Genomic DNA, 57,119 nt, shown 5'->3' on the forward strand with positions numbered 1-57,119 from the left:
ATCGGCAACCACGAGCCGGTGGAGCTGATGCGCTACATCGAGGTGCTGGAGGACTGTCTGGGCCGGAAGGCCGAAAAGAACCTCCTGCCGCTGCAGCCGGGGGATGTGCCGGACACCTATGCCGATGTCGAGGCCCTGCGCGAGGATGTGGGCTATGCCCCGGCCACCCGCGTGGAAGACGGCATCGCCCGGTTCGTGGACTGGTATCGCGAGTACTACCGGGTCTGATTCCCGGGCGGGGCCTGCCGGATGGCGAGCCCCGCCAGGGCCTTCCTGCGCCGGACCTTTCCTAAGCCTTCGCGCACCCATGCAGCGGGTGGGTGCCAGGAACCTGTGACCTTCCGGTGAGTCCACCACAGACATGGACGCAAAGGAGGTATCGGGATGAGCCAGACAATACTGATGGTCGTCACCAGCCACGGCGAGATCGGCCCGGGCCAGGCGACCGGCGTGTGGTTCGACGAGTTCGCCGAGCCCTATGATCGCTTTCGCAAGGCCGGTTTCGAGGTCAAGGTGGCGAGCCCGAAGGGCGGGCCGGTGCCGCTGGATCCGAAGAGCCTGGAGGCCAGCCATCCGGGGGCGGCCGCCGTGGCCGCCCAAGAGGCCCTGGACGATACGATCGCGCTTGATGAGGATATGCATCACGGGGCCTATGCCGCGATCTTCTTCCCCGGCGGGCACGGGACCATGTTCGATCTGCCGGACAACCCGCATGTGCAGCGCCTGGTCGCGGAGTTCCTGGAGAACGACAAGGTCGTGGGTGCGGTCTGCCACGGCCCGGCCTGCCTGGTCGGCGCGATGCTGGCCGACGGGAGTTCGGCGGTGAAGGGGCGCAAGGTGGCTGCCTTTACCAACAGCGAGGAGAAGGCGGTGCAGCTGGACAGCGCGATGCCGTTCCTGCTGCAGGACAAGCTCCAGGAGCTGGGTGGCGAGGTCGAGACCGCCGATGACTGGGCGGATCACGTGGTGGTTGACGGGAAGCTGGTGACGGGCCAGAACCCGCAGTCCAGCAAGAGTGTGGCCGACGCGATCGTACGCCTGCTGCGCGAGGCGGGCTGACCCTCCGCCAATGGGGCCGGGGCCAGGTCCCCGGCCTTTACTGTGCCGATTTGTGAATCCGGTTCAAAAATCGGCTTGGGTTCGATATGCTGCCTGCCATGAGCACCGAGGATCGCAGAAGGCGCGAGCGCGAGGCGCGCGAGGCGCTGTTTATCGAACGGGCCCATGAACGGATCCGCGAGGACGGGCTGCTGGGCCTGCAGATGTCGAAGCTGGCGGCGGATTGCGAGTACGCCACCGGGACCCTGTACCAGCACTTCGAGTCCCGCGAGGACCTGCTGGCGGCCGTGGCGGCGCGCACGACCCGGGAGCGGGCCGGGCGATTCCGGGTCATCCCGGGGCTGACGCTGGGCACGCGGTCGCGGATGCTGGCGATCGTTCTGACCGATATCGATTTCGCCGCGCAGAATCCGGACTACTACCGGCTTACCCAGTACCTGGTGACCGAAGTGGTGTGGGCGAATGTCTCGGTGGCCCGGCGCGAGGCGTTGCTGGAGGCGGGGCGTCCGATCAGCGAGGCGGTCCACGCGGTAGTGGCCGAGGCCCGCGAGCGCGGCGACCTGCCGCCGGCGCGGGAGATCTCCGAGGAGGAGATGGGGCTGGGGCCCTGGGCGCTGAACGTGGGGATGCAAAGCCTGGCCAATGCCCGGGGCCTGCTGGATGCCTATGACATCCATCGGCCTTATGACCACCTGATCCGCCATTTCCACGCCCTGATGACCGGCTGGCGCTGGGAGCCGCGACTGGATCCGGACGAGCCCGCGGTGGTGCGCGCCGAGACCGACCGTGTGCGGGCGTCGCTGCGCGCAGCCGGGATCGGCGAGAAGGTCGCCGATGACGGCTTGAGCGCGGCGGACTGACCCGACCGCGCATATTCATGACGCCGGTGGGGATTGACCCGCCGGCCCGGGAGACTTCGATGAAGCGTTTCATCTTGATGCTGGTGGCGGTCGCCATCGTGCTGGGCGGTATCTTCGGCTTCAAGGCCTTCGTGGATCAGCAGATCGCGGAGTACTTCGAGGATATGCCGGAGCCGGTGGTCACCATCAATGCCGCCGAGGTCGCGACCGATACCTGGACCCCGCGGGTGCGCGCGATCGGCAGCCTGGAGGCGGTCCAGGGCGCGACCCTGAGCTTCGAGGCGCAGGGCATCGTGCAGGCCATCCATTTCGAGAACGGTGCCCGCGTCGAGGCTGGCGATCCCCTGGTGGATCTAGACACCACCCTGGACGAGGCCGAGCTGGAGAATCTGCGCGCGGCCGAGCGCCTGGCGCAGCGCGAGCTGCAGCGAGCGCGCGGATTGATCGAGCGCAACGACATCTCGGACTCCGAGTTCCAGCGGCGCGTGGCGGAGGCCGAGCAGGCCGCCGCCTCGGTGAAGGCTCAGGAGGCCCGCATTCGCCAGAAGAGCCTGCGCGCGCCCTTTGCCGGGGAGCTGGGCATACGCGAGGTGAACGTCGGCCAGTTCGTGGGTCCCGGCGAACCGATCGTGGTCCTGGAGGCCCTGCAGCCGCTGTACGTGAATTTCACCCTGCCCGAGCGGCGTCTGGGCGAGGTCGCCCTGGGGCAGCAGGTCGAGGTGGAGGTGGATGCCTTCGGTGATGCCTTCACCGGCGAGGTGACGGCCATCGAGCCGCGGGTTCGCGCGGCCTCGCGCATGTTCCGCGTGCAGGCCGTACTCGCGAACGAGGAGGGGCGTCTGCGTTCCGGCCAGTTCGCCCGCGTCACGCTGGATCGCGGCGAGGCGGAGGAGGCCGTGGTGGCGCCGCAGACCGCGATCCGCTTCACCCCCTGGGGACAGTCGGTGTTCGTGATCGAGGAGGATGACGAGGGCCAGCTGCGGGTGGAGCAGCGTCTGATCGAGACCGGCGAGCGCCGGGGTGACCTGGTGCGCGTGCTGGACGGACTGGAGCCGGGCGAGCGCATTGCCGCCAGCGGGCTGCTGAAGCTGCAGAACGACACGCCGGTGGAGATCACCGAGGACGCCCAGCCCGACGCCGAGCGCGATCCGCGCCCGGCGAATCGCTGAGCGGGGCCCGGCCATGCGCTTTACCGACATCTTTATCCAGAAGCCGGTGCTGGCCACGGTGGTCAGCCTGTTCATCCTGCTGTTCGGGGTGCGCGCGGTATTCGATCTGAACGTGCGCCAGTTCCCCGAGGTGCAGAACGCGGTGGTGACCATCAGCACCGCGTACATCGGCGCCGATGCCGATCTGGTGCAGGGGTTTATCACCACGCCGATGGAGCGCGAGGTGGCCGAGGCCGAGGGGATCGACTATCTGGTCTCCACCAGCCGCGCCGGCATCAGTATCGTCGAGGCCCACCTGGAGCTGGACTACGACCCCAACGAGGCGCTCACCCAGATCTCGGCGCAGGTCGACAAGATCCGCAGCGATTTGCCGGCCGAGGCCGAGGACCCTGTCGTGGATCTCTCGGTCGGGCAGGACGTGGCGGCGATGTACATGTCGTTCTACTCCGAACGGCTATCGAACAACCAGACCACGGACTACCTGATCCGCGAGGTGCAGCCGGAGCTGGCCACGGTCAACGGGGTGCAGCGCGCCGAGATCCTGGGCGCCCAGAGCTTCGCCATGCGTGCCTGGCTGGATGCCGACCGTATGGCCTCGTTCGGCGTAACCGGGCGCGACGTGCGCGAGGCCCTGGAGCGCAACAACGTACTCTCCGCCGTGGGGCAGACCCGCGGCTCGATGGTCGGGCTGGACCTGACCGCGGACACCGACCTGCAGCGCCCGGAGGAGTTCGAGCAGCTGATCCTGTTCGAGACCGACGGCGACCTGGTCCGTCTGGGCGATGTCGCCGAGGTCGAGCTGGGCTCGGAGAGCTACGACACCTCGGTGCGTTTCAATGGCCAGGCGGCGACCTTCGTGGGCATCGAGCTGGCGCCGGACGCGAACGCGCTGGACGTGATCGCCGAGGTGCGTGACGTCTTCGACGAGCGCATCCTGCCGCGGCTGCCGTCGGGGCTGGAAGGCGAGATCGTCTACGACTCGACCGACTACATCCAGAGCGCGATCGACGAGGTGCTGCTCACTATCGGGCTCGCCCTGGCCATCGTCCTGGTGGTGATCTACCTGTTCCTCGGCTCGCTGCGCAGTGTGCTGATTCCCGCGGTGGCGGTGCCGCTGTCCCTGGTGGGCACCTTCATGCTGATGCTGCTGATGGGGTTCTCGCTGAACCTGCTGACGCTGCTGGCGATGGTGCTGGCGATCGGCATCGTGGTGGATGACGCGATCATCATGCTGGAGAACATCTCGCGGCATATCGAGGAGGGGATGTCGCGCATGGATGCGGCGATCCAGGGCGCCCGCGAGCTGGCCTGGCCGATTGTCGCGATGTCGACCACGCTGGTGGCCGTGTTCCTGCCCCTGGGCTTCATTGGCGGGCTGACCGGGACCCTGTTCATCGAGTTCGCCTTCACCCTGGCGGCGACCGTGGTCATCTCCGGGATCGTCGCGATCACGCTGTCGCCCATGATGTGCTCCAAGATCCTGCGCGATGGGGCCGTGGAGAAGCGCGGGCGCATCGAAAGCTGGCTGGATGCGCGCTTCGAGTCCCTGCAGGGCCGCTATCGCCGGCGCCTGCACGGGGCGCTGAACGACCGCTTCACCACTGCGATGTTCGGGGTCATCGTGCTGGTGTCCTGCTACTTCCTGTTCGTGACCTCGCAGAGCGAGCTGGAGCCGCCGGAGGACCAGGGCTTCGCGTTCTCCATCATGGAGGGCGACGCCTACATGGGCCTGGACTGGCTGGAGCGCAACACCGCACTGACCGATCGCTTCTTTGACGAGATCCCCGAGCTCGAGAACATCTTCATCGTGAACGGGTTCGGTGGGGGTCCGGGCATCGCCGGTGCCAGCAACCAGGCCCTGGGCGGCTTCGTGCTCGCGCCCTGGGATCAGCGCGAGCGGGATACCGAGACCATCCTCGAGGAAGAGCTGCAGCCGCGTCTGGACCGGATCCCGGCGCTGGAGGTGTTCGCCATCCAGCCGCCGCAGCTGCCTACCCCGGGCGATGGCGCGCCGGTGAGCGTGGTGCTCGGGTCGACTGGTTCGTTCGAGGAGCTGGAGCAGTTTGCCGACGAGATCGTGGGTCGGGCGATGGAGACCGGGCGCTTCATCTTCATGGATACCGATCTCGACTTCGACCAGCCCCAGGTGGACCTGAAGATCGACCGCGAGCGCGCCGCCCAGCTGGGCATCGACATGGCCACGCTGAATGCCGATCTCGCAACCATGCTGTCCGGTGGCTTTGCCGGGCGTTTCGCGATGGAGAACCGCAGTTACCGCGTGATCCCGCAGGTGCAGCGCAGCGAGCGCCTGAATCCGGAGCAGCTGGAGGAATTGTTCACCCGGACCCGCGATGGCGAGCCGATCCCGCTGTCCAGCATCGTGACGCTGGAGGAGACGGTGACCCCGCGCTCGCTGAAGCGCTTCCAGCAGCTCAACGCCGTGACGCTTTCCGGCGTCCCGCGCCCGGGCGTAACCCTGGGCGAGGCGCTGGACATCATCGACGAGATCGCCGCGGAGGTCCTGCCGCCGGACGTCAGTGTCGACTACGCCGGCCAGTCGCGCCAGCTGAAGGCCGAGGGCGGGGACCTCGTGGTCACCTTCTTCTTTGCCCTGCTGGTCATCTTCCTGGTCCTGGCGGCGCAGTTCGAGTCGTTCCGCGACCCGCTGATCATCCTGACCACGGTGCCGATGTCGATCGCGGGGGCGTTGATCTTCATCAGCCTCGGGGTGACCTCGCTGAACATCTATACCCAGGTTGGCCTGCTGACGCTGATCGGACTGATCGCCAAGCACGGCATCCTGATCGTGGAGTTCGCCAACCAGCTGCAGCGTCAGGGGCGCAGCCTGCGCGAGGCCATCGAGGAGGCCGCGTCCCTGCGTCTGCGCCCGATCCTGATGACCACCACGGCGACGGTGGTAGCTATGGCGCCGCTGCTGATGGCCGCCGGGGCTGGCGCCGGCTCGCGTTTCGCCATGGGGCTGGTGATCGCCAGCGGCATGGCGATTGGCACGCTGTTCACCCTGTTTGTGGTGCCGGCCATCTACCTCTACCTGGCCCGTGATCACCAGACGGCCAGCGGCGCCGAGCCCGCTGCGGACGCCGCCTCCTGAAGCCGTCCGCCCCGACCCGGGCGTCGGGGTCCGGGCGGTCGGTGAAGCCGTCTGTGCAATCCGTCGCGACAAAGGCATGCACGGACTACGGTCTTGGACTACAATCGCAATCCGCATTGCGGCGCGAGCGACGGATTCCGGTCTGGCCGCGCCGCTGCGAACCGAACCCCTGCCGGTCAGCGGCCCTCCCGCTGCCCGGCTTTTATATAAACGATAGTCTATTGGTCGTATCTAGATTATTTATTTGTTATTAGTGATTGCCCTCCCTAATCTAGTCGACCGTCACGATTAACCAACGCGTAGGAGAAAGCCACATGGCCGCCAAGAAGTACTCCGCGGGTGTCAAGGATTACCGCGAAACATACTGGATGCCGGAATACATGCCGCTGGATACCGATCTGCTGGCATGTTTCAAGATCACCCCGCAGCCGGGCATCGACCGCGAAGAAGCGGCAGCCGCTGTGGCGGCCGAGTCGTCCACCGGTACCTGGACCACGGTGTGGACCGACCTCCTGACCGACATGGATTACTACAAGGGTCGGGCGTACATGATCGAGGACGTCCCGGGTGACGACGAATCCTTCTACGCGTTCATCGCCTACCCGATCGACCTGTTCGAAGAAGGCTCGATGGTGAACGTGTTCACCTCGCTGGTCGGCAACGTGTTCGGCTTCAAGGCCATCCGTGCCCTGCGTCTGGAAGACGTGCGCTTCCCGATCGCCTACGTGAAGACCTGCGGTGGTCCGCCTTCCGGTATCCAGGTCGAGCGCGACAAGCTGAACAAGTACGGCCGTCCGATGCTGGGCTGCACCATCAAGCCGAAGCTGGGTCTGTCCGCGAAGAACTACGGCCGTGCCGTGTACGAGTGCCTGCGTGGCGGCCTCGACTTCACCAAGGACGACGAGAACATCAACTCGCAGCCGTTCATGCGCTGGCGTGATCGTTTCGAGTTCGTGCAGGAAGCGACCGAAAAGGCCGAAGCCGAAACCGGCGAGCGCAAGGGTCACTACCTGAACGTCACCGCGCCGACCCCGGAAGAGATGTACAAGCGTGCCGAGTTCGCCAAGGAGATTGGCGCGCCGATCATCATGCACGACTACATCACCGGCGGCTTCTGCGCCAACACGGGCCTGGCCAACTGGTGCCGTGACAACGGCGTGCTGCTGCACATCCACCGTGCCATGCACGCGGTGCTCGACCGCCATCCGAAGCACGGTATCCACTTCCGTGTGCTGGCCAAGATCCTGCGTCTGTCCGGTGGTGACCACCTGCACACCGGTACCGTGGTCGGCAAGCTGGAAGGCGACCGCGCCGCGACCCTGGGCTGGATCGACCTGCTGCGCGAATCCTTCGTGCCGGAAGACCGCTCGCGCGGCATCTTCTTCGATCAGGACTGGGGCTCCATGCCGGGCGTGTTCGCCGTGGCCTCCGGTGGTATCCACGTCTGGCACATGCCGGCCCTGGTTTCCATCTTTGGCGACGACTCCGTGCTGCAGTTCGGCGGCGGTACGCTGGGCCACCCGTGGGGCAACGCCCCGGGCGCGGCGGCCAACCGTGTCGCGCTGGAAGCCTGTGTGCAGGCGCGTAACGAAGGTCGCGAGATCGAAAAGGAAGGCAAGGAGATCCTCACCCAGGCCGCCCAGCACAGCCCCGAGCTGAAGGTGGCGATGGAGACCTGGAAGGAGATCAAGTTCGAGTTCGATACCGTCGACAAGCTGGACACCCAGCACAAGTGATCGCCCGAGTGCGGGCGGCCTGACGGGTCGCCCGCGCCCTGACAGAACAAGAGCACAGGATTACCGACATGACTGATATCCAGAACTTCAAGCAGTCGCAGAAGTACGAGACCTTCTCCTACCTGCCGGAGATGAACGCCGACCAGGTGCGCAAGCAGATCGAGTACTGCCTCGCCCAGGGCTGGAACCCGGCGATCGAGTACAGCGAGAAGGAAAACGCCATGGCCCACTACTGGTACATGTGGAAGCTGCCGTTCTTCGGCGAGCAGTCCGTGGAAGCCGTCCTTCAGGAAGTCGAAGAGTGCCGCCGTGCCAATCCGGGCATGATGGTTCGCTTCATCGCCTACGATAACTACGCCCAGAGCCAGGGCATGGCCTTCGTGGTCGACCGCGGTCGCTAAGAGACCCCGGTGCCTGCCGGGCCCGGTTGCGGGCCCGGCAGTTCAGTTCAGCGTTATTTACCGTTGCTGCCGCCAACTGTAAGGAAGTGCCATGAGTAATCCGACATCTGCGTCTGAAGGTCTCTCGGGGCGTGAACGTGCCCTGGAACGGCGCAAGGCCATGTCTCGTAATGGCAAGGCTGCCGTGAAGTCGACCGGCCAAAACAAGGGGAACAGCCGTTCCGCCGCGGCTGCGCAACAGGCGCGCCAGGCGAAAGCTGAACCCGCCCCGGCACCCCAGGCGCGGGAGCCGGAGACGCACTCCAGCGAATCGTCGTCGCCGGTCTCCTTCGAGACCCGCGAAACCACCCCCGAGCGCCGCCCCGAGCCGGGCGCGCACGCAGGGGCCTCCAACGGCCGCCAGGCCGCCCTCGAGCGCCGCCAGAAGATGGCGCGCCAGGGCAAGAAGGCCGTGGGCCGTACCAACACGCGAGCGCAGGTCTCCGGCGGCATGGCCCGCGCCGGTGCCGACCGTTCGCGCCAGCTCGAAGCACTGGCCCAGTCGCAGAACGTCGAGGTCGACTGCTCGAACATGAGCGGTCGCGAGATCTGCCGCCTGCGCCGCCAGGCCCTGTCGACCGACGGCAAGAAGGCCATGGCGCCGGAGCCCCGGCGGGAAGACCGCATCAAGGGCACCGAGCTGACCGCATCCGATCGCAGCGATGCAAAGAAAGACTGCGGCTGCGGTTGCAAGGGTGACAAGTCCGGGCGGGAAGAGGCCCGCGACACGGCCCCGTCCCAGGAGAACGCCGTGGTCGAGAGCGGTCTCGATCAGCTGTGCGACAAGGTCGAGTCCGGAGGCGAGGCCGCCGGTCCGCACCCGATGATCTCCGAGGTCCGTGCCATCTGCATGGCCCGCCGCGATGCGATGGCGCAGAACGGCAAGCAGGCCCTGCGCCGCCGCTTCAAGAGCGGTCAGGCCCGTGGCACGCTGCCGCAGGAAGGTGCCTGGAAGGCCGCCAAGCGCAAGGGTATGTCCACGCGCGAAGTCGCGCGCCAGCGGCGCGAGGAACTCTGCAAGCTGGGGCGTGGCTCTTCCGAGCCGGGCCGCCCCTGCGGACGTCCGCGTCCGGCCGAGGGCGACGCCCCGCCGAAGGTCGAGGAGGGCACCACCCTGGCGGGCAGCCACGTGAGCGGCACCCAGGTGGAGCGCACCTCCAGCGTCACCGGTACCGAGGCGGGCAGCTGCTCGTCGATCACCGGTACCGAGTACCTGGGCCTCGAACACTACGAGCGCTACTGCGGCGTGCGCCCGGCGGGCAATCCGCCCAAGGTCGGCACCTCGCATACCTCCCATGGCCAGTCCGTGAGTGGGACCGAGGTCGGGCGTTCGACCCGCGTGACGGGTGACGAGCGGGGTTCCTGCGAGACGATCACCGGGACCGAATACCTCAGTACCGAGCAGTACGAAGGCTTCTGCGGCACCCGCCCGCAGGCCGGGCCGGCGCGCACCAGCGTGATGGTGACGCGGCACGGTGAAGGCGTGTCGGGGACGTCGGTCGGGCGCAGCCCCAAGGTGACCGGCGACGAGTCCGGGTCCTGCCGCGATGTCACCGGTACCGAGTACCTGAACACCGCCGCCAGCGAGGTCCCTTGCAACACGGGAAAGCCGAACGGAGCGCCGATGAAGGTCGGCGTCATGCATACCCTTCGCGGTCGTGAACTGACCGGTACCGAAGTCGGGCGCTCCGTAAAGGTCACGGGTGACGAATACGGCAGCTGCAAGCCGGTTACCGGAACGGAATATCTCGGGACCGAACAGTTCCAGGGGTTTTGTGGTACCCGCCCGGAACCGGCGCCGGCCAAGGTCCAGGAGTCGCACACCATGGAAGACCAGAGCGTGACCGGGGTGGCCGTGGGCCGCAGCCCCAAGGTCACCGGCGACGAGAGCGGCTCCTGTGCCTCGCTGACCGGTACGCCGTACTACAACAAGTCCGACTTCGGGGATCTTTGTGATCGTCCGGCAGCCGGAGGCGTGCCCAAGGTCGGCGTGATGCATACCCTGCGCGGTCGCGAGGTGTCCGGTACCCAGGTGGATCATTCCATCCACGTGACGGGTGACGAGTACGGCGGCTGCAAGCCGATCACCGGCACCGAGTACGCCGGCTCCGAGCATTATGACGCCTTCTGCGGCGGCCAGCGTCCGGATGCGGCGCCGGAAAAGGTGACGGTCGGCCGCACCTGGAATCAGCAGGCGGTGTCCGGCACTGCGGTGGGTCGTTCCGCTCGCGTGACGGGTGACGAATACGGCGCCTGCAAGCCGGTCAGCGGCACGGCGTACATCGGGCCCGACCAGTACGACCAGTTCTGCGAGACGCAGGATGCACGGGTCGCCGAGACCCGCGTGGCGGAGCGTCATTCGACGCCGGCCCATCCGGTCTCCGGCAGCCAGCCGGGCTACGACGAACGCGTGACCGGAACCGAGCGCGGTGCCTGTCAGGACGTCTCCGGTGCCCCGTATGTGGGTGCCAACGAGTTCGCCCAGACCTGCGCCAGCGTGGCCGGCAGTCTGCACCCGCGTCTGCGCCCGGAAGGGATGCAGGCTGCGGCTCCGGCGCAATCGGCACCGCAGGTTGCCGAGCGTCCGATGCCGAATGCCGGGTTCAGCGTGGCGACGCCGGCACGGTCGGCAGCGGAACGCCGCGAGCGTGTGACCGGCACTGCCTATGGCACGAGCGGACTCCTGACCGGCTCGATCAACAAGGCCATGGGGCTGGTGTCCGGTACCGAGGAGTTCCGCTACAACGGGGGCCAGCAGGCCGTCGCGGCGGCCCCGGTCGAGGAAGGCCAGAAGGTCGGTGCCGACCGAGTGACCGTGAACGGCAGCAGCAATGGAGTCTCTATTACCGGCGATGACTGGCAGCGCGGCGACCGGGTGACCGGCACCGAGGGCTTTTCCACGCGCCGTAACGCGACCCAGAAGGGCAATCCGCGCGGCGAAGGCCGCAGTGCCTACGTGAATCGCGAACTCGAACGCAAGGACGTGCCGCCGAGCAAGATCACGGGTTCCTCCGGGAACAGCGACGCCGGTTCCCTGGTGACGCTGTCCGGCGGGGCGCGCGGCTAAGGCCGGGCGAGGGCACAGGACGCCATGGTGCGAGGTCGTCGCAAGAACAGCACCCCGGGCTCGCGGTTCGCGAAGTCCCGGGCGGTGGCTGCGCGCGCGGCGGCCCCGGCCCCGGCGGCACCGGTTTCCGCGGTGCCACCGGCGGCCCCTACCGGCTCGTCCGGTATGGAGGCGACCCGGGAGCTGCGGCCGGGCCATCCGCTGGCGGATGTGGCGATGAACGAGCGCCTGCATGCCTTCGAGCGGGGGTTCCGCGAGCGCTTTGCGCAGCTGGTGCCGGTCCTGAAGGAAGTGCACGCGCTGCAACACGAGCGCGACTTCGAGGAACGGGCCCAGGCGATTGTGCAGGAGCAGCTGGGTTACCGCCTGCCGGAGAAGGCGCTGGAAGATGCCTGGATCAACGACCTGGACACGCGGGAGCTGTACCTGCACGGGACGTTCGAGCTGTTTGACCAGGTCGTGAACGAGTACTGGGCGGGTCGGGATGACCTGGTCGCGGAGGCGGAAAGCGCGATCGCGTATTTCCTCGACTGCGACTTTCACGAGGTGGACATCTCGCCCTGCTCCGATGGCCGTCTGCTGGGCCTGCGGCGCTTCATCCTGCGCCTTCCGGATCTGGCGGTACGGGTGAAGAGCTATGCCGGCGCGCAGTTCGACATCGAAGAGGATGTGCGCCACTGGACCAAGCGCGAGTTGCTGCGCTTCCGCGAGGGGCGGCCGACGACGGCCGATGTCCCCAGCCGCTATCTGAAGATCGCGGCCTACCACTACAGTGGCGCGGATCCGCTGCATCAGGGTTGCGCGGCGCACGGAAACAGCGAACGCGACGCGGCCGATGGCGCGCTGCACCAGCTGCGCGCGTTTCGCCAGGCGATCGAGAACACCTACTGCTGTGGGGCCTCGGTGGACACGCTGCTGATCGGCGTGGATACGGACACGGATGCGGTGAAGATCCACATCCCGGACGCCGACACGCGGATGAGCCTGTACCGCTTCGTGGACAGCGCGCAGCTGTACCGCGAGACGCAGGGACTGGACGAACAGGCGGCGTCGCTGCGGGTGTACCAGGCGATCCAGGACGCGATCCACCAGCAGGGCTGGGGACGCGGGAACGGGGCCCCGCACGAGGGCATGCTGCGACTGATCTCGCGACTGCTGCTGAACAATATTTCGCAGCTCGACTATGTGGCGCGTTACCACGGGGGGCACTACGCCGACGTGGGCCACCGGGAACGGGTGATCATCGTCGGCCAGGAGATCGAGGAGATGCAGGTGCGGAACTTCGCATACTTCGCGCACCTGGAGACGATGGAAGAGGGCTCCGAAGGTACGGACGTCGGGGTGAACAAGATTTTTCGGAAGTTGAATGTCGAGCGCGGCCTGCCGGTGCCGGTGGTGATTCATTACCGCTATGACCGCAAGGTGCCGGGATCGCGGGAGCGGGTGGAGGCACGCTGCCGTCGCATCCGCGACCAGATCATGGATCGCTATCGCGACCTCGCCGAGAAGGGCCTGATTGGCTGCCACATGGTGATCCGCGACAAGCGTAGCGGAAGCCGTCTGGAACCTCTGGCCGCCTGACGCACACGGGAACGGGAATGAAGATCTGCAAGGTTGAGAAGACGCTGGTTTCGACCAACCGCATCCGCGATCTGGGGCACCGGCCGTTGCTGGTGGTCCAGGAGAAGGCCGGTGGTCCGCGCACCGTCGCGGTGGACGCGGTCGGCTGCGTACCGGGTGACTGGGTGATCGTAGTCGGTAGCTCGGCGGCACGTGAGGCGGCCGGTGACAAGTCCTATCCCAGTGACGCGACGATCGTCGGGATCATCGATTACTGGGAGGAGCAGTAGCTCCATGGAAATCATGCAGGTGCAGGACGAACTGGTGGTGACCCGTCGCGTGGACGGGCTCAAGACCATGTCGCTGCGCGTGCTGGTGGACCAGAAAGGGGCCCTGAACGTGGCGGTGGACACCGTCGGGGCGCATCCGGGCAACTGGGTGTTCACCATCAGTGGCTCGGCCGCGCGCTACGCGCTGGACGACAACAGTATTCAGACCGATCTGACGATCGGCGGCATCATCGACCACTGGGACGATGGTGGAAAGAAGACGGAAGGGTCGAAGGACGAGGCAGGACGAGACCAGACCGATGCACAGCGCTCTGCTGGTTCCCGCAAGGCGGCGTGAGCGTCATTTTTTGAAAAACTGTAACTCCAGGAGAGAAGACAATGGCAACTGAACGTTTTGGTGTGGCGCTGGGCATGATCGAGACCCGTGGTCTGGTGCCGGCGATTGAAGCCGCGGATGCGATGACCAAGGCCTCCGAAGTGCGCCTGATCGGTCGTCAGTTCGTGGGCGGTGGCTACGTGACCGTGCTGGTGCGTGGCGAAACCGGTGCCGTGAACGCCGCCGTGCGCGCCGGTGCGGATTCCTGCGAGCGTGTGGGTGACGGCCTGGTGGCCGCGCACATCATCGCCCGCGTGCATTCCGAAGTGGAAAGCATCCTGCCCGAGCAGGTTGAAAAGTAATTCATCTGTAACGCTTGATAGGAGTTGAGTAATGGCTAGCGAAAACTTTGGTGTGGCCCTCGGCATGATCGAGACCCGTGGTCTGGTGCCGGCGATCGAAGCCGCCGACGCGATGACCAAGGCCTCCGAGGTGCGCCTGATTGGTCGTCAGTTCGTGGGCGGTGGTTACGTGACCGTGCTGGTCCGTGGCGAAACCGGTGCCGTGAACGCCGCGGTGCGTGCCGGCGCGGATTCCTGCGAGCGCGTGGGTGACGGCCTGGTGGCCGCGCACATCATTGCTCGCGTCCATTCCGAGGTGGAAAACATCCTCCCGGAAAAGCCGTAACTCGCGGTAGTCGAACGCCGTCGGGTCCCGGTTGGGGGTCCCGGCGGCTTTTTTCAAGAAGAGGTAGATGATGGCTAGCGAAATTTCTGGTGTGGCCCTTGGCATGATCGAGACCCGCGGTCTGGTTCCGGCGATCGAGGCCGCGGATGCGATGACCAAGGCCTCCGAAGTGCGCCTGATCGGTCGTCAGTTTGTCGGCGGTGGCTACGTGACCGTGCTGGTCCGTGGCGAAACCGGTGCCGTGAACGCCGCCGTGCGTGCCGGTGCGGATTCCTGCGAACGTGTGGGTGACGGCCTGGTGGCCGCGCACATCATTGCGCGTGTGCATTCCGAAGTGGAAGGCATCCTGCCGACGGCCCCGACCGCCAGCGGTTCGGCCAGCTGAGGCGACATCCATGTCCGATCCACGGATCGTGGGATACCTGAACCGCGCGGTCGCGCATGAGCTGTCGGCGGTTCAGCAGTACCTGGCCCAGGCGCGGCTGACCGCGATGTGGGGCATGAATGACGTGAGCGACTGCCTGCGTCGAGATGCCCAGGAAGAGCTGGATCATGCGGATCGCTTCATGACCCGCATGTTTCACTACGGGGTCGCCCCGAACGGCAGCCAGCTGGCGCCGGTCCGGCTTGGCCGCTCCATGGCCGAGCTGATGGCCCGCAACCGCGAGCTGGAGATGGAGGCGGTACGGCTGTATGACGAGGCCGCTGTCTACTGCCGGCGCGTAGGCGCGGTGGACGATGCCGCGTTGTTCGAGAGCATCCTTGAGGATGAGCTGGAACACGTGCGCGAGATCGACGCCCAGGGCAGTCCCGCGTGATGCACGCGGACGCGGCAAGACGAGCGGAGTAGGCAATGGCGGATACCGATCTGGTGGTTCCGGCCGGGTGGGAGCCCGGCAAGGGGACCTCGGCGTCCATGAGCAAGCAGTTTACGTTCGAGCGCTACGGCATCACCCGGGAGTTTCTCGACCGCGTGGCCGAGCTGTCCGAACAGGACGGGTATCATCCGAACATCAGCTTCGGAACCACGTACGTGAACATCACGATTGACGCCCGAGACGGCGAGCAACTGGGAGAGGGCGACAAGGCCTTTGCCCTGGAGGTCGATCGCCTGGCCGCTGCCACCACCGGCTGAGTCGGGGGCATACTTGACGGGCCGGGGCCGTCCCGGCCCCTTCCGCAGGAGGCTGTTGCGTGGGTTCGAGGGTAATCGCGGTAGTCAATCAGAAGGGCGGTACCGGCAAGACCACCCTGACCATGAATCTGGCCGCCGGGCTGGCGCGCCGGGGTCGCACCCTGGTGGTCGATGCCGACCCGCAGGGCTCGGCCGCCCAGTGGGCCCGCATGGCCTCGGATGAACGCCCGTTCCCCGCATCGGTCTTCGCGGTAGCCGGGCCCCTGGATCGGGAGCTGAAAGCGCTGCGCAAGGATTACGAGCACATCGTGGTGGACTGCCCGCCGACCCTGGAGGGCGGTGCGGTCAATGGCGCGCTTGCAGCTTCCGACGAGGTGCTGATCCCCGTGCTGCCGTCTCCGGTCGATTTGTGGGGCAGTGTGCGGATGGGCCGGGGGCTGGAAGAGGCGCGCCTCAAGAACCCCAGCCTGCGCCCGTTTATCGTGGTCAATCAGCTCGAGGTCCGCAGTGCGCTGTCGCGCGCGATGAAGCATGCACTGATGGAGATCGACATCCCCGCCCTGGAGCAGACGCTGCGCCGGCGGGCCATCTATCGGCGCTCGGCGCTCGAGGGCTGTTCCGTCTTTGATCTGGGCAAGCCCGGCGAGGCCGCGGCGGCGGAGATCGAAGCCATCATCGAGGAGGTGTCGCAATGAGCAATCTGCAAGACAAGCTGGCAGCCGGCGTGCGCAGTGCACGCGAGGATCAGGACAAGGACAAGAGCCAGGACGCGGCCGGCAAGCCCGAAGCTTCGGCCCAGAAGGACACCAGCCAGGAGCCGGCGAGCAGCCAGCCGCGGGCCGCGGCCAGCACCAAGACCGCTGCCACCAAGAAGGCGGCCACCACAACCCGCAAGGCACCGGCGCGCAAGCGTACGACCACGCGGAAGAAGCCGGCCGCCACGCGCAAGTCCGGCGCATCGGCGCAGTCCACGTCCACCAGCCGGAAGTCGGCCGCAGCGAAAAAGCCGGCGGCAAAGAAGACGCCCAAGGCGGACAACACCGGAACCGAACTGCATCCCGAGCGGATCTGGCCCGACTGAGGGCTGCGTTCCGGCGGCCGGGGCTTGCCCCGGCCTTTCTGATTGAGGAGTCGAAAAGATGCAGGACGAACTACGCGATCACCTGATCACCGAAGAGCCGTACTACCAGCCGACCGCGGACGAGGTGGAGCTGTACGAGGCGGCCTATTCGGTGCGCATGCCCATGATGCTCAAGGGACCGACCGGCTGCGGCAAGACGCGCTTTGTCGAGCACATGGCGTGGAAGCTGGGCAAGCCCCTGATCACCGTGGCCTGCAACGAGGACATGACCGCGTCGGATCTGGTGGGGCGCTACCTGCTGGACGCCGACGGAACGCGCTGGCAGGACGGGCCGCTGACTCAGGCGGCACGGCATGGTGCGATCTGCTATCTCGACGAGATCGTCGAGGCGCGTCAGGACACAACCGTGGTCATCCATCCCCTGACGGACAACCGCCGCGTCCTGCCCCTGGAGAAGAAGGGCGAGATGGTGGAGGCGCACCCGGACTTTCAGGTGGTGATCTCCTACAACCCCGGGTACCAGAGCCTGATGAAGGATCTGAAGGAGTCCACCAAGCAGCGCTTCGGCGCGCTGGACTTCAACTACCCCGATCACGAGACCGAGGCGCGGATCGTGGCGCACGAGGGCGGGATCAACGAGGAGATGGCCGGGAAACTGGTCAGTGTGGCCGAGCGCGCCCGCAACCTGAAGGGGCACGGTCTGGACGAGGGTATCTCGACCCGCATGCTGGTGTACGCGGCATCGCTGATTGCCAACGGGGTGGCCCCGCTGGCCGCCTGCCGTATGGCGCTGGTGCGCCCGATCACGGATGACCCGGACATGCGCGACGCCCTCGACTCCGCCGTCACGACGTTCTTCTAGACGCCCGCGCGGGATACGATGAGCATCCATCTGGAGGACTACCAGGACCTCCTCGAAGACCTCGGGGGACAGGCGGCCGAGGTGCTCGAGGCCTCGTGGCAGGAGGCCTCGCGTGCGTTCAGTGCCGCGGGCCTCAAGCGCTACTACCTGGAAGGGGCTCGCAGCCTGCATTCTCTCGGGCGTGGCTCGGAGATGGTGATCGCCTTCGTCCAGGAGACGCCGGATGTGGCGCAGGAACTGGGCGAGGACGCGGTCGGCGAGCTGGTCAGCTCGGCGATCAAGATGTACTCCAAAACCAGTGCCGCGGTAATCACCCTGCTGATCTCCACCAGCCCCATCGCCGCGCGGCGACTGGGGGACCAGGGTCTGTTCTCGGGCTATCTGCGCCTGGTGGATAACCTGCTGGGGCAGGCGCCGCGCGGCGTACGCCCGATGCTGGAACACCTCGACGAACTCCTCACCCACCTCACGCTGGGGGGGCTGCGTCGCTGGGCGAGCTGGGGGGCGCAGGCCCACCGCACGGACCTGGAGGCTCAGATCGCCTATTTCGGCCTGGAGTCGCCGGAGTCCCGTTCGGTGTTCCAGAAGGAACGCCGCGGGACACTGTTCGTGGATGTCCAGCGCCGCATCAACCTCTATCTGCGCTCGCTGTGGGCGCGCGACTTCTTCATGCGCCCCACCAGTGGCGACTTCGAGTCGCGCGAGGGCTACAAGCCCTACATCGAGGGCTTCACGATCTTCCTGCCGGACGCCTTCGACGACTGGGAAGGCCTGACCGGTCTGGATCTCTATCGTGCTGCGGCGGCGCATGCGGCGGCGCACGTGGTCTTTACCCGCGAGATGCAGCCGGAGGAGGCCCCGCGCGGCGTCATCGGGGTGCTGACGGAGCTGTTCGAGGATGCACGCGTCGAGGGCCTGGCGACGCGCGGCTTCCCCGGCCTGCGCAACTTGTGGATCCCCCTGCACACCGCGACGCCCGACGATGGTGACGCCCCGCAGGCGCTGCTGGCCCGCACCGCGCGGGCCCTGCTGGATCCCGACTACCGCGACGACCACCCGTTTGTAGGCAAGGCGCGCGCGGCGCTGGCGGAGCGGGCGGAGGGCCTCGAGGCTGCGGGTCTGGCGCGCGAGCTGGCCGAAGCCCTGGCGTCGGAGTTCCCGGAAAAGGGTTACATGAATCCGCGGCAGGTGGCCCCGGATGTCCTCTACCGCGATGACAACCGCTATATCTGGGCCTTCGGCCGCGAGGAAGACGACTTCGAGACGCTGATGGCCAGTGGCTCGAACCAGGAGCGCGTCTACGTCACACCCATGGAGATGATCAACACCCTGGATGTCCCCGGGGCCGGGGATGATGCCCAGATGATCATGGTGCTGGCGACCGAGTGGTTCCGCGACGGTGAAGACGAAAGCATCAACCAGCAGGAGGGCAAGGAGCCGATCTCGCTGCCCTACCACTACCACGAGTGGGACTACCAGATGCAGCTGGAACGGCCGCACTGGGTCACCCTGCTGGAGCGGCGTCCGAAGAAGGGCGACGTGGAAGAGATCGATGCCATCAACGAAAAGCACAAGCCGCTGATCTCGCGTCTGAAGTTCCTGATCGAGGCAATGCAGCCGCAGGGTGTGCAGCGCATGCGCAAGCAGGCCGAGGGCGACGAACTGGACGTGAACGCCCTGGTCGAGGCACAGATCGATCTGCGTATGCGCCGCCAGCCGGACGAGCGGATCTACGTCCGCAATATCCGTCAGGTGCGCGACCTGTCCGTGCTGGTGCTACTGGATCTGTCCGAGTCCACCAACGAGCCCCTCGCCGATGGCGAGACGACCGTGGTCCAGCTGGCGCGCGAGGCCACCGCGCTGCTGGGCGGGGCCATCTCCAAGATCGGCGACCCCTTCGCGATCCACGGCTTCGCCTCCGATGGCCGCCACGATGTCGAGTATTACCGCTTCAAGGATTTCGATGCCCCCTACGATGATCACGCCCGGGCGCGACTGGCCGGGATGAAGGGGCAGTTGTCCACGCGCATGGGCGCGGCGATCCGGCACGCCGGCCACCTGCTGCACCAGCAGGGCACGCAGAAAAAGCTGCTGCTGATCGTCACCGACGGCGAGCCGGCGGATACGGATGTGCGCGACCCGCAGTACCTGCGCCAGGATGCCAAGCGTGCGGTGGAAGAGGTGGGCAAGAACGGCGTCTACAGCTTCTGCATCAGCCTGGATCCGCAGGCCGACGAGTACGTGGAACGCATCTTCGGTGCGCAGCACTTCATGGTGCTGGACCACATCGAGCGGCTCCCGGAAAAGCTGCCGATGCTGTACGCCGGCCTGACCCGTTAGGGAAACACTGATTAATGTACACACTCGCGTTGGCACCCCAGGTTTTCCGAGACAAGGCGCGTCGTGCAGCGGGTAGTGGTTCTACCCGCAAGCGGCGCAACGCAGGATCGGGGAACCTGGGGTGCCAACCCCACAACCTATTGAGAGCAGGGGCTCGGCCGCTTTTGCGCGCGCACGGCGTTGCGGTTCCCTTGTGCAGAGTGACTGCACGGCAGTCACCGCGCCTTGTTCGCACGCAAAAGCGACTCGAGCGCGAGCGTGTACACTAATCAGCGTTTCCCTGGGGATCACGGTACTCGCATGGCCAAGACGGGGGGCAGCTCGACACCGCCGAAGGAGTCCAGCCTTCCGCAGGTGATGTTGAAGTCCGAGCTGCCCGCGCATCTGATCCGGCATGCGACCCTGCGCCAGTTGCAGGTGTTCGAGGCGATCGTGCGCCTGGGCAGTTTCACCCGGGCGGCGGAAGAGCTCTATCTGACCCAGCCGACCGTCTCCATCCAGATCAAGAAGCTCTCCGGTGCGCTCGGCCTGCCGCTGTTCGAATACGTCGGACGCAAGGCCTTCCCGACCGAGGTCGGGCTGCTGCTGTACGACACCTGCCGCGAGATGCTGGGGGCGCTGACCAATCTCGAGATGAAGCTCGCGGAGATGCACGGGCTGAAGCGCGGGCGCCTGCGCCTGGCGGTCATCACCACGGCGCAGTACTTCGCGCCCACGATCCTCGGGCAGTTCGCCAAGCGCTATCCGGATATCGAGCTGTCGCTGGAGGTCAGCAACTTCGACCGGGTGCTGGATCGCCTGGCCAGCAACGACGATGACCTGTACATCATCGGGCACGTACCCGAGCGGCTGACCGATATCGCCGTCTACCCGTTCGCGCCGAACCCGCTGGTGGTGATGGCCAGCCGCGACCACCCGCTGGCGGGGCAGCGCAACATCCCGATCGAACGCCTGGAGCAGGAGACCTTCCTGATGCGCGAGCCGGGTTCCGGCATCCGCGAGGCGACCCTGAAGCTGTTCCAGGAGCACGGCATCAACCCCACCGTGCGCATGGAGCTCGGCTCCAACGAGGCAATCAAGCAGGCGGTCATCGGTGGCCTGGGGATTGCCGTGCTGTCGCTGCATACCCTCAGCGCGGAAGGGGCCGGGGGGCCGGTCGCGCTGCTGGATGTGGAGCACTTCCCGATCCACCGCCAGTGGCACATCGTCCACCCCAGGCAGAAGGTCCTGTCGGTGGTCGCCCAGACCTTCCTGGATTTTGCCATCCAGGACGAGGCGCGGGTGCGCGGTCAGGTCGAGGACCTGCTGGCCGCGTTCAAGGCGCAGGCGAGTTGAACGCAAGCGCGTCATTGCGAGCACAGCGAAGCAATCTGCATGGGGCGCTACAGCGGCGGAATTCCGAGCAATCCCGGCATGACAGGCCCTTGAGGGTCCCTTACAATTTATCGATTATCCGGCCGGCGACGGCCACATGCGGAGATCAGTCAGTGACCACGAGCAGCCGGCCGCGTATCAGCGGCACCCAGTTCATCAATGCCGACGAGTCGCCGCGCGCGCGCCTGAGCCTGAGCGCCTCGCATCGCGACCAGCACCACCCGGTGACCGGGACGGGTGGCGATCCGGCGTTCGGCGCCATCGACACCCCGCCGAACGAGAGCTGCGTGGTCTGTGCCCCCGCGACCCGCCGCCTGGCCGAGGAACTGTTCGAGGGGTGGAACGACGCCCTGCAGACCGGGGATGCGCGCAAGGTCACCGAGCGCTATGCCGAGGACGCGGTCCTGCTGCCGACGGTTTCCAACGTCCCGCGAACCACGCACGCCGAGATCCAGGACTACTTCGAGCACTTCCTCGAGAAGAAGCCCTTCGGGACGATCAACACCCGCAACGTGAAGCTCGGCTGCAACAAGCTGACCGACGCCGGCACCTATACCTTCCGCGTCACCGACGGCGGCGAGACCAAGGATGTGCCCGCGCGCTACACCTTTGTCTACGAGAACCGCGACGGCGAGTGGAAGATCGTCCACCACCACTCCTCGATGATGCCGACTGACTGAGCCGGGCCCGGCGCCGCTCCACTCCGCTCTGCATCCGGCTGTGGCTCGGGCCCTCAGGGCCCGTCGGTGCTGGCGTTCTTTAACGCCCGTGCGAGCTTGATGCCGGTCGCGATCAGGCCGACGTGGCTGAAGGCCTGCGGGAAGTTGCCGAGGAAGGCCCCGCTGGCCGGGTCGATCTGTTCCGGCAGAAGGCCCAGGTGGTTGCTGCGTTCGCACAGCGAGTCGTAGAGTGCCTGGGCCTCGCCCAGGCGACCCTGACCCAGCAGGTTGTCGGCCAGCCAGAAGCTGCACAGCACGAACGCGCCCTCGTGTCCGGGCAGCCCGTCCGGGGATTCCTCCGGCAGATAGCGGTAGAGCAGGCCGTTTCCGGCACCCAGGCGTCGCACGACGGCCTCGGTGGTGGCGATCATCTTCGGGTGATCCGCGGGGATGACGCCGCGTCCCGGCAGGGCCAGCAGGCTCGCTTCGATGCCGCCGCCACCCAGATGCTCGGTGAGGCTCTGGAGTTCGGGGTCCCAGGCCTGTTCCAGGATCGCTTCGCGGATCTGCCGCGCCTCGGCCCGCCAGAGGGCACTGTTGCCTTCCATGCCATTGGTCTCGGCCAGCGCGGCACCGCGCTCCAGCGCGACCGCGCAGAGGGCGGCGGAGTAGGTAAAGGGGCGCCCGGCCGTGCGCACTTCCCAGATCCCGTGGTCGGGGTTTTTCCACTCCGTGTTGGCGGATTCGACCAGGCGCCGCAGGCGCCCCCACAGGTGATCGTCCAGCGTGCCGCCCCAGCGGACCCAGCGCCAGGCGCAGTCGAGGATCTCGCCGAATACGTCGTGCTGGCGCTGCTCGACCGCGCCATTCCCCCAGCGTACGGGGCCCGAGCCGCGGTATCCCTCCAGTTCGGGGTCGCTGCGCTCGGGTTGCGGGAGGTGGCCATCCACGTCGTACAGCACCCGTGGCCAGCCTGCGCGATCGACCGCGTCCAGGGCCCAGCCGATGAAACCGGCGGCCTCGTGGGTCATGCCGATATCGCTCATCGCATAGACCGAAAACGCCGCATCGCGGATCCACGCGTAGCGATAGTCCCAGTTGCGGGGGCCGCCGATCGCCTCCGGCAGGGAGGAGGTGGGGGCCGCGATCATCGCCCCGGTGGCGGTGTAGTCCATCAGCTTGAGGGTGACCGCCGAGCGGCGGACGAGCTCTTCCCGGGGACCTGCATAATCGAAGTGCCGCATCCATCGTCTCCAGACCAGCAGCGTGGCCTCGAGCAGTTCCTGCGGGGTGCGGGCCTGGAACCGGTGCGTGTGCGGCCCCCAACCGAGCAGCAGGTGATGCTGCTCGCCGGACTCGAGTTCATGCAGGCTGTCCAGCGCCTCCAGTGGCAGGGAGGTGTTCAGCGCCAGGTCCAGCTCCGGCTGGTGGTGCAGGGCCAGGCGCAGGCCGGCGCCATGCGGCGCAACGGTCGCGCCACCGCGGGGCGCGATCTGCACCCGCAGACGTACCCGACCCTCCAGCACCTCGATCCGGCGCAGCAGCTCGTTGCGCCCGGCGGGGGCGTCCTCGGAAAGGTCCGCCCCCGCGCGCAGGGGCAGGCAGTCGGTGATGCGAACCCGGCCCTCCGGGCCGGTCATCTCGGTAATCAGTACGGCGGTGTCCGGGATGTAGCGCTGGTGCGAGGCGATCAGCGGTTCCGGGGCCACGCGGAAGGCACCACCGCGCTTTTGGTCCAGCAGGGCGCAGAACAGGGGCTCGGAGTCAAAGCGGGGCACGCACATCCAGGGGATGGCGCCGTCGCGGCCGACCAGCGCGGCAGTGGTGCAATTCCCGATCAGGCCGTGATCCTCGATGGGCAGGTAGCCGTCGATGCGTTGTACGGGGCGGTCGGACAGCGTCACTGCATCACTCCCTCGCCACGCAAGGTGGCCCAAGTGGATCGGTCAGTCCCCAGGATGACCACGGATTCGCCGGGCAGGGTCAGGCTCTCCGACTCCACCACGATACCCGCATCGGAGCACAGCAGGCTGTGCAGCCCCCGGGCCTCCGGGCAGTCCAGGCGTTGCGGGGCCGGCTGCAGGTTGCAGGCCAGCAGCAGCCCCGGTCGCTGTATCTGCATCCAGCGCGCCGCTTCGTCGAAGCGCACCTCGATCGACTCCAGGCGGTCATCGGCGAAGGTCCAGTGGCGATGGCGCAGGGCGATCAGCGCGCGATACCACCGCAGGATCCGGGCATGGGGTGCGCGTTCGCGCTCGTCCCAGTCCAGCCGGGAGCGTACGAAGGTCTCGCGGGATTGTGGATCGGGGATGTCGCGGGGATCGCGCAGGAAGGCCGCGAACTCGCGCCGGCGGCCTTCGCGAATCGCCCGCCCGAGCTCGGCATCGACATGATCGGTGAAATACAGGAACGGCGCTGTGGCCGCCCATTCCTCGCCCTGGAACAGCAGGGGCACGAAGGGGCTGGTCAGCACCAGTGCGGCCCCGATCTCCAGCAGGCCGGGGGCAAGTTGCGCACCGATGCGGTCGCCGCGCGCCCGGTTGCCGATCTGGTCATGGTTCTGCAGGCAGCCGATGAAGCGCCGCCCGGGCAGGTCGGATGCCGGGCGGCCGTGGGTACGCCGACGGTAGTGCGAGTAGCGGCCGTCGTAGGCGAGGCCCCGGGTCAGCACCCGGTCGATATCCGCGAGCTGTCCGAAGTCCGCGTAGTAGCCGTCGGACTCGCCGGTCAGCAGGGCATGCAGGGCGTGGTGGAAATCCTCGTTCCATTGCGCGTCCAGGCCGTAGCCGCCGACCTCGACCGGCCGGGTCACGCGCGGGTCGTTGCGGTCGTTCTCCGCGATGACCACCAGATGCCGCCCGAGCGCGCGCCCCAGGCGCTGCACCTCGGCGGCGAGCTGCTCGAGGAAATGGGTGGCCGAGGTATCGACGATCGCGTGCACCGCGTCGAGGCGCAGGCCGTCGAGGTGATAGTCACGCAGCCACATCCGGGCGTTGTCGATGAAGAAGCGGCGCACGGCATCGCTGTCGGGCCCGTCGAGGTTGACCGCCTCGCCCCAGGGGGTCTGGTAACGGTCGGTGAAATACGGGCCGAACTGTGCCAGGTAGTTGCCGTCCGGGCCGAGGTGGTTGTAGACCACGTCCAGCAGCACCGCGAGGCCCCGCTGGTGGCAGGCATCGACCAGGCGTTTCAGACCCTCGGGGCCCCCGTAGGCGTGATGCGGGGCATACAGGTTCACCCCGTCGTAGCCCCAGCCGCGCGCGCCCGGGAACTCCGCCACCGGCATCAGTTCCAGATGGGTCACGCCGAGCTCGGCCAGATGGTCCAGGCGCTCGGTCACGCCGTCGAAACTGCCCGTCGGGGTGAAGGTGCCGACGTGGAGCTCCTGGATCACCGCCGCGGCCAGCGGCGGCGCCTGCCAGCCGGCGTCGTGCCAGTCGAAGCGGGCATGGTCCAGCCAGCGTGACGGGCCGTGCACGCCCTGCGGCTGCCAGGCGGAGCGCGGATCGGGGAACGGGCCGTTGCCGTCGACGTGGAAGGCGTAGTCGCTGCCGTGCACGACTTGCTCTGTCTCCAGCGACCACCAGCCGTCTGCCTGGTGGTCCATCGGCATGCGATTGTCAACGCACACCAGCTCGACCCGATTCGCCTCCGGGGCCCACACGCGCACGGTCGTCATGGCGCGGCCTGCTCGCGTTCGAGGAGGGCCACCGGAAACGCCGCCAGGATCTCCGCGACCGGATGCTCGCCGCCTTGCAGCGTCGCGACGCACAGGCGGTTGTGCCAGGTGCCGGGCGGCAGCATCAGCCGGGTATCGCGCCAGTCGCCCGCGAGTCCGAGCACCAGACGCGGCACTAGCACCAGCGCTCCTTCGCCGCGCAGGTAGGCGACCACGTGACTGGCGCGTTCGCCGCTGGCGCGCAGCGGGGTGTACGCGGCATCCGGGTCGAACCATTCCGGGTGACGGCGGCGCAGGGCCAGGGCCTGCTGCACCACCCACTGCTTGGGCAGGCCCTCGTCGGCACGCGCCTGGATCTGTGTCGGGCTCAGGTGCTGAAGCTCCTCCAGTAGCCGGGCACGCGTGGCAAAGTCCACCGGGCGGCGGTTGTCCGGATCGACCAGGCTGAGGTCCCACAGTTCGCTGCCCTGATAGAGGTCCGGGATCCCGGGCGCGGTCAGCTTGATCAGCGTCTGCGCCAGGCTGTTGGTGCGGCCGGGGGCGACCAGTGGCCGCAGGAATGACTCCAGCGCCTCGCGAAACCCAGGGTCGCCGAGGGTCCCTGCCACGAACGCGCGCAGGGCCTGTTCGTAGTCCTCCTGGGGCTGGGTCCAGCTGGTTTGCTGCTTGGCCTCGCGTGCGGCCTTTTCCAGGTAGGCCGTCATGCGCTCGGCGTCGATCGGCCAGGCGCCTACCAGGGTCTGATAGTAGAGATACTCGATCGCCGGGTCCGGCCATTCACCGGTGCGGTGGCGTGCGTTCTGGTGCATCCAGCCGCGCACGCCCGCGGCCCATGCCTCCGGGATCTCCGAAAGCAGTAGCAGCCGGGCGCGCACGTCCTCGCTGCGCTTGGTGTCATGGGTCGAGGTGGTCAGCATGGCCTCGGGGTGTCGGGCCCGGGCGCGGGCGCTGGCCGCGTGGAATTCGTCCACCGCTATCCCGAAGCGACCGGGGTCACCGCCGACCTCGTTGAGGGCCGTCAGGCGGTGGAAGCGGTACAGAGCGGTATCCTCCACACCCTTGGCCATCGCCGGGCCGGTCACCTGCTGGAAGCGCAGGGCCAGTTCGGTCGCGTGCTCGCCGGGGATGCGCAGCAAGAGCAGGTCACGCAGGAACTGCAGCAATTCGCTGTCCAGTTCCGGGCGGCGCGCGGCGGCCTGCTCGATCGCGGTCTCGACGCGGGCGATGTCCGCCGCCGTCACGCCACCTTCGCGCGGGGCGAGGTAGGTGCGGTAGACCGGGAAGCAGGCGGCCGCCTCCAGCAGGGCGAGGTACAGCTCGTGGCGGGTGTAGTCGCGGTGGCGCCGGTGTTGCTCGCAGATCGCCACGAACAGCGAGCTCAGGCGGTTCAGCTCGCTGCCGAGCAGGTCCTTCAGCACTAGGCGCTTGCATTCGTAGACCCGCCCCGGGTAGTCGGCGTCTTCGCCCGTGAGTTCCTCGAACAGCCGCGTCAGCGGGGCCTCGCCGGCCGGGTCCACGAACAGCCCCTGCACGCGGTTGAGGAAGTCGTAGCCGGTGGTGCCGGCGATTGGCCAGTCGCGCGGCAACGACTCGTCGGGCTCGAGGATCTTCTCGGCGACGATCCAGGTGCCCGGACAGGCGCGGCGCAACTGGTTGAAGTACTGCCCGGGATCGCGCAGGCCATCCGGATGGTCGACCCGCAGGCCGTGCACCGCGCCTTCCGCCACCCAGCGCACCGGCAGTGCATGCACGGCCCGGAACACGTCCTCCCGCTCCTGGCGCAGTCCGGCCAGGTCGTTGATGTCGAAGAACCGCCGGTAGCCGAGGTCGCGTCCGGCCGTGCGCCACCAGGCGAGGCGATAGTTCTGCTTCTCGATCAGCGCGTCCAGCGCATCGGGATCGGCGTTGATCCGGGCCACCTCGGCCGCGATGGCCTCGGCGGCCGCCGGGTCGTCGCGGGTGATTTCGTCCAGCAACTGGCGAATGACGCCCTGGTCGCGGTGCCGGCGTGCTACCGAGTCGCGCCCGGTGAGCTGGGGCTGCGGGAGGCGTGCGCAGGATTCCGCGAGAAAGCCCAGAAACTCGATGCCCGTGGCGCGACCGGCGCGGTCGAGCAGGTCATTGAGCGAGGATGGATCCAGCGGGAAGCGGTGCTCGTAATAGGCAAGATCGAACAGTCCGCCATCGTATTGCAGCCGGATCTCGCCGGCCTCGAGCACACGGCCGTAATGATCGCCCAGCACCGGGAGCAGGACCTTGTTGGGCCAGCGCTCTTCCGAAGACTCCCAGTCCACGTCGAAATGCATCGCGAACCGGCTGGATGGGCCGTTCTCCAGCACATCCCACCACCACGGGTTCTGGTCCCCGGCCACCGCCATGTGGTTGGGTACGATGTCCAGCACCAGCCCTATCCCGGCGGCCTCCAGCGCCGCACACAGGCGCTGGCGCGCCGGTTCGCCGCCGAGTTCGTTGTTGACCCGGGAGGGGTCGACCACGTCGTAGCCGTGGGTGCTGCCGCGCACCGCCTGCAGGATCGGCGAGAGATAGACGTGCGAGATGCCCAGCCGGGCCAGATAGGGGACGACCTCGGCGGCGTCGTCCAGCGTGAAGCCCGGGTGCAGCTGCAGGCGGCAGGTCGCGATGCGTTCGGGCGGCAGGCGCTGCCCTTCGCGGCACTCGGCGGCGTCCGCGCTTGCTGTGCTGCCGAAGGATTCCTGCATCGCCCTCCGCCCCGACGCCCGACCGGCCCGCGAACGGGGCCCTTCTCACCGACTGCGTCATGTGAATATGGACCAGATTCCGGGGGAAGGGAATGCACGTCCGGCTGCAAGAACCGATCGGCGCAGGGTCAGGGGGTGGAATCGGTCCCATGCCGGGCCTCGCGTGGTGCCTAGGCAAACACTGATCAATGTACACACTCGCGTTGGCACCCCAGGTTTTCCGAGACAAGGCGCGGTGCGCAGCCGGTAGTGGTTCTACCGGCAAGTGCCGCAACGCAGGATCGGGGAACCTGGGGTGCCAACCCCACAAATCATTCAATGCAGGGGCTCGGCCGCTTTTGTGCGCGCACAGCGTTGCGGCTCCCTTGTGCAGAATGACTGCACGGCAGTCACCGCGCCTTGTTCGCACGCAAAAGCGACTCGAGCGCGAGCGCGTGCATTAATCAGTGTTTCCCTAGGGGAATGGGGTAAGCTTCCCTTCCGTACCCATCTCTGCAAAGGAGTTGCCGCATGCGTCTTGCGCTGGTAGTGCCTGGAGGTTTGCTGTCGTTGCTGGCCGTTTCGCTGGTTTCCGTGAATGCGCAAGCGGCCGAGGTCGCGAACCTGGTCCTGGATGGCGAGGAATACGCGCTGGAGATGGAGGTCTGCGATTTCTCCGGTGATGCGGATGATCGCTACCAGACGCTGGTGGCGCGCGCCGATACTGACCGCGGCCCGCTGCGGGTGTTCGCCTCGCGCAACGAGGTCGCCGGGATGCTGACGCATTCGATTTCGGCCCAGTTTGGCGATTTTCGTGCGGGGGGCGAGGTGCTGGAGGCCAATCGGACGCGCATGGGCGGGCAGTGGATCAGCGTCGCCGGCGGTGCGTCGGAGCCGCTGATCCGGATTGATGGCGGTGAACTGCATGCCGAAGGCCGGTTCGTCGATACCGGGATGACCACCGAGCCAGTGGACGGGCGCCTGACCGCGAGCTGCGATCGCCGATAAGGTTGGCGGAGCGGCTGCGGCCGCTGCATCATTTCCCAGCTGTTGGGTGTGCATCCGCCTGACCCCCTGACGTGTCGAATTTCAGGAGGCCTCCGGGATGATCAAGGAATCGGACTGGAAACGGTTCAGCCAGTTGAAGAAGACCGCGCTGGATCGCTACTGCGAGCGCGCCCTGGCCGATTGCCGGGCGGCAATGGAACAGGAAGACCGCTCGAATCACGAACGCTTTCTGGATCTCTATCAGCAGCTGAACGAAGCGAACGAGCGGCTTGCATTCATCTTCGATGGCCATGCCCGCTCGAAGGCGCTGGATCAGTTCCTGTGTATGCGGCGCGAAGGGCTGATCGAAGATGCAGAGCTGGAAGGCTTTACGGAGGCATTTCTGGAGCAGACCCGGCCGATTCGCCCGTAGCCTCGGCGCAGGCCGGCCCGATGCAGCAGGCATTGGCGATGACCATATGGCCAATGTTCCGGGGGCGGAAAGACGAAGGCCCGGCGGGTGCCGGGCCTTCGGGGGTAGGTCAGGAGGCGAGTCGCTTGTATTTGACCCGGTGCGGCTGGTCGGCCTCGGCGCCCAGGCGCTTGTGGCGGTCTTCCTCGTATTCCTGGTAGTTGCCGTCGAAGAACACCACGTTGCCGTCCTCCTCGAACGCGAGGATGTGGGTGGCGATGCGGTCCAGGAACCAGCGGTCATGCGAGATCACGATCGCGGAGCCGGGGAAGTCCAGCAGGGCCTCTTCCAGCGCGCGCAGGGTCTCCACGTCCAGGTCGTTGGTCGGTTCGTCGAGCAGCAGGAAGTTGCCGCCGCTTTGCAGCAGCTTGGCGAGATGCACGCGGTTGCGTTCCCCCCCGGACAGTTCCTTCATGCGCTTCTGCTGGTCGGTGCCCTTGAAGTTGAAGCGGCCGACGTAGGCGCGTGACGGCATCTGGAAGTAGCCGACCTGGATGATGTCCTGGCCGTTGGAGATTTCCTCCCAGACGGTCTTCTCGTCCTGCAGCGCATCGCGGCTCTGGTCCACGTAGGCCAGTTGCACGGTCTCGCCCAGCTCGATCGAGCCGTCGTCCGGCTGGTCCTGCCCGGCGATCATGCGGAACAGCGTGGTCTTGCCGACGCCGTTCGGGCCGATCACACCGATCAGTGCACCGCGCGGCACGGAGAACGACAGGCCCTGGTAGAGCACGCGGTCGCCAAAGTGCTTGGACAGGTTCTCCACCTCCAGCACCTTGTCGCCCAGGCGCGGGCCCGGCGGGATGTAGATCTCCTTGGTTTCGGAGCGCTTCTGGTAGTCGGTCGAGGCGATCTCCTCGAAGCGCTTCAGGCGGGCCTTGCTCTTGGCGCCGCGGCCCTTCGGGTTGGAGCGCACCCACTCGAGCTCGGACTCCATCGCCTTCACGCGGGCGGCCTCGGCCTTTTCCTCCTGCTTCAGGCGCTTTTCCTTCTGTTCCAGCCACTGCGAGTAGTTGCCCTGGAACGGGATGCCCTGGCCGCGGTCCAGCTCGAGGATCCAGCCGGCGACGTTGTCGAGGAAGTAACGGTCATGGGTGACCGCGACCACGGTGCCCTGGAACTCCTGCAGGAAGCGCTCCAGCCAGGCCACGGACTCGGCGTCCAGGTGGTTGGTCGGCTCGTCGAGGATCAGCATGTCCGGGCTGGACAGCAGCAGGCGGCACAGGGCCACGCGGCGGCGTTCGCCCCCGGACAGGGTCTTCACGTCGGCATCCCACGGCGGCAGGCGCAGGGCGTCCGCGGCCACCTCCAGCTTGCGCTCGAGGTTGTGGCCGTCGGCCGCTTCGATCTTCGCCTCCAGCTCGCCCTGCTTGGCGGCCAGGGCATCAAAGTCCGCATCCGCCTCGGCATAGGCGGCATACACCTGATCCAGCTCGGCCAGCGCCTCCTTGATCGGGGCCACGGCCTCCTCGACGTTGCCGCGCACGTCCTTGCTCTCGTCGAGCTGCGGTTCCTGCGGCAGGTAGCCGATGTTGATGCCCGGCTGTGGCCGCGCCTCGCCGACGATCTCGGTGTCCACGCCGGCCATGATGCGCAGCAGGGTGGATTTCCCCGCACCGTTGTAGCCCAGCACGCCGATCTTGGCGCCCGGGAAGAAGTTCAGGTTGATGTCCTTGAGGATGTATTTCTTCGGCGGGACGATCTTGCCCACGCCGTTCATCGTAAAGATGTACTGCGCCATGATGCTCCTGCGACCAATGCGGTTTGAATGAGGAACAGGCCCTTTACGGCCCTTTCTGGGCCCGCACTTTACCATCCCGGCAATCCGGAGGCGCATGTCCCCGGTGATCTGGGACCTTGGGAAGGCCTCCAGCGCGTCAGGTCGGCGGGGCCGCATCGATGAACACGGAAAAGGGCGGGCGCCGCGATGGCCGCCCGCCCCGATGGCTCATGGCTCGTGGCTAATGGCTCAGGCGTTGCGCGCGAAGTAGCTGGTCATCAGGTTGCGGTAGTTGGGGATGTGCTCGGAGAACAGCGCTCCCAGGCCTTCGACATCATTGCGCCAGTCGCGGTGCAGTTCGCAGGCCATCGCAAACCAGCCCATCAGCTGCACGCCGGCGGCCTCCATACGGGACCAGGCGGAATCGCGGGTGGTCTTGTTGAAGGTGCCCGAGGCGTCGGTCACCACGAACACGTCGTAGCCCTCCTCGATGGCGGACAGCGCCGGGAAGGCCACGCAGACCTCCGTGACGACCCCGGCGATGATCAGCTGCTTCTTGCCGGTGGCCTTTACGGCAGCCAGGAATTCCTCGTTGTCCCAGGCGTTGATGTTGCCCGGACGCGCGATATAGGGGGCGTCGGGGAACATCTCCTGCAGTTCCGGCACCAGGGGTCCATTGGGGCCGGCCTCGAAGCTGGTGGTCAGGATGGTGGGCAACCCGAAGTACCGGCCGCAGGCAGCCGTGGCCAGCACGTTGTTCTTGAATTCGCTGGGTTCGAAGTCCTGGACCAGCGAGATCAGACCGGACTGGTGATCGACCAGCAGCAGCGCGGCATCGTCCTTGTCGAGGCGGCGGTAGGTGTAGTCTTGATTCATGTCGTTCTCCTTGTGTAAGCCTGCCGGGCAGGCATGAAATGCCGCGACGCAGGTGCGCCGCGGGGTTGGGTCAAGTGGATGGGGCGGAATGCTGCAGGCGGCCCTCGCGATAGTCGCGGATGGCCTGGCGGATCTCCTCCGGCGTGTTCATGACGAAGGGCCCCTGGCCGACGACGGGCTCGTCGATGGGTTCGCCGGACAGGACCAGCACGGTGGCCTCGTTATTGGATTCGACGATCACGCCCTCGTGCTCCGCACTCAGCATCACCAGCTGTCCGCCGCGCGCGATCTCGCTGCCGTTCACCTGAACGGTGCCGTGCAGTACCACCAGCATGGAGTTCCAGCCGTGCGGCAGGTCCAGGCGGACCTCGCCATCGCGCTCCAGGCGCAGGTCCCACACCTGCATCGGGCTGAAGGTGCGGGCCGGCCCCGACTGCCCGGCATACTCGCCGGCAATGACTCTTAGCCGCCCGGCGGCGTCCGGCAGTGCGATCTCCGGGATGTCGGTGACGCCCAGGTGTTGATAGCGCGGTGCGGTCATCTTGTATCGGGACGGCAGGTTGACCCAGAGCTGCACCATCTCCAGCCGCCCGCCGGTGCGGGTGAAGCGCTGGGAATGGAACTCCTCGTGCAGGATGCCGGCACCGGCGGTCATCCACTGCACATCGCCCGGTCCGATAACGCCGCCGGCCCCGGTGGAGTCGGCATGTTCCACCTCGCCATCCAGCACGATGGTGACGGTCTCGAACCCCCGGTGCGGATGTTCTCCCACTCCCCGCGGCCGGGCCGCGGGTTCGAAATCCATGGGTCCGGCATGGTCGAGCAGCAGGAACGGGCTCACGTGGCGGCCGTGAGTCTGGTAGGAAAACAGCGAACGCACGGGGAAGCCGTTGCCGACCCAGTGGCGGGGCGGAGCGCTGTAGATACCCAGGATGGTCTTCATGTCGTCCTCCTCGAAAGGCCGTGGGTTGTGACCTGAAGAGAATCCTGACAGCAGGACGGTGGCGCGGGTAGTACGCAAAAATTACACTCACCGTTCCATAATCGGAACGATGAGAATGCAGGACCTCAACGATCTCTACTATTTCGCCCGCGTGGTCGAGCACGGCGGGTTTGCCCCGGCTGCACGGGCACTGGGCGAGCCCAAGTCCAAGCTCAGTCGCCGGATCGCCGCGCTGGAAGAACGTCTGGGGGTGCGCCTGTTGCAGCGCTCCACCCGGCATGTCGGCGTCACCGAGATCGGGCGCATCTACCATGCCTTCTGCAAGGCCATGCTGGTGCAGGCGGAGGCCGCGCAGGACGCCATCGACGGCCTGCGTGACGAGCCCTGTGGCACGGTCAAGCTGAGCTGTCCGGTCGCACTGCTGGATGCCCGGGTGGCGACCATGCTGGCGGAATACCAGCGCCGTTACCCGCGGGTGCAGCTGAACCTGGACGCGACCAACCGCCGCGTGGACGTCATCGAAGAAGGCTTCGACATCGCCATCCGCGTGGAGCCGCCGCCGCTGGAGGACAGCGACCTTGTCCTGCGCGTCCTGGCCGACCGGGCCCAGCGGCTGGTGGCGAGCCCCGACCTGCTTCAGCGCGAGGGCTCGCCGCAGGTGCCGGCGGATCTCGCAGACCTCCCCAGCCTCGCACTGAGCCGGCCGCAGGCACGCTATCAGTGGCACCTTGTCGGGCCCGGCGGTGGCGAGGCCTGGATTGCCCACCAGCCGCGCCTGGTCACGCGCAGCATGACGGCCCTGCGGATTGCCGCCTGCCACGGGGTCGGTATCGTGCAGTTGCCGACCATGATGATGACCACGGAGCTGGCGGATGGCCGTCTGCTGCCGGTGCTGGATGGCTGGGCCCCGCCGCGCGAGATCGTGCATGCGGTGTTCCCGTCGCGGCGCGGACAGCTACCGGCCGTGCGTGGCCTGATCGATCATCTGGCCGAAGGCTTTGCCGCTCTCGACGAGGATTGAGCTCTGCGGCGCGGCCGCCTGGACGTGTGGTCAGTCGCCATCGCGCCTCTGTCGACGGGGTGTTGCTTCGGTGGGCGGTTCCGGACCCGCGGCGACCGCGACGGGTGGCCCCCAGGCGTCTGCGCTGTAACGTTGTCGCGCGAAGGGTACGCGGGCGGGTTCATGAGTCAGTGTTGCCCTGACCCCGATGCTCGACAGCTTGGGCGGAGCCGCTGACAATGGCGCCATGATGGCGTGGTGGGAGGGCCTGTTGCTGGTGGGAGCCGGGGGTGCGCTGGGGGGACTGGCGCGCTTCTGGCTGTCGCAGTGGATCGACAACCGCACCGGGGGCGGCCGTTTCCCGTGGGGGACGCTGGCGGTGAATGCCTCCGGTGCGCTGCTGATCGGGCTGGCGCTGGGCTGGGCCTCGGGGCCAGCGTGGACCTCCTGGCTCTGGCTGTTGCTGGTGGTGGGTGTGCTCGGCAGCTTCACCACGGTCTCCTCGTTCAGCCTGCAGGTGGTCGGGGTCGCGGAGCAGGACGGGCTGCGCCCGGCGCTGGTCTACGTCGTGCTGACCCTGGGCGGGGGGCTGGCGCTGGTGGCCATCGGGCACGCGCTGGGCCGCCTGGCAGGGGGTGCGGCGTGACCGGGTATTCGCTGCGGCTCTCGCTGTTCGTGGCGCTGGGGGCGGCCCTTGGCAGCATGGCGCGGTATGGCGTCTCCTGGACCGGGCTGCACCTGGCCGGGACCGGCTTTCCCTGGGACACGCTGGCCGTGAACGTGGCCGGATCGTGGCTGATCGGGCTGTATGCGGTGATCAGCGCGCCGGGCGGCTGCCGCCCGGCCGACCCGGTGTTTCGTCATTTCATGCTGGCCGGGGTTTGCGGCGGCTTTACGACCTTCTCGGTGTTCAGTCTCGAGAGCCTGTGGCTGATGCAGTCGGGTGCTGCAGGCCGCGCCGGGCTTTATGTGGGCGTGTCCCTGGTGCTGTGGATTGTCGGGGTGTGGCTGGGCAGCCGCATGGGGCGGCGCTGGAACGCCACTGCGGCGCAGGGTTGAACCCCGCGGGGTGTGAGACTGAGTGCCGTTTCACGACCCGCACGTCGGGTGATTCCGCGGTCGCTGGCGTGGCCCGGTCAACGGGCCGGTGGTTCGATGCGGGTCCGGCTCGGGCCCGCGTGTTCGATCCAGCCGTGGAGCATGCGCGGGGTGGTGGTGCCGGCCGCGCAGCGCCCGTTGCGGTCGATCACGATGGCCCCGCCGTAGCCCGCGAGCCGCTCCCGCAGGCGCTGCAGGCTGGCGGTCAGGGCCTCGGCGGCGCTCAGCCCAAGATATTCGATACGGTCGGCCAGTTCCCGGGCAAACACACTGCGCAGGAAATGCTCGCCATGCCCGGTCGCGGAGATGGCGGCGCTGTGATCGTCCGCGTAGACGCCGGCACCCGGGATCGGCGAGTCCCCGACACGACCGGGGCGCTGGCCGGTCATCCCGCCGGTCGAGGTGGCCGCGGCCAGATGGCCGTGGCGATCGCGCGCGACCGCGCCGATAGTCCCGGGCGCGGGTTCGTCATGATCCAGTGTGACCCGGCCCTGGCGCAGGGCGCGCTCCAGCTGTTCCCGCCGCTGCGGGGTGATCAGGGTGTCCTCGTCCACCTGCGGCATCCCGATCTCGCGGGCGAAGCTGGCGGCGCCGTCCGCGACCAGCAGCACATGTTCCCCGTCTTCGAGGACCGCCCGCGCCAGCCGGATCGGGTTGGCAATGCCGCGAACCGCCGCGACGGCCCCCGCAGCGAGAGCCGCGCCATCCATGATCGCGGCATCCAGTTCCACGGTCCCGTCCCGGGTCAGGGCGGCACCGGTGCCGGCATTGAACAGCGGGTTGTCCTCGAGCCGCGCCGCGCAGTACTCCACGGTATCCAGGGCGGTATCGCCCTGCGCCAGCCGCTCGCGACCGGCTTCCAGTACCGCGTGCAGCGCGGCGTGGTAGCGGCCGGCGGTCTGTGGATCCCCGGCCTCGCGGATCTGCCCGGCGCCGCCGTGAATCATCAGCGAGAAGGGTTCGGATGGCATCCGCCCTCCTCGATCTGGCCGCGGATCAGCAGGATGTCGCTGTGGCTTCCCGGGATGAAGCGGCTCTGGGCAATCGCGATCGCCCCGTGGCGGTTGACCGCCACGCGTCGTTTCAGCTGCCCCTGCAGGCCCCCGCTGTAGGGGGTGTCGAGTGTGCCCGGGACCGCCTCGACAGGCCCGAACCGCGCGGACTTCAGCGGCGCGTGGGTAAATGCCAGGCCCCAGGGCCGATCGGTCGGGTGGGGATAGCGCTGCCAGACCAGATACAGGCACCGGTCGTCCCGGGTCAGCGTCGGGAAGCCGCCCGGCCAGTCCTCGGCGTCGAGCCGGGTAGGCGCTGCAAAGTCCAGGCTGTCGGCGTCTGCGCGACTGACGTGCACGCGGCGGAAATGGGGCTGCCGGTAGTCCTCCAGGTCGTTGGCCGGGATCGCCCCGAAGGCCAGGTGAACGACGCCCTCCGCGTCCACCACCAGCGATGGAGCGTCGGCATGACCCGGTTGTTCCAGCGCGGTTGCAGGCTTGGAAAAGCCCGTGTCCAGGTTGTCCGAGCGGGCGATCCGGATGTCCGCGGACGGACTGTCACCCTCCGACCAGGCCAGCAGCACGCGACCGGATGGCGCCTGTGCCAGGGTCGGGGCGCGGGCCGGCACCGCGGGGTCCGGGTTGACGGTCACGGGTTCGGCGAAGGAGGCGCCATGATCCGCGGAATAGGTGACACGCAGCGGACCCTGGTACTCGGTCCAGGCGGCGACCACCTCGCCGGCGGCCGTCAGCAGCAGGTCCAGGCTGCCGTTGTCCCAGCGCTGTGCGGTGATGCGGCCCTTGCCGGCGCCGTCGCGCGAACGGGACAGGTTCTGGTGCTCCTCGAACGAGCGCCCCCCGTCGCGGGAGCGGGCGTACAGGATCTCGCCGCCGTGGTCGCCGCCGGTAAACAGGATCTCCTGCCACAGCAGGTGCACGTCGAAGGCGTCGGCGTCGTCCGGCGCCGGTTCGACTGCGACCCGCGGCAGCCAGGAAAAGGTGCCCGGCACGCCGCCGATCCGGGTCGGTCGCTCGAAGACCGCCCGGCCGTCGCGGTCGTAGCGCTGCAGGAACAGGGCCTGCTGCGCCTGGTCGGCCCAGACGACCAGCGCGTCGCCATGGTCATTGATCGCCACCGAGGCATCGTCGACATAGCGAAAATCCGAGGCGTTCATGCGCCAGGGGCCGCGGAAGGCCTCGCCGCGCGCGACCTCGACCGGCTCCTCCCAGGCGACCCGGGATTCGGGTGCGTCTCCCGCCAGGGCCGCTGGCCCCCACAGGGCAAGGGCGAGCGCGCACAGGGGGGCCAGCGAGGCCCCGGTCGGGTGCAGCGCAGGGGGCTTATGAACGCTGGCGTTGGGGGCGGGGTATCGAGTTACGGGCGTGTCTGTCGCGGTCATGGGCAGCCTCCCGGGCGTTCCCTACTGGTGGGGGTTGAAACCGCGTCGGCGCAGCAGCGTCTTTTCGAGTTCGACCAGGGTGAACAGGATCAGGCCGAAGGCGAGGATGCGCAGCCATTCCTCCGGCCCGATCGCGGTGGTGCCAAACAGCAGCTGCAGCGGCGGGGCGTAGGTGAACAGGCCCTGCAGCACGATCAGCACGCCGACCGCGATCAGTACGGGGCGGCTGCCGAACAGGCCCGCCCGGTTCAGTGCCGGTTCCAGGATGTAGCGGCTGTTGAACAGGAAGAACAGCTGGCCCATGACCAGGGTGTTGATGGCCACGGTGCGCGCGAATTCCTCCGCCACGCCCTGCTGCTCCAGCCACAGGAAGTGGCCGAAGGTGCCGGCGACCAGCAGCGCGGAGACGAAGCCGATGCGCCAGAGCAGGAATCCGGACAGCAGGGGGGTGCGCGGCGGGCGCGGGGGGCGCTGCATCACGCCGGGTTCGGTGGGCTCGAAGGCCAGGGCGAGGGCCAGAGTGACCGCGGTGACCATGTTGACCCACAGCACCTGTACCGGCGTCAGCGGCAGGGTGAGGCCGAGCAGGATCGCGGCGACGATGGTGAAGGCCTGGCCGCCGTTGGTGGGCAGCAGGAACAGGATGGCCTTCTTCAGGTTATCGTAGACGGTGCGGCCTTCCTCCACCGCGTTGGCGATGGAGGCGAAGTTGTCGTCGGCCAGCACCATCTCGGAGGCCTCGCGCGCGGCCTCGGTGCCCTTCACGCCCATGGCCACGCCGACATCGGCGCGCTTGAGGGCGGGGGCATCGTTGACGCCGTCGCCGGTCATCGCGACCACGTCGCCGTGGCTCTGGATTGCGCGCACCAGGCGCAGCTTGTGCTCCGGCGTGGCGCGGGCGAACACGTCCACATATCGGACCTGCTCCGCGAGCTCCGCGTCGCTGGCGCCTTCCAGCTCGTGACCGACCACCACGCCGCCCTCGGTGCTGATGCCCAGCTCGTCGGCGATCGCGCGCGCGGTCACGCCGTGATCGCCGGTGATCATCTTCACGCGGATGCCGGCCTCCTGGCAGTGGGCCACCGCCTCGATCGCCTCCTCGCGCGGCGGGTCGATGATCCCGCAGACCGCCACCAGGGTGAGCCCGCCATCCTCGATGTCGGAGAACTCCAGTTCCTGGCGGTGATCCTCCATGCGCCGGGTGGCCAGGGCGAGCAGGCGCTGGCCGCGCGCGGCGACGCCGTCCATCCATTGCTGCCAGTGCTCGGCGTCCAGGGGCGCCTCGCCATCGGCGGTACGCTGCTGGCTGCATACGGCCAGCACGCGTTCCGGCGCCCCCTTGAGAAAGACGAAGGCGCCGCCTTCATGGTCATGGTGCAGGGTGGCCATGAACTTGTAGGACGACTCGAACGGGATCACGTCATCCCGCACGAAGCGCTCGTTGATTGCCTTCGGCTCCAGTCCGCCCTTCATCGCGGCGACGATCAGGGCCCCCTCGGTCGGGTCGCCCTCCATGGTCCACCGGTCCTCCTTCAGATAGACCTCGGCATCGTTGCACAGCAGGAGGCCGCGCAGGATCTCGGCCAGCAGGGGATCGGCCTCCGGGTCCGCCTCCTGGCCGTCGCGGGTAATGCCGCCGTGCGGCTCGTAGCCGACCCCGCCCAGCTCGTACTCCGCCTGCGTGGTGATGATGCTCTTCAGCGTCATTTCGTTGCGGGTGAGGGTGCCGGTCTTGTCCGAGCAGATGGTGGTGACGGAGCCCAGGGTCTCGACCGCCGGCAGGCGGCGGATGATCGCGTTGCGCGTGGCCATGCGCTGCACCCCGATCGCCAGGGTGATGGTCATGATCGCCGGCAGGCCCTCGGGGATCGCCGCCACCGCCAGGCTGACCGCGGCGAGGAAGGTCTCCACCAGGTCGTAGTCGCGCACCCAGTAGCCGAAGGCGAAGGTCGCCGCCGCCAGGACGCCGATGGCCACCGACAGCCAGCGGCCGAACTGGGCGATCTGGCGCAGCAGCGGGGTGGTCAGGGTCTCCACCTCGCCGATCAGGGTGGAGATGCGGCCGATCTCGGTATCGGCCCCGGTGCCGACCACGACCCCGCGCCCCTGGCCAAAGGCCACCAGCGTGCCGGAATAGGCCATCGAACGGCGATCGCCGAGGTCGGCCCCGGCCTCCACGGAAGCGGTCTGCTTGTCGCTGGCAACCGATTCGCCGGTCAGCGCGGCCTCGTCGATGCGCATGTTGTGCGCCCCGGTCAGGCGCAGGTCCGCCGGGACGCGGTCCCCGGCCTGCAGATACACGATGTCGCCGGGGACCAGCGTCTCTGCGGGAATACTGTGGCGCTGGCCGTCACGCAGGACCTGGGCGCGGGGCGAGAGCATCCCGCGGATCGCGTCCAGCGCCTTTTCCGCCTTGCCCTCCTGGATGAAGCCGATGATGGCGTTGATCAGCACCACCCCCAGGATGACGCCGGTATCCAGCCAGTGACCAAGGAACGCGGTACCCACCGCCGCGGCGATCAGCACGTAGATCAGCACATTGTGGAACTGCAGCAGGAAGCGCCGGACGGGGCCGGTGCGCGCGGCCTCCGGCAGGCGGTTGGGGCCGACATCCTGAAGCCGCTGTTCCGCGGCGGACGAGGCGAGTCCGTGCGCGTCCGTCTCCAGACGCCGGAGCACTTCGTCGGTCTTCAGGGCATGCCAGTCGCGTGACGGGTCGCGATCGCTCATGGGTCTCCCGGAGATGTATCACCCAGTGGATCCGGACCTGCTTATCATGCGCCGGCGCGGCCCGCGCTGTCAGGCCATGGCGCGCAGCCGGGGTGGAATTTTCCCAGCGCGAACGAGTCTATTTCCGGACGACTCAATAACAGGAGGTTCCCATGTCTCGCTGGATTGCCACGGCTGCCCTGACAGTGGCCGGATTGGTCGCGGCCTCGAACGTGATGGCGGCGGAGAAGGTTACGCTGGAACACGATGACCGAACCCTGATCGGTCACATGAAGGACGGCATGGGAGCGAGCCCCTCCGACGGGGTGGTCCTGATGCTGCACGGTACCCTGGCGCATGGGCGCATGGAGGTAATGGCCGCGGTGCAGGATCTGCTGGCCGACCATGGCCTGAATACGCTGTCCGTCAATCTGAGCTATGGCATCGACGCGCGCGAGGGCATGTTCGAGTGCGATGCCCCGGTGCGTCACGGCGTGGATGACCATCTGCAGGAGTTGAGCCTGTGGCATCAATGGCTGCAGGACGAGGGCTATGGTCCGGTCACCCTGTTTGGCCACTCGCGCGGTGGCAACCAGGTGGCCCGCTACCTGACCGAGCATGACCCGGACGGCATTCGCGCCCTGGTGCTGGTGGCCGCGTCCACCTTCGACGAGGACGAGGCTGCGAGCGAGTACGAGGAACAAAGCGGTATGCCGTTGCAGGTACTCCTGGATCAGGCCCGCGAACTCCAGCGCATGGACCAGGAAGAGACCCTGATGGAGGACGTGCGTTTCCTCTACTGCGAGGAACTGGACGTGACCCCGCGCGCCTTCCTCGGCTACTACGAGCCGACCCGCCAGAACGATACCCCGACGGTGATTCGCGGGATGCAGATCCCGACGCTGGTGATCACCGGTTCCGAGGACGACGTGGTGCCGGACCTGCCGCGAAAGGTCGAGGCGGTGAAGGACAGCGGCGACATCACCCTGATGACCGTGGACGGGGCGGGGCACTTCTTCCGTGACTTCTTCGCGGACGACGTGGCCGACTTCACCGCGGACTTCATCGATCAGAACTGAGCTCCAGCCCGCAATAGGAACGGCGCCTGAAGGCCGGCCCGGGGCAGTCCCGGGCCGGCCTTTTTCGTGCCTGGCTCGAGGGCGGTCTTATCCGGCGAGCAGCGTCAGGTAGAGCCCGAGCATCGCTGCGGAAAACAGCAGCCCGATGGTCTCCCAGCGGGTCAACATGCGCTCGGCGGCCTCCAGGCGACGGCGCGCGCCCAGGCGCAGCGCACGCATGCGGGCCGGTATCCGGGGTGGCCAGGGCCCCGGCAATGCCAGGCGGCGTCGAGTGCGGCGGGCGCCGTCCCAGGCGGCCTCGGCCAGCACGGCCAGATCCCCCTCCGGCACGCGCGGGGTCTCGCGGTCGCGAACCCCGCGCCAGGCCAGAAGGGCTAGGCCCAGCCCCAGCATGACCGGCCACAGCAGGGACGAGCCGTACAGGTCATGGACGCTCAGGGGCAGGGCCGTGGGGCCGGCCAGCAAGGTTGCGAGCGGGAGCAGGAGTGCCATCAGCGAAAGGCCGCCCCAGGCCCACCAGCGCGGTCGGTCGAGGCCGTCGGCCGCGGTCTCGAGATCCGCCCGCCAGCGCCACAGGAAGCGCAGTAGCAGCACCGTGGTGCCGGCCGCCGCGAGGGTCAGCAGCCACTCGGTATGGGCCAGCCAGCCCGACAGGGCCTCCGCCGCCAGCGGCTCCTTCAACGCGTTCTTGGCCAGCGCGCCACTGGTGAAGGGCAGGCCCGCCAGGGCCAGCGCCGGCAACAGCGTGAACAGTGCAAAGGCGGTCCGCGCCGGGCGGGTGACCGGCCACTGCCGCTGCATGCCGGCGGTCAGGAACAACGCCCCCTTGGCCAGGCCATGATGTACGGCGTACAGCGTGACTGCTGCCAGCAGCCAGCCGCGCGCCTCGGGCAGGAGCAGGGCCAGGCCGATACCCGTGGTCATCAGCCCCATCTGCGAGATGCTGGAGTAGGCGAGCAGGGTCTTCGGCCGTACCTGCAGCACCCCGACCAGTACGCCGAGGAAGGCCGCCGCCAGGCCCAGCAGGACCAGCGCCTCGCCCAGCACTGCGTGGCCGGCGGCGTCGATTGGCAGCAGGCGCATCCAGCCCAGCAGGCCGGCCTTGATCATCGCCCCGGACAGCACGGCGCTCGCGGGTACCGGAGCGGCCGGGTGGGCCAGCGGCAGCCAGAAATGCAGCGGCAGCATGCCGGCCTTGATGCCGAGCCCCAGGACCAGTAGGACCAATGCCCAGCCCTCGGGGCGCGCCGCGGCCACGGCCGCCAGGCTGGACTGCCCCGCCGCATGGACAGCCAGTACCAGACCCGCGAACAGCAACACCTCGCCCAGTACCGCGAGGATCAGATACACCCGTCCGGCCCGCCAGGCCTCCGGCTTGCCGGAATGGATCACCAGTCCGTAGGCCGACAGGCTCATCAGGGAAAAGAACAAATAGAAGGCGATCGCGTCCTGCGCCAGGATCAGGCCCAGGTTGCCGGCCAGGGCCAGCAACCAGAACACATAGAAGCGATGCCGCCGGGGATCGTCGCGCCGATCGGAGAGCGCGAACAGCCCGGCGGCCAGCCACAGGCCCGCGGTCAGGCCCAGGAAGGCCCGGCCGGTCGGGTCGACCGCCAGGTGGGTGCCCATCAGCAGGCCGGAGAGGGTCGCCTCCAGCCCGGGCGGGGCCAGGGCGGCCAGCGCCAGGCCGGGGAGCGCCGCCCAGGGCACCAGGCGGTTCAGCCGCGCCCGCCCCGGACGCAGGCCAATGAACACCGCCAGCAGCAGCGGCACGAGCGGGACGGTCAGCAGCGCGGCCCCGCTCACAGCCCGAACTCCGGCAGCGCATAGTCACGCTGGACGATCAGGCTGACCCAGCCGAGCGGGCTCAGCCCCAGCCCGGCAAACAGCCCGACCAGGAGCCCCAGCGCGGCGGTAAAGACCACCGGGAACAGCAGCATCCAGTGGGTCTCGAAGCGGGTCGGGCCGGCATGGGCCTGCAGGGGTTCATGCCACGGCTCGCGGCGCTCGCCCAGCCAGCCCCGGATCACCGGGGGCAGGAAATAGGCCGCGTTCAGCAGGCTCGACAGGACCAGCACTCCGAGGATCCAGGGCATGCCGGCCTCCAGCGCCCCCAGCCCCAGGTGCCACTTGGTCACGAAACCGGCCAGGGGCGGCAGGCCGATCATGCCCAGCGCGCCCGCGGTAAACGCCAGCATGGTCAGCGGCATACGCCGGCCCACGCCGTCGAGCTCGCTGATGCGATGGATGCCCAGGGTCTCGGCGAAATTGCCGGCGCAGAAGAACAGTGTGATCTTGGTAATGCCCTGGTGCACCAGGTGTACCAGCCCGCCGATGACCCCCAGGGGCCCGGCCAGCGCGACGCCCAGGATGATGTAGGAGACCTGACTCACGGTGGAGAATGCCAGGCGCTGCTTCAGGTCGTCGGTGCGCAGGGCCTGAATGGAGCCATAGATGATCGTGACCGCCGCGATCACCAGAAGCCCGGCCGTCAGGCCCAGCTCGATCGCCAGTTCCGCCCCGTAGACATCGTTGACCACGCGGATGATGCCGAAGGCCCCGGCCTTGACCACCGCCACCGCGTGCAGCAGCGCGCTGACCGGCGCCGGCGCGACCATGGCGATGGGCAGCCAGGAGTGCAGCGGCACCAGCGCGGCCTTGACCCCGAAGCCGACCATCAGCAGCACGAACAGGACCTGCAGCGTGACCGCGTGAGTCTCCGCGAGGGTTTCGAGGTAGCCGCCCGGGGTAAAGCCCTCGGCCCCGGCCAGCAGCGTGAGCCAGACGATGGCCGTGAACAGCACCAGCCCGCTGGTCAGGGTGTAGCCGAGATAGAGGCGTCCGGCCCGCAGGGCCGCCGGCGTGCCGCGATGGACCACCAGGGGCCAGGTCGCGAGGGTCAGGATCTCGTAGAAGATCAGGAAGGTGATCAGGTTGCCGGACAGGGCAATCCCCACCGTCGCGCTGACGCACAGCGAGAAGAAGCCGAAGAAGCGGCTGCGTCGCGGTGAGCCCTCGAGGTAGCCGATGGCGTAGACCGTGGTTACGAACCACAGCACGGCCGAAAGGCTGGCGAACAGGAGCGACAGCGCATCGGCCGCGAGCACCAGGTCGATGCCGGGCATCAGCGGCAGACTGAAGCGGTATTCGTCACCGCGCAGTACGCCCGCCAGCAGCACCCCGACCAGCGCCAGCTTGGTGCCGGCGCCGCCCAGGTTCAGCGCGGTGCGCAGGCCCTGTCGGTGCTCCGGCAGGAAGAAGATCGCGATGCCCGGTCCCAGCGAGCTGAACAGGATCGCGAGCAGCAGCCAGCCACCGTCCATCACGGGGCCCCCGGGGTCAGGGCAAGAGTGTTCAGCGTCAGCACGCCGGCCAGCCCGGCCAGCGCCGCGACCGTGGCCAGAGCCAGCGGGACCCAGTCCATCCACGGCGACACTGCCTCGCCGGCGTCGCGGCGGCCGCGATGAAACGCCGGGGCCACCATGCGCAGCACGTAGGCCGCCGCCAGCAGCCCGCCGCCGGCGATCGCCAGCACCCACAGCACGCCGATCAGGCTGCCGGCGAGGACCGTGCCCAGGCCGGCCTCCAGCAGCAGGTACTTGGCGATGAAGCCACCGGTGAACGGCAGCCCCATCAGGCTGACCCCGGCCAGTCCCAGGGCGAACACCGTGCGCGGCCGGGCCCGGAGTACCGCGCCCAGCTCGGCCAGGCGGTCATGCCCGGCGGCGTGTTGCAGGGTGCCCGCGGCCAGGAACACCGATGCCTTGGCCAGGGCATGGACCACCGCGAAGAACACCACCACCCGCCAGGCGCCCGGGTCCACCAGCATCAAGGGGAAGGCGACCAGCAGATAGCCGAACTGGGCGACCGTGGAATAGGCCACGATGGATTTGAGCCGCCCCGCGCGCAGCGCCTGCAGCGAGCCCCAGATCAGCGCCCCCACCCCGAGCAGGCCGACCAGGATGCCGAAGGCCGGGGTCGCCAGCGGGGCAAACACCCCCATCCACAGCCGCAGGATCAGGTAGAACGATCCCGTGACCACCAGCCCGGAGAGGACCGCACTGACCGGTGCCGGGGCTGACCCATGGGCCGGCGCCAGCCAGACATGCAGCGGGAACAGGGCGGCCTTGAGCATCAGGCCCGCGGTCATCAGCACCGCCGCCATGCGTTCCGTCGGGCCCGCTTCGGTACGGGCCTCCAGCAGCACCAGATCGAGTACCCCGTGTTCCCCGAACAGCAGAACCACGCCCATCAGGAAGCTGAGCGAGCCGAGGATGTTGACCAGCAGGTAGCGCACCGCGCCGGAGACCGCGGCGGCCGTGCCGGTGAAGGCCACCAGGGCGACGGCCGAGAGCGACACCACCTCCAGGGTGATGTACAGGTTGAAGGCATCGCCGGAGAGAAACAGCATGTTGAGCCCGGCCCATAGCCACAGCCACAGGGGCCAGAACTGGCGACGCTCGATGCGGTCGTGCACGTAGCCGAGGCTGTAGAGGCTGGTGGCCAGGGCCACTACGGCGGTAAGCACCAGCAGGGTCATGGACAATCCGTCCAGCTGCAGCATGAGCCCCAGCGGGGCCTCCCAGCCGCCCAGGGCCACCCGCGTCGCGGCGGTCTCCGGGTCCGGCCCGGCGTGCAGGAAGGTCGCGCTCAGACCCAGCACCCAGGCCGTCACCGCGAGCGCGCCCAGCAGGCCGATCCGGTGGGCCTGGCGCGGCCATGCCGTTGCCAGCACGGCCACTCCCAGTGACAGCGCGACCAGTCCGGCGCTCCCCGCCGGGAGCCATTCGGGGTTTGCCGGGATCACGCCGACCGGTCCTCGCCGGCGGACGATTCGGCCGGACCCCCATCCGCGTGGTGCTCCTCGCGCGAGATGTCCTCCACCGGGGCGTCGTCATCGGGCGGCCCGGGCAGCATCACTGCGTGGCCGGTCAGCCGCGTCAGGTGCACCACCAGGGCCAGGGCGAAGGCGGTTGCGCTGACCGCCACCACGATGCCCGTCAGCGTCAGGGCCTGCGCCACCGGGTCCGGCGGGCCCTCGCCGCGGGCGGCGACACCCAGCAGCACCATGAATACGCCCGAGCCCATGATATTCAGGGCCAGGATGCGCAGTACCAGGTGGTGGCGGCGGATCAGCCCGTACAGGCCCAGGGCGAACAGGATCGCACCCCCGGTGGGATACAGCAGGCCCGGGGCCAGGGTGTGCGCGACGGTCTCCGCCAGCCCGTTCATGTGTCGTCTCCGGCCGGGCGGCCGGCCACGAACAGGGCCACCAGGGTCAGGGCAATGGACAGCGTCGCCGCCACCTCGATCAGGATGATGAGCGGATAGGCCCACGCGTCGGCGTAGCCGAGAAAGCCGTGCCCGGCGACGAGCCCATAGGTCCCCACCAGCAGGAACAGCGCGACACCCGCGGTGATCCCCAGACGCAGCGGCGCCCCGGGGGCCATCGGCAGTTGCCGCGGCCGGGCCAGCACCAGCAGGATGCCGGCTGCCCCGAGGATCGCCCCGGCCTGGAAGGCCCCGCCGGGGGCGTGGCTCCCGGCCCACAGCACGTACACCCCGGTGACGATCGCGACCGGTACCAGCAGCCGCAGGGTGCCGGGCAGGATCGGGCCGGGGGCCGGGCGGGCCGGGATCAGGTCGTGCCGCCCCAGGGACCACGCGCCCAGCAGTGCGATCAGCACGATCGCCAGTTCCAGGAAGGTGTCGTACGCGCGGAAGTTCAGCAGCACCGCCGTGATCGGATGATCGACCCCGGAGACGTCCATGTGCGCATCCACCACCGGCTCCAGCCCGACGGACTGCGGCTGGTGCCACAGCGCGGTCACCAGCAGGCCGCCGACCACCAGGGCAAAGGTCAGCGCGGGGAGGAAGGTCCGACGTTCGGGCGGCGGGTCATGCAGGGCGCGCAGCAGGGCATGGGGCCCGGTGGGGTCGGGCGGTGGCGTATGCGGCCGCCCGCTGCGGCGCTCGGCCATGATGCTGCGCAGGCGCTCCAGCGTCACCAGCAGCAGGGCGCCGGTGATGCCCGCGCCGATGGCCGCCTCGGCCAGCGCGATGTCCGGCGCCTCCAGCCGCACCCAGGCCAGCGCGAGCAGCAGCCCGAAGGTGATGAACAGGACGACGGCCCGGAACAGGTCGGTGCTCGCCAGGCAGCGCCAGGCCACCCCGACGATGCCGGCCAGCAGGACCAGATCGAAGAGGACCAGCAGGGCGTTCATCGGTCCGACTCGAACTCCCCGTGGGTCCAGGTGCGTTGCGCGACCATGTGCGCGGCCGTGGTCCCCGCCGCCAGTACCAGCACCCAGATCAGCAGCAGCTTCAGGATGTCCGCCGGTCCGCCGGCCTGGAACATCAGTCCGAGTATCACCAGCCCGAGCCCGACGTTGTCGGCCTTGGTCAGGGCGTGCAGGCGCGAATAGACATCGGGAAAGCGCAGCAGCCCGGCGGTGCCGGCCGCGAAGAACACCAGTCCGGCGAGGATCAGGATCACGGTCAGTGCGTTAGCGATCATCGTGGGGCCTCTCGGGGCCGGGGGTGTGCGGCGGCTGGCGGTGGATCGGGGTATCCGGTGGTTCCGGCAGACCGTGCTGGCGGACGAAGGCCACCGCGGCCACGACAGCCAGCAGGGCGAAGACCAGTGCCACGTCCACCAGGGCGGATGCCTCCAGTGCCAGCGACAGGAGCAGCAGGATCGTGACCCCGGTGGTGCCGAACAGTTGTGCGGCCAGCATGCGGTCGCCGGAACCCGGGCCTCGCAGCACACGGACCAGTCCGAGCAGTATGGTGCCGAGCAGGAACAGGGCGGCGGCCAAATAGAAGAGGCTCATGGAGCGGCTCCGTCGTCACTGGCGCGGCGGTCACGCGGGTCGTGGAATGCCGCACGGATCCGTTGTTCCAGGGCGATCAGAGCCGCCCGCGTATCGGCGTCCCGGTCCAGCACATGCAGGGTCAGCAGGCGCCCCTCCAGGCGTACGCTGAGCGTGCCGGGCAGCAGACTGACGACCGCCATGAACAGGGTCAGGGGTGGGCCGTGAGCCAGTTCCGTGCGGTAGGTCAGGAAGTCCGGCTGGATCGGCAGGCGCGGGTCCAGGGCGCGGCGGGCGACGTCCAGCCCGCCGAGGAACGAGCTGCGCAGGAAGAACCCCAGCAGGCCCGGAAGCGCGCCGGGTCGCAACGGCAGCGGCCGTCCGGCCGGCAGCAGCAGGCTCGCGACCGCGGCCAGGATGATTGCGAGCAGGGCCAGGGGTTCCAGCAGGGCGGCGCTGCCGGCCAGGACCCACCAGAGCAGTGCGGCGGCCGCGGCGGTGGCCAGTGCCCGCCGTGCCCGCGACCGGCCGCGACCGGCAAATCTGCGGCCGGCATGGGACGGGACCGAGGCGCGCGCCATCGTGTGATCGCTGGGTGGGGTCGCTGGTGCGCCGCCGGTTATTACAGCTGGTTGCTGGCGTCAGTGAAGCCCATCAGGGATACGTCGAACACGAACGGCTGTTCCTGGTGCAGGGCACGGAAGGCGACGGTCAGGGCGCGCCCGCCGCGCAGCGCGCTCATCTGTTCGCTGTTCAGTTCGCGCCCGGCGACGCAACCCTGCTGCACGCAGGTCACGTAGCCCGCATCCATCTCTTCGCCCGCATCGTCCACCTGCATGCGGATGCCGGGGCGCAGGTCGACGCCCAGCGGTACCAGGATCTCGATGATGTGCTGCTCGCCTTCGCGGCGCACGGTCGCCTGCAGGAACAGCCCCTGCGCCTGCTCGTCCTGGATCTCCAGCGTCTGCTGCATCCGGCAACGCTCGCCCTGTGGCGTCTCGATACAGGCGACCTCCCAGTCCTGGTGGATCGTGGTCTCCGGCTCCTGCTGCTGCATCTGTTGTTGCATCTGCGGATCGGCCTGCTGGGACAGCGCCAGGCCGGGCAGGAGAAGAAACAGGGCCGGGATCAGGCCCGCGCGCAGGGGGCGGATAGTCATTCGGTGTGCTCCGGAACTTGTATTCAGCCGTACAGAATGGCCAATGGCGGCCCTCGGTGGCAACCGTGGCCGGGAGAACTACAGACCGTCCTGACTGATGCATGTTCCCCGCACAGGGGCCCGATGAGCGTCTCGCAGGCCTCGCTGTCAGCGCGGTGGGTTGTGCATTGCAAACAGTTCCTCCAGGGGCTGCGGGCGGTGCAGCCCGTAGCCCTGGGCGAAGTCCACGTTCAGCTCGCGCAGGCGGGCGATGGTCGATTCGTCTTCGGCAAACTCGGCGATCGTTTTCTTGTCGAGCAGGTGACCGATGTTGTTGATATTGCCCACCAGGGCATCGTTGACCGGGTCGGTGGCGATGTTGCGCACGAAGCTGCCGTCGATCTTCAGGTAGTCCACCGGCAGGGTCTTCAGATAGGCGAACGACGACAGCCCGGAGCCGAAGTCGTCCAGCGCGAAGCGACAGCCCATGCCGCGCAAATCGCGGATGAAGCGCATTGCCGCCTGCAGGTTGGAGATCGCCGCGGTTTCGGTGACCTCGAAGCAGAAAATCTCGCCAGGCAGCTGGTGCAGGCTCAGCTGGTTGCGGATGAATGGCAGCAGGGTCTCGTCACTCAGGGTCGCGCCGGAGAGGTTGACCGCGCAATGCTCGATGCTCGCCGGGCCGTGCAGGCGGATGTGGTCAGCCACCATGGAGAAGGTCCGGGTGATGATCCAGCGGTCGACGATGGAGATCAGGTCAAAGCGTTCGGCGGCCGGCAGGAAGACCCCGGGGGGGATCAACTCGTCGTCCTGGCTCCGCAGGCGCACGAGCACCTCGAAGGAGAGTCCCGCGGGCGGTGCGCCGGAGTCGGGCTCGGCCAGTGGGTGAATCATCTGGGCAAACAGCACCAGGCGCCCCTGTTCGACGGCGTCGGAGATCTGTGTGGCCCAGTCCATCTCGCGCCGGTGCTGCTGCAGGTCCTGGTCCTCCGGGCGGAAGATATGCGAGCGCCGTCGGCCGGCGTTCTTGGCCGCGTAGACCGCGATGTCGGCATCGGCGAGCAGCTGGTTCATGCTGCGCTCGCCGGGTTGGAACTCGATGATGCCGATGGAGGCGCTGATGCGGAATACGCGGTCTTCCCAGGCAAAGCGCAGTTCGTCCAGGACCGTATGGATGGCGTTGGCGATGCGGTCGGCGTGGGCGATGTCGCAGTGCGTGAGGATGATGCCGAACTCGTCGCCCCCAAGGCGGGCGAGCAGGTCGGTTTCGCGCACCTGATCCAGCATCAGTTCGCCGACCTGGCGGATCATCTGATCCCCGGCGACGTGGCCGGCGACATCGTTCACGACCTTGAACTGGTCGAGGTCGATGTACAGCAGGGTATGGTTTTCGTGCCCCTTCTGGCTTTCCGGGTAGCGCGCCAGCTGTTCCAGGCGCTGCTCGAAGGCGTGGCGGTTGGGCAGCCCGGTCAGGGCATCGTGGGTGGCCTGCCAGCTGAGCTGGTTGGCCAGCTCGCGCGCCTGGGTCACGTCATGGAACACCAGCACCACACCCACGATCTCGCCGTCCCGGTCGCGGATCGGCGCGGCCGAGTCCTCGATCGCGAATTCCTGCCCGTCCTTGCGCAGCAGCATGGTGTGGTTGGCCAGTCCGACGATCCGACCTTCCTTGAGGCAACGCTCGACCGGGTTGACCGCCGGTTTGCGGGTGATCTCGTTGAGGATGTTGAATACTCGCGTCAGCGGTTCACCGGTGGCGGCATCGGTGGTCCAGCCGGTCAGGTACTCCGCGATCGGGTTCAGGAACGTGACTCGGCCCCGGGTATCGGTGGTGATGACGCCGTCGCCGATGGAGGCGAGCGTGACCTGGGCATATTCCTTTTCGCGGAACAGGGCCGCCTCGGCGCGCTTGGTCGCGGTGATGTCCTGCACGATGCCGTACATGCGCCGGGGCTGGCCGTCCGCGTCGCGCAGCACGTCGCCGCTCCCGAGCAGCCAGCGTTCGTCGCCATCTCGCGTGAGTACGCGGTGCTCGATGCTGTAGGCGGTACCCTGCTCGAGGGACTGCTCCACCGCGGCCTGGACCCGTGCACGGTCGTCGGGATGGACCCGCTCCAGGTAATGCTCGAAAGTGACCTCGGTGGTGTCCTCCGGCAGGTCGAACAGCTGGTAGGTCGGACGGGTCCAGACCAGGTCGCCGCTGGCGATTTCCCATTCCCAGGTGCCAACGCCGGAGAAGGCCTGGGCCAGATACAGCCGCTGCTCGCTTTCGCGCAGGCGCGCCTGTTCCTGCACCAGGCCATCGGCCATACGGTCGAAGGCGCGTGCAAGTCGGCCGATCTCGTCGCGCCCGGTGACCCCGGCACGCTGGTGGTGCTCGCCGCCGGCGATCTGCTCCGCGGTCCGGCTCAGGCGGCTCAGGCGCCGCCCCAGTGCCTGGTAGATCAGCCACCACAGCGCGGCGAGTGCTGCGATAAGGATCGGCGCGAGCAGCAGCGCCGAGTTCAGGGCCGCGGTGCGCGCCTGCCGGAAAGGCAGCGACAGATCCCATGCGAGGATGACCGCGCCCGAGGGGCTGCGCCCCAGGTCCACCAGAGGCCCGGTGAACTGCAGTGGCGCCACCGCGATCAGGGTGTTCTCGCCCGCGACATGGCGCACCTTGGCGGCGCGGCGGTCGCGGGCGTCGGTCAGCAGCGTGCGCAGCGGGTCGGCCAGCGCGGCCATGGGTTCGGCGTCCAGGGTCTCCGCGAGCGGGCGTTCGCGCATGCCGCGGTTCAGGGCGGCAACGTAGTGCTGGCGTTCATCGACCACCCCGGCCAGGCGGACCCGGATATCGACATTGAGCGCCGCGATCTCGTCCTGAATGGCCTGCGTGCCGTTGTTTGCCAGGTGGTTCTGGACGATGCGCTGCATGCGGCTGATCTCGGTCGCCAGTTCGCGTTCGGCGTTCGCGAGGATGCTGCGCTGCTGGTTGTGGATCAGGGTCAGGGTGTAGAGGGTGCCGAGAATGAGTGCTACCACCAGCAGGAAAAGCGGCAGCGTGGTGTTGATCGGATAGCGGAACAGGCCCTGCCACATCAGCCGTCTTCCGATGGCGGGCAGCCCGCCGCCTGCAGGACGCGGTCATCGAACAGACGATCGAGGTTCACCTCGCGCTCCAGCAGGCCCTGCTGCTGCATCAGGGTGGCCAGGCGCTCGCTGCTGGCGCGCAGGGATTCGCCACCGGAGGCCAGGGCTGTGCAGTTTTCCGCCCGCGAGGGAAAGTGGACCCCGGCCAGTGCACCCGCCAGTTCCTCCGCGCTGAGGTCGCTATACCGGGCCATGGCGGCCTTTGCGGGTTCCGGGTCGGTATCCAGATATTCGAGCGTTCCAAACCAGGCATCCACCAGCTGCCGGAGATGTCTCGGGTGGTCGTCGAGCGCTTGGCGCTGGACCACCAGGACATCGATAATCTCGCCCGGGATCCGGGTGCTGTCGAACAGCTCCTCGGCACCGGCATTCAGCAGCCGGGTGCGGATCGGCTCGAAGGTCGCCAGGGCGTCGACCTCTCCGCCGTGGAAGGCCTCCTCGTGGCGCCCCGCATCTACGCGCACGATATCGACTCTCTCGCGGTCGAGGCCGCCGTGTTCCAGGCCGCGAGCGAGCAGGTAGGCGGTGGCGGCATCATTCTCGACCCCGATGCGGCGGCCCTCCAGGTCGGCCATGCGGGTGATGCCGGGCTGCGCCAGGATGGTGTCGCCGCCATGCGAGTAGTCCAGCAGCAGGATGACGCGGATATCGTGGCCGTCGGCGCGCAGCAGCAGCGCCTCGTCGAGGGTCAGGGCGGCGGCATCGACATTGCCGTTGCGAAAGGCGCGCAGTGACTCCACGTTCGAGCCGAAGCGGGCGAGGCGGATCTCGTCGGTGGGAAACCGGCCCTCGGAGGCGGCCAGGTGGAGGGGCTGGTAGCCGATCCACTCGATGGTGGCCACCCGCAGCGGGGTCTCCTGGGAGCCACCACAGCCGAGCAACAACAGCGGCAGCAGCAGAACGACCACGGCGAGACCACAGCGCCAGCGGGTGCGTGCGCTCGCTTGACGCTGGCGGGCAGGGATCGCCGCTCCGGGTGCGATCATCGCTCGCCCCTCCCTGGATGAAGTCGATGGCTCACGGACAACAGTATCCGGGGGGACGATTCCCTGGTCAACGCAGGGTCTTATTCCCGGTTCGTGTAGCGGTCGGTGAAGGCGCAGCGGCCCTCGGGTAGCCAGTCCGGGAAGTCGTAGTAGCGGGCGAGCACCGGTTCCAGGATCTGGTCGTGGTAGGCGGCGTAGTCGAAGCCGCGGCCTTCGGCGAGGGTCCAGGCGACGCCGCGGATGGTCACTTCGCGTACGCGCACCTCGTCGAAGAAGGGCTCCACCTGCGCCGGGTCCAGCACGCCGCGGGTGGGGACGTAGAGCAGGTTGGCCCCGTCCAGGGCGCGGAAGTCGGTCAGCAGGTCGTCCTGGCGGCCGTAGTGGGACCCGGGGCCGAACACGCCGACCGCGCGCCCGGCGTAGTAGCCCAGCACCGCCGAGCGCGAGTAGCTGCGGGTGAAGACGTGCCAGTCGGCGTCGTATTCGTTGACCGCCGCGGCCACCGATTCCGGCGCCAGGTAGAACACCGCGTCGGCATAGCGATCCTGGCCCTTCAGCCATTCCACCGGCATCAGCGCGATCGTCAGGATCGCGATCGCGTGGAGTGCTGCCAGGGCTCCGGAGAGCCATACTCCGAGCGTCAGCGAACGCCGCGCCAGGAACAGCGCGGGCAGCAGCAGGAAGGGCGCGAAGGCGGCCAGCCAGTGCAGCCCGATGCTCTTGAACGGCGCGAGCAGGGCAAACAGGATCAGCGGGATCAGTCCGGCGGACAGGAACACGCCCAGTTGGTGCGCGCGGATGCCGGCGGCCAGGGCCCGCCACTGACGCGCGTAGAACCACAGCAGCCAGGGCGTGAACAGGTAGACCAGCAGGATCGTGTAGGTCAGCCAGTTGCCGGGATCGAAGCCGCCGTCGCCGTGCCGGTTCACGATGTTGAACATCACGTTGTACCAGCAGTTGCCCCAGTTCCAGTACAGATTGAGCGCCACCGCCGGCACCACGCCGAGGAGGATCAGCAGGAGGCCGCGCCAGTGCTGCCGCGCGAACAGCAGGATATGCAGCCCCAGTGCGATGCCCAGGAGCACCGCGAAGTACTTGGACAGGAACGCCAGCCCCAGCGCCAGGCCGGCGAGCAGGAACCAGTGCGCCGCGCCGGTCCGCAGGGCCTGCCAGGCAAGGCCCGTAGCCAGCAGGCTGAACAGGATCAGCGGGGTGTCCGTCGCGGTGATGACCGCGATGAAGAACAGCGGCATGAACAGCGCCAGCAGCGACACGAGGCGCGCGCGGACCGGATCGGTGTGTCGCCACCAGAGGAAGATCGCGAGCCCTGGCGCCATGGAGGCAAAGATCCCCAACGCGCGGATCGCGAGCGGGTGGTCCGTCAGCGCCAGCACTGCGGTCAGCCACCAGCCGATCATCGGCGGGTGGTCGTAATAGCCCAGATCCGGGTTGTGCCCCCAGATCAGGAAATAGGCTTCGTCGCCGGTGATTGGCAACGCCCAGGCCATGCCGATCTTGACCAGCAGGACGGCCAGCAGGATCGCGCCGTAGTGACGGGCGAGCCAGGGCCAGGTTGTGGTTGTGGGGTTCACTCGGGGGCCCCCTCTACCGACGGTCCGTGGACACGCCGGAAGCGACCCCGGCGCAGGCGGTAGCCGCTGCCGGCCATCTCCAGCAGCGGCTGGTCGGCTGCGCTGTCGCCGTAGGCCGCGATCAGGTCCACCGGCTCGTCCGGGGGCAGGGTGGCCAGCCAGGCGGCGACCGCCGCCGGCTTGGCGGCGCCCCGGCAGTTGGTGCCGTCCAGGCGCCCGGTGACGCGACCGGCGTCATCCACCGCGAGGCGCGAGCTGACCACGCCGGTGACTCCGTGGCGCTCGGCCCAGGGCTGCAGCCAGAGATCCAGCGAGGCGGAGACCAGCACGCAGTCATGGCCGGCGGCCTGGTGGGCCTGCAGTGCGCGCATGCCGGCCGGGCGCAGCAGGCGGTCCAGGCCGCGGTCGGCGAATTCACGGCCCCTGGCCTGCAGGTGGGCGAGGGTCTCGCCGGCCAGCATGCGGGTCAGCACTATCTCTTTTGCGTCCTGGTTGGACAGGCGCTTCAGCGCCAGGCCGGTCAGCGCCGGAAGGCAGTCCGGCAGGCGGCGGAGGAAGGCCGATGTCCCCAGCGTGTGGCGCAGGAAGGGGAACAGGCTGTCGCGCCGGGTCAGGGTGCCGTCAAAGTCGAACAGCACGATCTGCCGCGTGTCATTCCGGTTCATCGTTATGGCTTCAGGGCTATAGCTTCAGGCGCTTGAACAGGTATTCGGGGATCAGGCGGATGATGGTCATGATCATCCACCACTTGCCGGGCAGGTAGGCCACGTCGCGGCCACGGTGCATGGCGCGGACGATGCCGCGGGCGACCGTTTCCGGCTCGGCCCACAGGGCGCCGGCGCGGTTGAAGCCCTCGGTCATCGGGGTGCGCACGAAGCCGGGCTTGAGCGTGACCACGTCCACCCCGCTGAAGAACAGCCGGTTGCGCAGCCCCTGCAGGTAGATCGCGAGCATGCCCTTGGCGGTGCCGTAGGTGTAGTTGCTCTGGCGCCCGCGGTCGCCGGCGACCGAGCCGATGGCGGCGATCACGCCACGGCCCCGGGCCTCGAAGTCCGGCGCGATGCGGGCCAGCAGGGCGATGGCACTGGTGCCGTTGATGTGGATCGCCTGCAGGGTCTCCTCCACCGAAGCGTTGCACGCGGCCTGATCCGGCAGGGTGCCCCACGCCAGCAGTACGCTGTCCACCTTGCCCAGGGCCTCCTGCGCCTGCTGCCAGATGGCGCCGTGGCCGTCGATGTCCGCGAGATCCGCTGTTGCGCCGAGGATGCGCGTGCCCTCCGGGTCGTCAGCGCGCACCCGCAGGTCGGCCAGCAGGGCCTCCAGGGCGTCGCCGTCGCGGGCCACGCAGAACAGCCGCGCGCCGGTATCCACCAGCTCCCGTGCCACTGCGGTGGCAATGGCCGAGGTGGCACCAAAGAGGACAACGTTCTTCATTGGGTTCATGCGGTCACCCTGCGCCAGAAGCCGGAGGAGAATTCGGGGTCCACATACTCGGCGAAGGTCTCCCAGCCGGGGAACCCCTGGCGGAAGATCTCGGCCGGCATGCGCGCGTCCTTCGCAGGGTACAGGGCACCGCCGGCCTCCTGCACGATCGCGTCCAGGCGCGCGAACAGGCGCTCGGTGTCGCGACCCTTCTCCGGGAAGTCCAGCGCGAGCGTGGCACCGGGTCGGGGAAAGGACAGCATGCCCGGCGCGGGCCGGTCGCCGAAGGTCTTGAGCACCGCGAGAAACGAGCCCTGGCCGCTGGCGGCGATCGCATCCAGCAGGGCCTGCACGCCGTCCCGTGCGGCATGAGGGGGCAGTACGCACTGATACTGGTAGAAGCCCTGGTGCCCGTAGATGCGGTTCCAGTGCCGGATCGCGTCCAGCGGGAACAGCCAGGGCCGGTGATGAACTGCGCGCGGCGAGGCGTGCACCGGCTGGCGGTAGTAGAGGTGGTTGAAGGCCCGCAGGGTCAGGCGGTTGACCAGCGATACCGGCGGGTCCAGCGGGACGCTGCGGCGGCGCTCGCGCGGGGCCTCCTGGCGGGGCGCCACGGTTGCGTGTCGCGCGGCGCTGTAGATG

Annotated in this window: 51 protein-coding genes and 1 pseudogene (1 of these 52 running past the window's edge); 28 read left to right on the top strand and 24 right to left on the bottom strand. The window is 68.1% G+C overall.

Features of this window, described 5'->3' with window-relative positions:
* The 22 genes and pseudogenes from F793_RS13405 to F793_RS0111145 form a co-directional block, all read left to right on the top strand.
* Positions 1-228, top strand: a pseudogene (locus tag F793_RS13405) (capsular biosynthesis protein CpsI); the annotation flags it as partial.
* Positions 229-384: 156 nt separating this feature from the next.
* Positions 385-1,059, top strand: a complete 675-nt coding sequence (locus tag F793_RS0111045) for a type 1 glutamine amidotransferase domain-containing protein (RefSeq protein WP_026280907.1) — start codon at positions 385-387, stop codon at positions 1,057-1,059.
* Between the two features lie 86 nt (positions 1,060-1,145).
* On the top strand, positions 1,146-1,919 hold the full coding sequence (locus F793_RS0111050) for a TetR/AcrR family transcriptional regulator (RefSeq protein WP_018882696.1): 774 nt from the start codon (positions 1,146-1,148) through the stop codon (positions 1,917-1,919).
* 59 nt (positions 1,920-1,978) lie between these two features.
* Complete coding sequence (locus tag F793_RS0111055; RefSeq protein WP_018882695.1) at positions 1,979-3,088, top strand: efflux RND transporter periplasmic adaptor subunit; 1,110 nt, start codon at positions 1,979-1,981, stop codon at positions 3,086-3,088.
* Between the two features lie 13 nt (positions 3,089-3,101).
* Entirely contained in the window at positions 3,102-6,200 is a 3,099-nt protein-coding gene (locus tag F793_RS0111060; protein WP_018882694.1) for an efflux RND transporter permease subunit, read from the top strand.
* 314 nt (positions 6,201-6,514) lie between these two features.
* Positions 6,515-7,936 carry a form I ribulose bisphosphate carboxylase large subunit gene (locus tag F793_RS0111065; protein WP_017940622.1) on the top strand — a complete coding sequence of 474 codons (1,422 nt, stop codon included), beginning with the start codon at positions 6,515-6,517 and terminating at the stop codon, positions 7,934-7,936.
* Positions 7,937-8,004: 68 nt separating this feature from the next.
* On the top strand, positions 8,005-8,337 hold the full coding sequence (locus F793_RS0111070; protein WP_017940623.1) for a ribulose bisphosphate carboxylase small subunit: 333 nt from the start codon (positions 8,005-8,007) through the stop codon (positions 8,335-8,337).
* Between the two features lie 160 nt (positions 8,338-8,497).
* Positions 8,498-11,443 (top strand): CsoS2 family carboxysome shell protein, encoded by a 2,946-nt coding sequence (locus tag F793_RS0111075; protein ID WP_018882693.1) that lies wholly within the window; start codon positions 8,498-8,500, stop codon positions 11,441-11,443.
* Positions 11,444-11,467: 24 nt separating this feature from the next.
* Positions 11,468-13,024 carry a carboxysome shell carbonic anhydrase gene (locus tag F793_RS0111080; RefSeq protein WP_051074737.1) on the top strand — a complete coding sequence of 519 codons (1,557 nt, stop codon included), beginning with the start codon at positions 11,468-11,470 and terminating at the stop codon, positions 13,022-13,024.
* Between the two features lie 17 nt (positions 13,025-13,041).
* Positions 13,042-13,293 (top strand): carboxysome peptide A, encoded by a 252-nt coding sequence (locus F793_RS0111085; RefSeq protein WP_017940626.1) that lies wholly within the window; start codon positions 13,042-13,044, stop codon positions 13,291-13,293.
* Positions 13,294-13,297: 4 nt separating this feature from the next.
* Positions 13,298-13,630, top strand: coding sequence for a carboxysome peptide B (locus tag F793_RS0111090; RefSeq protein WP_017940627.1), 333 nt, complete (start codon positions 13,298-13,300; stop codon positions 13,628-13,630).
* 41 nt (positions 13,631-13,671) lie between these two features.
* Positions 13,672-13,971 carry a BMC domain-containing protein gene (locus tag F793_RS0111095; RefSeq protein ID WP_012982275.1) on the top strand — a complete coding sequence of 100 codons (300 nt, stop codon included), beginning with the start codon at positions 13,672-13,674 and terminating at the stop codon, positions 13,969-13,971.
* A 31-nt stretch (positions 13,972-14,002) separates the two neighbouring features.
* Positions 14,003-14,296: a BMC domain-containing protein gene (locus F793_RS0111100; RefSeq protein ID WP_012982276.1), complete on the top strand. Its 294-nt coding sequence runs from the start codon at positions 14,003-14,005 to the stop codon at positions 14,294-14,296.
* 70 nt (positions 14,297-14,366) lie between these two features.
* Complete coding sequence (locus F793_RS0111105; protein WP_026181393.1) at positions 14,367-14,681, top strand: BMC domain-containing protein; 315 nt, start codon at positions 14,367-14,369, stop codon at positions 14,679-14,681.
* A gap of 10 nt (positions 14,682-14,691) precedes the next feature.
* Positions 14,692-15,114 (top strand): bacterioferritin, encoded by a 423-nt coding sequence (locus F793_RS0111110; protein WP_018865979.1) that lies wholly within the window; start codon positions 14,692-14,694, stop codon positions 15,112-15,114.
* 35 nt (positions 15,115-15,149) lie between these two features.
* Positions 15,150-15,431, top strand: a complete 282-nt coding sequence (locus tag F793_RS0111115) for a 4a-hydroxytetrahydrobiopterin dehydratase (protein ID WP_018865980.1) — start codon at positions 15,150-15,152, stop codon at positions 15,429-15,431.
* A gap of 59 nt (positions 15,432-15,490) precedes the next feature.
* Positions 15,491-16,126 (top strand): ParA family partition ATPase, encoded by a 636-nt coding sequence (parA, locus tag F793_RS0111120; RefSeq protein ID WP_018865981.1) that lies wholly within the window; start codon positions 15,491-15,493, stop codon positions 16,124-16,126.
* Positions 16,123-16,512 (top strand): hypothetical protein, encoded by a 390-nt coding sequence (locus tag F793_RS0111125; protein WP_018882692.1) that lies wholly within the window; start codon positions 16,123-16,125, stop codon positions 16,510-16,512. The genes parA and F793_RS0111125 overlap by 4 nt, the downstream gene beginning before the upstream one ends.
* A 58-nt stretch (positions 16,513-16,570) precedes the next feature.
* Positions 16,571-17,374, top strand: a complete 804-nt coding sequence (locus F793_RS0111130; protein WP_018877703.1) for a CbbQ/NirQ/NorQ/GpvN family protein — start codon at positions 16,571-16,573, stop codon at positions 17,372-17,374.
* An 18-nt stretch (positions 17,375-17,392) separates the two neighbouring features.
* Positions 17,393-19,714, top strand: a complete 2,322-nt coding sequence (locus F793_RS0111135; RefSeq protein ID WP_018877702.1) for a nitric oxide reductase activation protein NorD — start codon at positions 17,393-17,395, stop codon at positions 19,712-19,714.
* Between the two features lie 357 nt (positions 19,715-20,071).
* Entirely contained in the window at positions 20,072-21,049 is a 978-nt protein-coding gene (locus F793_RS0111140; RefSeq protein ID WP_018865985.1) for a LysR family transcriptional regulator, read from the top strand.
* Between the two features lie 152 nt (positions 21,050-21,201).
* Entirely contained in the window at positions 21,202-21,768 is a 567-nt protein-coding gene (locus F793_RS0111145) for an SgcJ/EcaC family oxidoreductase (RefSeq protein WP_018876253.1), read from the top strand.
* 53 nt (positions 21,769-21,821) lie between these two features.
* Here F793_RS0111145 and F793_RS0111150 read toward each other — a convergent pair whose 3' ends face one another.
* Genes F793_RS0111150 through treY form a run of 3 tightly spaced genes read right to left on the bottom strand, consistent with a single transcriptional unit; the run spans position 21,822 to position 28,146 of the window.
* On the bottom strand, positions 21,822-23,651 hold the full coding sequence (locus tag F793_RS0111150) for a glycoside hydrolase family 15 protein (protein ID WP_018882691.1): 1,830 nt from the start codon (positions 23,649-23,651) through the stop codon (positions 21,822-21,824).
* Entirely contained in the window at positions 23,648-25,426 is a 1,779-nt protein-coding gene (gene treZ, locus F793_RS0111155; protein ID WP_018882690.1) for a malto-oligosyltrehalose trehalohydrolase, read from the bottom strand. Before treZ ends, F793_RS0111150 begins: the two co-directional genes overlap by 4 nt.
* The gene (gene treY / locus F793_RS0111160) at positions 25,423-28,146 is read right to left on the bottom strand and encodes a malto-oligosyltrehalose synthase (protein ID WP_018882689.1); all 2,724 of its coding nucleotides are present in this window, start codon (positions 28,144-28,146) and stop codon (positions 25,423-25,425) included. Before treY ends, treZ begins: the two co-directional genes overlap by 4 nt.
* Positions 28,147-28,656: 510 nt before the next feature.
* On the opposite strand from treY, the gene F793_RS0111165 reads away from it, so the two are divergent.
* Both F793_RS0111165 and F793_RS0111170 read left to right on the top strand, forming a co-directional pair.
* A complete protein-coding gene (locus F793_RS0111165; RefSeq protein ID WP_026280906.1) occupies positions 28,657-29,133 on the top strand; it encodes a hypothetical protein in 477 nt (158 codons plus the stop codon).
* A gap of 97 nt (positions 29,134-29,230) precedes the next feature.
* Positions 29,231-29,545, top strand: coding sequence for a hypothetical protein (locus F793_RS0111170; protein WP_018865991.1), 315 nt, complete (start codon positions 29,231-29,233; stop codon positions 29,543-29,545).
* A 109-nt stretch (positions 29,546-29,654) separates the two neighbouring features.
* Here the strand turns inward: F793_RS0111170 and ettA are convergent, their stop codons facing one another.
* The 3 genes from ettA to F793_RS0111185 all read right to left on the bottom strand — a co-directional run bounded on the left by ettA (position 29,655) and on the right by F793_RS0111185 (position 33,120).
* Positions 29,655-31,322 (bottom strand): energy-dependent translational throttle protein EttA, encoded by a 1,668-nt coding sequence (gene ettA / locus F793_RS0111175; RefSeq protein ID WP_018882687.1) that lies wholly within the window; start codon positions 31,320-31,322, stop codon positions 29,655-29,657.
* A gap of 228 nt (positions 31,323-31,550) precedes the next feature.
* On the bottom strand, positions 31,551-32,177 hold the full coding sequence (gene ycaC / locus F793_RS0111180; protein WP_018879549.1) for an isochorismate family cysteine hydrolase YcaC: 627 nt from the start codon (positions 32,175-32,177) through the stop codon (positions 31,551-31,553).
* 70 nt (positions 32,178-32,247) lie between these two features.
* Entirely contained in the window at positions 32,248-33,120 is an 873-nt protein-coding gene (locus F793_RS0111185; RefSeq protein ID WP_018882686.1) for a pirin family protein, read from the bottom strand.
* A gap of 109 nt (positions 33,121-33,229) precedes the next feature.
* Between F793_RS0111185 and F793_RS0111190 the strand changes: the two genes are divergently transcribed.
* From F793_RS0111190 to F793_RS0111200, 3 genes are all read left to right on the top strand, one after another.
* Positions 33,230-34,141, top strand: a complete 912-nt coding sequence (locus tag F793_RS0111190; protein ID WP_026280905.1) for a LysR family transcriptional regulator — start codon at positions 33,230-33,232, stop codon at positions 34,139-34,141.
* 226 nt (positions 34,142-34,367) lie between these two features.
* A complete protein-coding gene (crcB, locus tag F793_RS0111195) occupies positions 34,368-34,766 on the top strand; it encodes a fluoride efflux transporter CrcB (protein WP_026280904.1) in 399 nt (132 codons plus the stop codon).
* Positions 34,763-35,179, top strand: a complete 417-nt coding sequence (locus F793_RS0111200; RefSeq protein WP_018879553.1) for a CrcB family protein — start codon at positions 34,763-34,765, stop codon at positions 35,177-35,179. The genes crcB and F793_RS0111200 overlap by 4 nt, the downstream gene beginning before the upstream one ends.
* 77 nt (positions 35,180-35,256) lie before the next feature.
* Here F793_RS0111200 and F793_RS0111205 read toward each other — a convergent pair whose 3' ends face one another.
* Genes F793_RS0111205 through F793_RS0111215 form a run of 3 tightly spaced genes read right to left on the bottom strand, consistent with a single transcriptional unit; the run spans position 35,257 to position 40,340 of the window.
* A complete protein-coding gene (locus F793_RS0111205; RefSeq protein ID WP_018882683.1) occupies positions 35,257-36,189 on the bottom strand; it encodes an isoaspartyl peptidase/L-asparaginase family protein in 933 nt (310 codons plus the stop codon).
* Complete coding sequence (locus F793_RS0111210) at positions 36,165-37,610, bottom strand: sialidase family protein (protein WP_018882682.1); 1,446 nt, start codon at positions 37,608-37,610, stop codon at positions 36,165-36,167. The genes F793_RS0111205 and F793_RS0111210 overlap by 25 nt, the downstream gene beginning before the upstream one ends.
* Before the next feature lie 21 nt (positions 37,611-37,631).
* Positions 37,632-40,340, bottom strand: a complete 2,709-nt coding sequence (locus tag F793_RS0111215; RefSeq protein ID WP_018882681.1) for a cation-transporting P-type ATPase — start codon at positions 40,338-40,340, stop codon at positions 37,632-37,634.
* Between the two features lie 152 nt (positions 40,341-40,492).
* On the opposite strand from F793_RS0111215, the gene F793_RS0111220 reads away from it, so the two are divergent.
* Entirely contained in the window at positions 40,493-41,398 is a 906-nt protein-coding gene (locus tag F793_RS0111220; protein WP_018882680.1) for an alpha/beta hydrolase, read from the top strand.
* An 87-nt stretch (positions 41,399-41,485) separates the two neighbouring features.
* On the opposite strand, the gene F793_RS0111225 is transcribed toward F793_RS0111220, so the two are convergent.
* From F793_RS0111225 to F793_RS0111295, 15 genes are all read right to left on the bottom strand, one after another.
* Positions 41,486-43,204: a complex I subunit 5 family protein gene (locus F793_RS0111225; RefSeq protein ID WP_018882679.1), complete on the bottom strand. Its 1,719-nt coding sequence runs from the start codon at positions 43,202-43,204 to the stop codon at positions 41,486-41,488.
* The gene (locus F793_RS0111230; RefSeq protein WP_018882678.1) at positions 43,201-44,721 is read right to left on the bottom strand and encodes a complex I subunit 5 family protein; all 1,521 of its coding nucleotides are present in this window, start codon (positions 44,719-44,721) and stop codon (positions 43,201-43,203) included. The genes F793_RS0111225 and F793_RS0111230 overlap by 4 nt, the downstream gene beginning before the upstream one ends.
* Positions 44,721-46,205, bottom strand: a complete 1,485-nt coding sequence (locus F793_RS0111235; RefSeq protein WP_018866001.1) for a complex I subunit 5 family protein — start codon at positions 46,203-46,205, stop codon at positions 44,721-44,723. Before F793_RS0111235 ends, F793_RS0111230 begins: the two co-directional genes overlap by 1 nt.
* Complete coding sequence (locus F793_RS0111240; protein ID WP_018866002.1) at positions 46,202-46,630, bottom strand: NADH-quinone oxidoreductase subunit K; 429 nt, start codon at positions 46,628-46,630, stop codon at positions 46,202-46,204. The genes F793_RS0111235 and F793_RS0111240 overlap by 4 nt, the downstream gene beginning before the upstream one ends.
* Positions 46,627-47,622: a hydrogenase subunit MbhD domain-containing protein gene (locus F793_RS0111245; RefSeq protein WP_018866003.1), complete on the bottom strand. Its 996-nt coding sequence runs from the start codon at positions 47,620-47,622 to the stop codon at positions 46,627-46,629. Before F793_RS0111245 ends, F793_RS0111240 begins: the two co-directional genes overlap by 4 nt.
* Complete coding sequence (locus F793_RS0111250; protein ID WP_018866004.1) at positions 47,619-47,915, bottom strand: monovalent cation/H(+) antiporter subunit G; 297 nt, start codon at positions 47,913-47,915, stop codon at positions 47,619-47,621. Before F793_RS0111250 ends, F793_RS0111245 begins: the two co-directional genes overlap by 4 nt.
* Positions 47,905-48,231 carry a monovalent cation/H+ antiporter complex subunit F gene (locus F793_RS0111255; protein WP_018882677.1) on the bottom strand — a complete coding sequence of 109 codons (327 nt, stop codon included), beginning with the start codon at positions 48,229-48,231 and terminating at the stop codon, positions 47,905-47,907. The genes F793_RS0111250 and F793_RS0111255 overlap by 11 nt, the downstream gene beginning before the upstream one ends.
* Positions 48,228-48,791 (bottom strand): Na+/H+ antiporter subunit E, encoded by a 564-nt coding sequence (locus tag F793_RS0111260; RefSeq protein ID WP_018882676.1) that lies wholly within the window; start codon positions 48,789-48,791, stop codon positions 48,228-48,230. Before F793_RS0111260 ends, F793_RS0111255 begins: the two co-directional genes overlap by 4 nt.
* Before the next feature lie 41 nt (positions 48,792-48,832).
* Positions 48,833-49,369 carry an invasion associated locus B family protein gene (locus F793_RS0111265; RefSeq protein ID WP_018882675.1) on the bottom strand — a complete coding sequence of 179 codons (537 nt, stop codon included), beginning with the start codon at positions 49,367-49,369 and terminating at the stop codon, positions 48,833-48,835.
* A gap of 147 nt (positions 49,370-49,516) precedes the next feature.
* Entirely contained in the window at positions 49,517-52,426 is a 2,910-nt protein-coding gene (locus F793_RS0111270) for an EAL domain-containing protein (protein WP_018877682.1), read from the bottom strand.
* The gene (locus F793_RS0111275; protein WP_026280903.1) at positions 52,426-53,385 is read right to left on the bottom strand and encodes an ABC transporter substrate-binding protein; all 960 of its coding nucleotides are present in this window, start codon (positions 53,383-53,385) and stop codon (positions 52,426-52,428) included. The genes F793_RS0111270 and F793_RS0111275 overlap by 1 nt, the downstream gene beginning before the upstream one ends.
* A 158-nt stretch (positions 53,386-53,543) precedes the next feature.
* Positions 53,544-55,055: a glycosyltransferase family 39 protein gene (locus tag F793_RS0111280; protein ID WP_018882673.1), complete on the bottom strand. Its 1,512-nt coding sequence runs from the start codon at positions 55,053-55,055 to the stop codon at positions 53,544-53,546.
* Complete coding sequence (locus F793_RS0111285) at positions 55,052-55,720, bottom strand: HAD-IB family hydrolase (protein WP_018882672.1); 669 nt, start codon at positions 55,718-55,720, stop codon at positions 55,052-55,054. The genes F793_RS0111280 and F793_RS0111285 overlap by 4 nt, the downstream gene beginning before the upstream one ends.
* A 16-nt stretch (positions 55,721-55,736) precedes the next feature.
* Entirely contained in the window at positions 55,737-56,489 is a 753-nt protein-coding gene (locus F793_RS0111290; protein ID WP_018882671.1) for an SDR family oxidoreductase, read from the bottom strand.
* A 5-nt stretch (positions 56,490-56,494) separates the two neighbouring features.
* Positions 56,495-57,119: the 3' end of an FAD-binding oxidoreductase gene (locus tag F793_RS0111295; protein WP_018882670.1), read on the bottom strand. Its footprint extends 677 nt past the window's final position; 625 of the gene's 1,302 nt are visible here — the last part of the coding sequence; the start codon falls outside the window, past its right edge; the stop codon is at positions 56,495-56,497.

The organism is Thioalkalivibrio sp. ALE22 (genome assembly GCF_000381445.1).
GTDB lineage: Bacteria > Pseudomonadota > Gammaproteobacteria > Ectothiorhodospirales > Ectothiorhodospiraceae > Thioalkalivibrio.

Bases quoted from the DNA above. Each gene is read 5' to 3' on its own strand.
- crcB (WP_026280904.1), top strand. From the start codon at position 34,368: ATGATGGCGTGGTGGGAGGGCCTGTTGCTGGTGGGAGCCGGGGGTGCG.
- F793_RS0111130 (WP_018877703.1), top strand. From the start codon at position 16,571: ATGCAGGACGAACTACGCGATCACCTGATCACCGAAGAGCCGTACTAC.
- F793_RS0111090 (WP_017940627.1), top strand. From the start codon at position 13,298: ATGGAAATCATGCAGGTGCAGGACGAACTGGTGGTGACCCGTCGCGTG.
- ettA (WP_018882687.1), bottom strand. From the start codon at position 31,322: ATGGCGCAGTACATCTTTACGATGAACGGCGTGGGCAAGATCGTCCCG.
- F793_RS0111215 (WP_018882681.1), bottom strand. From the start codon at position 40,340: ATGAGCGATCGCGACCCGTCACGCGACTGGCATGCCCTGAAGACCGAC.
- F793_RS0111240 (WP_018866002.1), bottom strand. From the start codon at position 46,630: ATGAACGGGCTGGCGGAGACCGTCGCGCACACCCTGGCCCCGGGCCTG.
- treZ (WP_018882690.1), bottom strand. From the start codon at position 25,426: ATGACGACCGTGCGCGTGTGGGCCCCGGAGGCGAATCGGGTCGAGCTG.
- F793_RS0111075 (WP_018882693.1), top strand. From the start codon at position 8,498: ATGTCTCGTAATGGCAAGGCTGCCGTGAAGTCGACCGGCCAAAACAAG.
- F793_RS0111050 (WP_018882696.1), top strand. From the start codon at position 1,146: ATGCTGCCTGCCATGAGCACCGAGGATCGCAGAAGGCGCGAGCGCGAG.
- F793_RS0111230 (WP_018882678.1), bottom strand. From the start codon at position 44,721: ATGGACGGTGGCTGGCTGCTGCTCGCGATCCTGTTCAGCTCGCTGGGA.
- F793_RS0111070 (WP_017940623.1), top strand. From the start codon at position 8,005: ATGACTGATATCCAGAACTTCAAGCAGTCGCAGAAGTACGAGACCTTC.
- F793_RS0111095 (WP_012982275.1), top strand. From the start codon at position 13,672: ATGGCAACTGAACGTTTTGGTGTGGCGCTGGGCATGATCGAGACCCGT.
- F793_RS0111165 (WP_026280906.1), top strand. From the start codon at position 28,657: ATGCGTCTTGCGCTGGTAGTGCCTGGAGGTTTGCTGTCGTTGCTGGCC.
- F793_RS0111060 (WP_018882694.1), top strand. From the start codon at position 3,102: ATGCGCTTTACCGACATCTTTATCCAGAAGCCGGTGCTGGCCACGGTG.
- F793_RS0111115 (WP_018865980.1), top strand. From the start codon at position 15,150: ATGGCGGATACCGATCTGGTGGTTCCGGCCGGGTGGGAGCCCGGCAAG.
- F793_RS0111105 (WP_026181393.1), top strand. From the start codon at position 14,367: ATGGCTAGCGAAATTTCTGGTGTGGCCCTTGGCATGATCGAGACCCGC.
- F793_RS0111245 (WP_018866003.1), bottom strand. From the start codon at position 47,622: ATGAACGCCCTGCTGGTCCTCTTCGATCTGGTCCTGCTGGCCGGCATC.
- F793_RS0111250 (WP_018866004.1), bottom strand. From the start codon at position 47,915: ATGATCGCTAACGCACTGACCGTGATCCTGATCCTCGCCGGACTGGTG.
- F793_RS0111085 (WP_017940626.1), top strand. From the start codon at position 13,042: ATGAAGATCTGCAAGGTTGAGAAGACGCTGGTTTCGACCAACCGCATC.
- F793_RS0111080 (WP_051074737.1), top strand. From the start codon at position 11,468: ATGGTGCGAGGTCGTCGCAAGAACAGCACCCCGGGCTCGCGGTTCGCG.
- F793_RS0111265 (WP_018882675.1), bottom strand. From the start codon at position 49,369: ATGACTATCCGCCCCCTGCGCGCGGGCCTGATCCCGGCCCTGTTTCTT.
- F793_RS0111125 (WP_018882692.1), top strand. From the start codon at position 16,123: ATGAGCAATCTGCAAGACAAGCTGGCAGCCGGCGTGCGCAGTGCACGC.
- F793_RS0111140 (WP_018865985.1), top strand. From the start codon at position 20,072: ATGTTGAAGTCCGAGCTGCCCGCGCATCTGATCCGGCATGCGACCCTG.
- F793_RS0111100 (WP_012982276.1), top strand. From the start codon at position 14,003: ATGGCTAGCGAAAACTTTGGTGTGGCCCTCGGCATGATCGAGACCCGT.
- F793_RS0111270 (WP_018877682.1), bottom strand. From the start codon at position 52,426: ATGTGGCAGGGCCTGTTCCGCTATCCGATCAACACCACGCTGCCGCTT.
- F793_RS0111255 (WP_018882677.1), bottom strand. From the start codon at position 48,231: ATGAGCCTCTTCTATTTGGCCGCCGCCCTGTTCCTGCTCGGCACCATA.
- treY (WP_018882689.1), bottom strand. From the start codon at position 28,146: ATGCAGGAATCCTTCGGCAGCACAGCAAGCGCGGACGCCGCCGAGTGC.
- F793_RS0111065 (WP_017940622.1), top strand. From the start codon at position 6,515: ATGGCCGCCAAGAAGTACTCCGCGGGTGTCAAGGATTACCGCGAAACA.
- F793_RS0111170 (WP_018865991.1), top strand. From the start codon at position 29,231: ATGATCAAGGAATCGGACTGGAAACGGTTCAGCCAGTTGAAGAAGACC.
- F793_RS0111220 (WP_018882680.1), top strand. From the start codon at position 40,493: ATGTCTCGCTGGATTGCCACGGCTGCCCTGACAGTGGCCGGATTGGTC.
- F793_RS0111045 (WP_026280907.1), top strand. From the start codon at position 385: ATGAGCCAGACAATACTGATGGTCGTCACCAGCCACGGCGAGATCGGC.
- F793_RS0111285 (WP_018882672.1), bottom strand. From the start codon at position 55,720: ATGAACCGGAATGACACGCGGCAGATCGTGCTGTTCGACTTTGACGGC.
- F793_RS0111190 (WP_026280905.1), top strand. From the start codon at position 33,230: ATGAGAATGCAGGACCTCAACGATCTCTACTATTTCGCCCGCGTGGTC.
- F793_RS0111290 (WP_018882671.1), bottom strand. From the start codon at position 56,489: ATGAAGAACGTTGTCCTCTTTGGTGCCACCTCGGCCATTGCCACCGCA.
- F793_RS0111135 (WP_018877702.1), top strand. From the start codon at position 17,393: ATGAGCATCCATCTGGAGGACTACCAGGACCTCCTCGAAGACCTCGGG.
- F793_RS0111110 (WP_018865979.1), top strand. From the start codon at position 14,692: ATGTCCGATCCACGGATCGTGGGATACCTGAACCGCGCGGTCGCGCAT.
- F793_RS0111260 (WP_018882676.1), bottom strand. From the start codon at position 48,791: ATGGCGCGCGCCTCGGTCCCGTCCCATGCCGGCCGCAGATTTGCCGGT.
- F793_RS0111210 (WP_018882682.1), bottom strand. From the start codon at position 37,610: ATGACCGCGACAGACACGCCCGTAACTCGATACCCCGCCCCCAACGCC.
- F793_RS0111205 (WP_018882683.1), bottom strand. From the start codon at position 36,189: ATGCCATCCGAACCCTTCTCGCTGATGATTCACGGCGGCGCCGGGCAG.
- F793_RS0111055 (WP_018882695.1), top strand. From the start codon at position 1,979: ATGAAGCGTTTCATCTTGATGCTGGTGGCGGTCGCCATCGTGCTGGGC.
- ycaC (WP_018879549.1), bottom strand. From the start codon at position 32,177: ATGAATCAAGACTACACCTACCGCCGCCTCGACAAGGACGATGCCGCG.
- F793_RS0111185 (WP_018882686.1), bottom strand. From the start codon at position 33,120: ATGAAGACCATCCTGGGTATCTACAGCGCTCCGCCCCGCCACTGGGTC.